Below are 57,671 nucleotides of genomic sequence, written 5' to 3'. Positions count from 1 at the left end.
CAATTTTCCGTTACGTAATGATTGCTGTGCGATGGTCGAGGCGTGTGGATTATCCTTCCTGACGTTTCATTGCTGACCGATCAGGTTTCGGAGTCCCCAAAGTCCCTGTTCGGCGTTTTGAACGGGAGTCCGGTTGTATTCCGAGAAATGCCTGTAGTTTTTTATTGCGTAAAATCCCTTACTGCTGCACGATTTGTGCAATGCGGTCGCTAATGGTGATGTGTAACCGTCTGAAACCGCAGTTTTCTTCATAAAACTGCAAAATATCAGTGGAAATGCTCTCGTTGGACAGGCAATTATTGACGGAATGAGAGGCGCTTTGGCGTGTCTTGTGGGGGAGCATCCGTATTCGGATGCTAAGACGAACGAAGAATGAAGACTCTCAACAGGGATAATTTAAACTCGTTATGAGCAAAGACATACCCGCCCTGCAGGTCGAAGGGATGTTCAAAAGCTTTGGGGAGCATGAAGTTCTCAAAGGAATTGACCTGACGGCCAATACCGGCGACGTGATTTCGATTATTGGCTCGTCCGGTTCGGGCAAAAGTACGTTTCTGAGATGCATCAACCTGCTTGAAACGCCAAATGCCGGCAAGGTTCACGTCAAGGGTGAACTTATCCGCATGAAGACGCTCAAGGACGGTTCACAGGAAGCCGCCGATAAAAAGCAGCTTCAGCGTATCCGCACCAAGCTTGCCATGGTGTTTCAAAGCTTCAATCTCTGGAGCCATCTGACCATTCTTGAAAACGTAATCGAAGCACCGATCCATGTGCTGGGCGTTCCAAGAAAGGAAGCAATCGAGAAGGCAGACGCCCTGCTGAAAAAAGTCGGGATGTATGAACGTCGGGATTACTATCCCGGTCATGTATCTGGCGGCCAGCAACAGCGTGCAGCGATTGCCCGTGCGCTTGCGATTTCACCGGACGTCTTGCTGTTTGATGAGCCGACTTCGGCACTTGACCCCGAACTGGTGGGTGAAGTTCTCAGGGTCATGACGGACCTTGCCGAAGAAGGCCGCACGATGCTTGTGGTAACCCACGAGATGGGCTTTGCCCGGGGCGTATCAAGCCATGTCATGTATTTGCATCAGGGACGGGTCGAGGAATTCGGTAACCCGACTGATGTATTCGAGAATCCAAAATCAGAGCGCATGAAGCAGTTTCTTCAGCGCGATTTCTGATTTGGGCAGACCAGGGTCTGGTTGGCCCTGGCCGCAAGAATGGGAGCACGTCGTTGCGCGCCATTCCAATCAACAAGGGAGACTATGAATGAAAAACTGGATCAAGGTTGCATCTGCCGCAGCAGTTGGCATTGCATTGAGTGCTTCGGTAGCAAGTGCTGCCTGGGATAAAGTCGTTGTGGCGACCGAGGGTGCCTACCCTCCGTTCAACATGATGGACGACAATGGCAACCTCATCGGTTTCGACGTTGATTTCGCCGTCAAGCTTTGCGAGACCGCAAAGATCGAGTGCGAAATCGTTGCTCAGGACTGGGACGGCATGATCCCGGGTCTTCTGGCCAAGAAATATGATGCGATCATCGCCCAGATGTCGATCACCGAAGAGCGGAAGCGCTCAATCGACTTCTCCGACTATTACAGCAACACCCCGGCGGTGTTCGTTGGTAAAGACGGCATGAGCATCACCGCCTATAAAGACGGCGAAGTCATCGAAGACGCGCTTGATGGCATGGTCATCGGTGTTCAGCGTTCGACCACGCACGCAAACTTCCTTGAAGACAACTTCCCGGGCATCGAAATCCGCATGTACGGCACCCAGGACGAAGCTCTGCTTGACCTGACTGCTGGCCGTGTCGATGCGACCCTTGCTGACTCCGGTACCCTCGAAGCTTGGGTGAACTCGGATGAAGGTAACGGTTACGGCTTCGTTTCCAACCAGTTCGCTCCGAGCCAGTGGTTCGGCGAAGGTGCCGGTATCGGCATCCGCAAGGAAGACCAGGACCTGAAGGAAATCTTCAACAAGGCTCTGGCTGAAATGCTGGCAAACGGTTCTTACGAAGAACTGAACAAGAAATACTTCCCGGCGATCGATCTGCATCCGAATTGATCTGCCTGATCTATCCGGGGCGGCGAATTGTTCGCCGCCCTTCCCTTATTGTTGGGTGATGCTTTTAATCAGGGCTGAAAAGCACGCGCAGCATCAAGGAAAGCTGGAGATACCATGCTCGATTTATACGGCCGCGGCTGGCAGATGCTTGAAGGGGGACTGGTCACAGTTCAGCTTTGCCTCACCGTTTTGCCATTCATGATTGTTATTGGTTTATTAGGGGCGTCAGCAAAGCTGTCGCGCTATCGCACGCTGCGTGTGATCGGGGAAAGCTATACCGTTCTTATTCGCGGTATTCCCGAGCTTCTGGTTATTTTGTTGATTTATTTCGGCGGCACGATCGCCGTTCAAAGCCTTGCCGAGCTTATTTCCGGTGAGGAAACCCGCGTTGACATTCCGGCCTTCTGGTCGGGGGTTGCAGCCTTGGCCCTTGTTCAGGGCGCATTCGCATCAGAAGTCTTCCGTGCGGCCATGCAATCGATCCCGATCGGGCAGATCGAAGCTGCGACCGCATGTGGCATGACGCCGATGCAGATTTTCATGCGTATCAAACTGCCGCAACTTTGGCGCTTTGCCCTGCCGGGGCTTAATAACCTGTTTCAGGTTCTGATCAAGGACACCGCGCTTATTTCCGTTGTCGGTGTCGAAGAGATCATGCGCAAGGCCGCCATTGGGGCAGGAACCGAAAAGGCACCGTTTACCTTCTATCTGGTGGCGATGCTGATGTTTCTTTCATTTACAACGGTTTCGCTACTAGTCTTCAACTATCTTGAAAAGCGGGCCGCCCGCGGTGTGGCGAGGGCGTAGAAGATGTTTGAAGATCTCTTATACGTTCTTGGCAAATATGACACCTGGCTGTGGCGCGGCTTTTTGCTGACCATCGAGCTTTTGGTCATTTCGGTGACACTCGGCACCCTTCTGGCCATTCCGTTGGCTGTTGCGCGCGTGTCGAAAAAAGTCTGGATACAGGCACTGCCCTTTGCCTTCATCTATGTGTTCCGTGGCACGCCGCTGATCGGGCAGCTGTTCATGATGTATTATGGCGTTGGGCAGCTGATCGCGAATATTGACGGCATTCAGGATCACTGGACCTGGACCTATTTGCGCGATCCCTATTGGTATTGCCTGCTGACGTTTGTTCTGAACACGGCGGCTTATGTTGCCGAAATCATGCGCGGCGGTATCCAGAACGTCCCGAATGGCGAGCTGGAAGCAGCACGTGCCTGCGGCATGTCGCCGTCGACGACCTATCGCCGCATCATTTTCCCGCGCATGTGGCAGATGATCTGGCCGGCCTACACCAACGATGTGATCTTTACGCTTAAGGCGACGTCGTTGGCATCGACCGTGACCATGATGGAGCTGACCGGTGCCGCGCGTAAAATCGTTGCCCGTACCGCCCTTCCCTATGAAGCGTTTATTTCGGCAGGTGTGATCTATCTGATTATCGTCTATACGCTGACCTTTGGCTTTAAGGGCATTGAGCGCTATCTGCGTCGCAGCGAGAAACGCAAGGAACCAAAATCCGGCAAGCCCAAAGCAGCATCCGCCTGATCGAATACCCATATCAAACCCGGCATTCGGAGATGGATATCGTCAACCATAATGGTTGAATGTCCTGATCCGGCCGGGTTGTTTTGCCCCACGTCCCACCTTTCAGGATTTCGAAATGCAAGAAGAACGCATTGAACTCGTCCGCCCGCAAATGGGTACATCGCGCGCCCTGACCGTTCGCCGTTATGGCAAGCCCGGCAACGGGCCAAAGGCCTATTTCCAGGCGGCTTTGCATGCCGATGAATTGCCCGGCGTCATTACCTTGCACCACCTTGAGGCACTTTTGAAAGAAGCCGATGCCAAGGGTGACATCACTGGTGAAATTGTTGTCGTTCCCTTCGCCAACCCGATCGGTTTTACCCAGTATGTCGATATGAAGCCGCTTGGCCGCTTTGAAATGCGCAGTGGTCAGAACTTTAACCGTCACTATCCGGACCTCAGTGCGGCATTGATTGACGCCGTTGACGGAAAACTGGGCCAGGATGCCGATGCAAACGTCGCGCTAATCCGGGCAGAATTGCGCCGCCTGATCAAGGAACACCGCAAGGATGTCAGTCCGCTGACTGATCTTCAGGATTTGCGCCTGACGCTCGCCGAACTGGCGATTGATGCGGATTACGTGATGGATTTGCATTGCGATTGGGAAGCGCCAATGCACCTTTACATCAGCGACCATAACTGGCCGGATGCAGCCGATCTTTCGGCACAAATCGGATCGGAATGCAGCCTGATTGCAGAAATTAGCGGTGATAACCCGTTTGATGAGGCCTTTAGCCGCCCGTGGGTCGAGCTGCGCCGTGCTTACGGTGATAGATTCCCGATCCCGATGGCGACGTTGGCGACCACGATTGAACTGCGCGGTGATCGTGACGTCTATGACGAATACGCCATCAAGGACGCAGAGAACATGTTCAAGTTCCTGCAGCGTCGCGGTCTGGTCGCGGGTGATCCGGGGCCCCTGCCAAAAGCCAAATGTGACGCGACCCCGCTTTCGGGTGTTGATCGTGTCATGGCCCCGCATGGCGGCATGGTTGTGTTTGGTATTGAGGCCGGCGCAAAGGTCAAGGCTGGTCAGGAACTTGGTTACGTTCTTGATTGCGAAACCGGCGAGAAGACGCCTTTTTCCAGCCGGACGGACGGCGTGTTGTATTCACGCATTGGAATCCGCCTGATCGTGCCGGGCGGGTATCTGTGCTCGGTCGCGGGTGATATGCCGCTCGAAGGACGTGAAGGACAGCTTTTGTTGTCCAAATAACGCACAAGAACGCTTATCCGTGTTCTGATTGAAACTGTGTTTTGAGACGGATCGATTGATTGCCGGTTGAAGGTTGGATACCTTTCAGGGCAGCTGATTGATCCGTCTTTCTCGTTCGTGCCAGATGGTGCCGGACGCTTTGACGGACTAACTGCACCAGATACATTGCCGGTGCATTACAAGGAATGTTTGATGTTTGATCCGAATACCGTTTCAGAAGTGATTTCTGCTGCAAAGGACAAGGCCGTGGCAGATGCCGATACGGCACGTCGCGCCATTTCTGTTCTGGATCTGACCAGCCTGAATGATGATGACAATGAACAGGTCATCGAAGCGCTTTGCAAGCGCGCGCAGACCCCGGTCGGCAACACTGCCGCCGTTTGTGTTTATGCGCCGTTTATCGAAACCTCGTGGCGGGCACTGGGCCAATCAGGTGTGAAAACCGCAACGGTGGTGAACTTCCCCGAAGGTGGTACCAATGCCCAGCGCGTTGGTGACGAGACCGCCAATTGTGTTTCCAAGGGTGCTGACGAGATTGATCTTGTTTTTCCTTACAAGGCATTCCTTGCTGGTGACGTTACAACGGCAACCGAGGTGGTCGATGCGACCCGCATGGCGTGCGGCACCATGACCACCATGAAAGTCATCCTTGAAAGCGGCGAGTTTGATGACCTTGCCAAGCTTTATGAAGCGGCCCGTCTTGCCATCAAACATGGTGCGAATTTTGTGAAAACCTCGACCGGCAAGGTACCAGTCGGAGCAACACCCGAAGCCGCTGTTGCGATGCTGACTGCCCTTCGTGATGCGCGTGACGAGGACGGGATTAGTGCCGGTTTCAAGGCGTCTGGTGGGGTGAAAACGACCGAGGACGCAGCGCTTTATCTGGCGATTGCCGATCACATCATGGGTGATGGCTGGGCAACACCGGAAACCTTCCGTTTCGGGGCCAGTGGCGTTTTGACCGCATTGCTTGAAACCTGTGGTGCCAAACCGGGTGATGCACCGGCTGCGACTGGCAACTACTAGAAATTATGACTATCTGCGGGTGATCACATTGCCCGCATCAGGTTTGAAGGAAGACATCAATGGCACGTGCCATCATTATCGTGGCGGACAGTTTCGGGATCGGTTCGGCACCGGACGCAGCAAAATTCGGTGATCAGGGTTCCGACACCCTTGGCCATATTGCAGAACAATGCGCCAAAGGCCTTGCCGATAGCGATAAGCGCAGCGGGCCGCTTAATGTACCGAACATGGTTGCACTTGGTCTTGGCGAAGCCGCCAAGGATGCTACGGGGCGCGTGCCGCCCGGACTTGATCATGGCGGCGCGATGATTGGTGCCTTTGGTCATGCCAAGGAAATCTCACGCGGTAAGGATACGCCAAGCGGTCATTGGGAAATTGCCGGTGTGCCAGTCGATTTCGATTGGGGGTATTTCCCCCTTTCCGTTCCGACCTTCCCGGCCGAACTGACCGATGCCTTGATCGAGCAGGCCAAACTTCCTGGTATCCTTGGTAATTGTCATGCGTCGGGTACGACGATCATTGCCGAGCTCGGTGAAGAGCATATCAAAACCGGCAAGCCGATTTGCTATACCTCGGCCGATAGCGTGTTTCAGATCGCCGCCCACGAGGAGCATTTTGGTCTGGACCGTCTGTATGAAGTCTGCGAAATCGCCTTCAAACTGGTGGAGCCCTATAACATCGGGCGTGTGATTGCCCGCCCGTTCGTTGGTGAAACGCCAGCCGATTTCAAGCGGACTTCAAACCGTCGTGATCTTGCCGTTCCGCCGCCCAAGCCAACATTGCTTGACCAGTTCAGCGATGCTGGCGGCAAGGTTATTTCTGTTGGTAAAATCGCCGACATCTATGCCCATCGCGGGATTGCCAAAAAGGTCAAGGCGTCGGGGAATATGGCGCTGTTTGATGCCATGATGAACGAGATCGCTGAAGCCCCGGATAACAGCATTGTGTTCACCAACCTGGTGGACTTCGACATGGAATTCGGTCACCGTCGCGATGTCGCCGGATATGCCAACGCGCTTGAGGAATTTGATAAACGTATTCCTGAATTGCGTGCGGCACTTCAACCCGGTGACTTGGTAATTATTACGGCTGACCATGGATGTGACCCGACCTGGCGTGGCAATGACCATACACGCGAATTCGTGCCTGTCCTTGCTTTCGGGCCGGCAATTGCGCCAGGTCCGTTTGGAATGCGCGAAACCTTTGCCGATATCGGGCAAACGGTTGCCGACCATCTTGGCATTGCGCCACTGGCCACCGGAACGTCCTTTTTGAATGGATAAAGTGGAATGAACTGGCAGTTCGGACAAAGTGAACCTTCAAATTCGCCGATCAGGATCGAGGCGATTGTCGATACGATTTGTCCGTGGTGCTATATCGGCAAGAAGCGCCTTGAGAAGGCCTTGGCGCGTGAAAAGCTCGATAACATGATCATTCACTGGCGCCCTTTCCTGCTTAATCCCGATATGCCAAGCGGCGGGATTGATCGCAAACTTTACCTATCAGCCAAATTTGGCGGGTCTGAAAGTGCCGAACGGGTTTACAAGGCGATAGAGGATGCCGGTGCCGCCGTTGGTATTCCGTTCAAGTTTGACCAGATCAAGGTAACCCCGGACTCAACGGACTCTCATCGGCTGATCTACAAGGTTTGTGCCGAACGCCCCGCCGTGGGCAATGATCTGGTCGAAGACCTGTTTGTCGCCTATTTCCTTGAGGGCCAGGATATCGGGGATCAGGAACTTTTGGCCGATATCGCTGTCCGCCATGGTGAAGACAGAACCGAAATCCTTGAATATCTGGTCGGTGATATGGACCGCGAGTTTGTTGGTCAGGAAAATCGCGTTGCCCATCAGATGGGGGTAACCGGTGTTCCGTGTTTCCTGTTTAACAGCCGCCATGCCCTTTCGGGTGCGCAGGAACCAGACATCCTGCAACGCATGATCCGATTGGCGCGGCAGGAAGAAATTCCGGTTTAAAGTTCGCGGAAGAAACAAAAAAAGAAAAGGCGGGATAACAATATGTTACCCGCCTTTTCTTTATGTCGTGACTGCGATATCCGACAGCCGTTTCATCAGCCGTTTAAGGCCCTCAAGCCGGTCGGTTGGGCCGTCCCAGCCCGCGGCGTAGACCATCTTGTGATCCGGGCGCAGGCGCGCGACACCCACCTGTTGCTGGATAAAGCCAATCAGGCCGGCCGGGTTCGGAAATTCGTTATTGTGCAGCGTGATCAGGGCACCTTTCGGGCCGGCATCAAGTTTCTCGATATTGGCAACCCGGCACCATTGCTTGATGGTGACGACATCCAGAAGGTTTTCGACTTCCTTGGGCAGTTTGCCGAACCGGTCAATCATCTCGGCTGCGAACTGGTCGACTTCTTCACGGGATCGCAGTTCCGATATCCGGCGATATAGCCCCAACCGAACACCAAGATCTGGCACATAACGATCCGGGATCAGGACCGGCATGCCGATATTGATCTGCGGGACAAAGCTTGCTTCTTCGGACGCGTCGATCTCGCCCTTGGCCTCGGCCACGGCTTCTTCGATCATCTGTTGATAAAGCTCGATCCCAACTTCCTTGATGTGACCGGATTGCTCTTCGCCCAGAAGGTTCCCTGCCCCGCGAATATCAAGATCATGGCTGGCCAGATTAAAGCCGGCACCCAGGCTATCAAGCGTCTGCATGACTTCGAGGCGCTTGAGCGCGGTTGCCGTCAGCTTCTTGCCATTCGGTAAGGTCAGATAGGCATAGGCACGCTGTTTGGAGCGCCCGATACGACCACGCAGCTGATAAAGCTGCGCCAGACCGAACATATCGGCCCGGTGGATGATCATGGTGTTGGCATTGGGGACGTCAATACCGGATTCAATGATGTTCGTCGCCAACAGCAAATCAAATTTCCGGTCGGTGAAGTCGGTCATGACCTGTTCAAGATCACGTGCGCCCATCTGACCATGTGCGACGTCAAACTTGATTTCCGGCACAAGTGCCTCAAGTTCCTTGGCAACCCGGCCGAGTTCGTTGACCCGTGGGCAGACATAGAAAATCTGACCGCCACGATGGCGTTCGCGCAAGATGGCCTCGCGCACGACAACCGGGTCATAGGGCGTGATATAGGTCCGAACCGCAAGACGGTCGACAGGCGGTGTGGCAATGATTGAAAGTTCCTTCACCCCGGTCAGCGCCAATTGCAAGGTTCGCGGAATTGGCGTCGCCGTCAGTGTCAGAACATGCACATCGGATTTCAGCTCCTTGAGCCGTTCCTTGTGCTTCACCCCGAAATGCTGTTCTTCATCGACGATCAGAAGTCCGAGATCCTTGAAATGCACACCGTTGCCCAAAAGCGCATGGGTGCCACAAACGATATCGACATGACCGCTTTCGATGTTGTCCTTGACCAGTTTGGCGTTCTTACCGGTAACAAGGCGCGAAAGCTGTTCTACCCGGACCGGCAAACCGTCAAAGCGTTCCTTGAAGTTCAGGTAATGCTGCCGGCACAACAGCGTTGTTGGTGCCACCACAGCCACCTGTTTGCCCGACATTACGGCGGCAAAGGCAGCACGCATGGCGACTTCTGTCTTGCCAAAGCCGACATCACCGCAAACAAGGCGATCCATCGGCTTGCCTGCTGACAGGTCATCAAGGGTGTCACGGATGGCGCGTGCCTGATCTTCGGTTTCGGCAAACGGGAAGCCGGCACAGAATTCGTCATAGGCGCCTTCGGGCGCCTGAAGCGTTGCGCCCTTGCGCAGGTGACGTTCAGCAGCAACTTTGATCAGCTGTCCGGCCATGTCACGGATGCGTTCGCGCAGCTTGGCCTTACGCGCCTGCCAGGCAACACCGCCGAGCTTATCAAGGATCGAGACACCCTCGTCCGAGCCATAGCGCGACAGGACTTCGATATTCTCAACCGGGACAAACAGCTTGTCGCCGCCGTCATATTCAAGTTCTAAACAGTCATGCGGTGCGCCACCGGCCGTAACGGTTTTAAGACCCAAATACCGCCCGATACCATGTTCAAGGTGAACGACCAGGTCACCTTCGGAAATCTCGGAGGCTTCGCGCAGGAAGTTATCGGCCTTGCGCCGGCGTCCACCCGGACGGCTCATGCGATCGCCAAGAATATCCTGTTCAGTAACGAACCACAGACCCTTGCGCCGGAAACCGCGTTCGATATCAAGGATTACGACACCGACATGCTCGTGCGTCAGGTCATCGGTAACATCTTCCCAACATTCGCAAGGCACAACCTTGCCAACGCCATGTTCTCGCAGAAGCGAAATCATACGGTCGCGCGATCCGTCGGAATAGGCCGCAATGACAACCTGGTTTTCCTTGCCGCGCTGGGCGGTGATGAAATCGCGCAGTTCGTCATAAAGATTGACGTCCGCACGCGCGCGGATATCGCCAAAGTCACGCCCTGCCCGCGCACCAAGATCAAAGATGCCGCGTTCCGGGTTTTCATCATCGTAATAGGGCGAAAATTCCAGAACCGGGCGGTCTGACAACATGCGGTCAAACTCTGCCTGATCAAGATAAAGCCGTTCTGGCGGTACCGGCTTATAGACATTATCGCCCGAAAGTCCGCCACCCTTGATGTTCAGACGCGCCTGATAATAATCATCGATCATCTCAAGGCGGTTTTCGATCACCTCACCATATTGGTAATCAAGGCTGATGATCGTTTCGGGCAAATAGGCAAAGATCGTATCAAGCCCGTCATGGAACAGCGGCAACCAGTGTTCCATCCCGCCATATTTCAGGCCGTTGGAAATTGATTCATAAAGCGGATCGGTCTGTGAAACCGCCCCGAAAAGTTCGCGATAGCCGCTGCGAAACCGTGAAATGCTGTCCGGATCAAGATAGACCTCGCCCACAGGCAAAAGGGCAATTTCCTTGATCTTGCCAACGGTGCGCTGGGTTTCGACATCAAAGCGGCGGATGCTTTCGATCTCGTCGCCAAAGAAATCAAGTCGCACCGGCTCTTTCATACCCGGCGCAAAGATATCGACAATGTCACCGCGAACAGCATAGTCGCCCGGTTCCATTACCTGTTCGGCACGGTTATAGCCCATTCGTTCGAAATAGGCTGTCAGCTCTGCGCGGTCATATTCACTGCCGGCCTTAAAGGCCAGCTTGCCCTTGCGCATGACATCAACCGTCGGGACACGCTGGATCGCTGATGCAGCGGTTGTCAGGACAATACGCCCGTTACCAGTGCTGGATTCCGTGCCATCAGCCAGGGTCGTCAGCGTTTCAACGCGACGCGACGTTACTTCGGAAATCGGCGATACCCGGTCATATGGCAGGCAATCCCATGCCGGCAGGGTCAGAACTTCTATTTCGCCAGCAAAGAATTGCAGTGCTTCGGCCAGTTGCGCCATGCGCTTGTCATCGCGGGCAATGTGAAGAACGGTCTTGTTCTTGCCTGCGCTGTCAAGCAGCTCGCGCAGGATCAGGGCGTCGGCACCTTCTGGCACCCCGCCTACCCGTTTGCGACCAGTGGTCGATATGATTTCTTTTAGTTTGTTCAATGTCTTGTCAGGCGTTGCTAAGCGCACGGATCATGCGCAGGACATCGGTGTCATACTGCGCGGGGGCTTCTTCCTTGCCCGTCGCCCATTTGAAGAAATCGGCATCGGGCACTTCGTTGATCAGGGCTTCAAATGTATCAAGCTGCTCTTCAGTCAGGGTCGCAAGATGCTTGTCCATGAAGCGGCCCATCAGGATATCGTTTTCCTTGGTGCCACGATGGCTTCCCCGGAACAGCAGCTTTTTACGGCGCATTTCAAGGTCCGATACGGTGTCGGTCATTATACGATCTCCTGACTTCCTCGGCAGTGCCTTGCGGGCGGCAACTGCAGCCTGTTCTGTGGCATGGTTTGTACGGCAAAATTCCCTACGGGTCCATGCCGTGATCGGGTCATTTTGTATCAAATGGTGACTTGATGGTTGTGGCGGGATAGTTTTGTTGTATACCCGTGCCATAAACGCAATTGTTCTATTAACGTTCTCATCGAAAGTTTCAACGAAAACCGTCATGCGCCCGGAAATTCTGTTCCCGCTTTTTGCTGAAATTGACACGCTAGCCGGTATCGGGCCGCGCTTGAAACCTTTGGTGGCGCGCCTGATTGGCGGGGAACATGTGGCCGACCTGCTGTGGCATTTGCCATCTGGCATGATTGATCGCCGTTTTTCGCCTGACCTTTCCGACACTATTGATGGATCGGTCGTGACCATGGATGTCTGGGTGGAACGTCATGACCCGGCCCCCAATCGCCGTCGCCCCTATCGCGTGATTTGCAAAACCCAAAGCGGTACGCTGGTTCTGGCGTTTTTCAATGCGCGGGCGAAGTATCTGAATGACGTTTTGCCGGTGGGTGAAAAGCGGATCGTCTCGGGCAAGATCGATCACTATCGCGGTGAATATCAGATCACACATCCCGACCGGATCGGAACAGAGGCCGAACGTTCGGAAATTCAGACGGTCGAGCCGGTCTATCCGATGTCTGCCGGAGTGACGGGTAAGACGCTGACCAAGGCCGTGCGCGGTGCGCTTGAAACCCTGCCCGACTTGGCGGAATGGCATGACCCGGCCTTGGTCGCGCGCCACAAATGGCCGGATTTGAAGACGGCACTTTATACGGTTCATAATCCGCAGGACGAAACCGACCTTTCGCCCGATCATCCGGCACGCAAACGTCTTGCCTATGACGAATTGCTTGCCAATCAGCTGGCCCTGACACTGATCCGGGCCAAGATGCGCCAACTGGGCGGCCGTGTCACCAAGGGGGATGGACGCCTGCGCGACGCCCTTGGCAGCCACCTGCCCTTTGCCATGACGGGTGCGCAGCAGCGTGCGCTTGGCGATATCTATGAAGATATGGCAAGCGAAGGTCGGATGCTGCGTTTGTTGCAAGGTGACGTTGGCTCAGGCAAGACCGTGGTTGCCCTAATGGCGATGCTCAATGCCGTTGAATGTGGCCGACAGGCAGCCCTGATGGCGCCGACTGAAATCCTAGCCCGTCAGCATTTCGAAACCATCTCGCCGCTGCTTGAGAAGATCGGGATCAAATGTGCCATTCTGACCGGGCGCGATAAGGGAAAGGCTCGTAAAGCCGCACTTGAAGGCTTTGCAAATGGTGATGTGCAGATCGCGGTCGGGACGCATGCCCTGTTTCAGGATGATGTCGCCTTCCATGATCTGGCCTTTGCGGTTGTTGACGAACAACATCGCTTTGGCGTGCATCAACGTTTGATGTTGGCGGGAAAAGGTCAGGCGGTCGATGTGTTGGTCATGACGGCGACCCCAATTCCGCGCACCCTGACCCTGACAGCCTTTGGTGATATGGAAGTCTCGCGACTTGATGAAAAGCCGCCGGGACGCAAGCCGGTCGATACCCGTGTCTTGCCGATCGACAAGGTCGATGATGTGATTTCCGGGATCGGGCGCGCCATGCGCAGCGGCACCAAGATCTACTGGGTCTGCCCGCTGGTCGAAGATTCCGAGGTTCTTGATCTGCAGGCAGCCGAGGAACGCTATCGCGTATTGGTAGAGCTGTTTGGTGCGGAGCGTGTTGGCCTTGTCCATGGCAAGATGAAGGGCAAGGAAAAGGACGAGGTTATGGAAAGGTTCGCCCATGGCGATACATCCATCCTTGTTGCCACCACCGTGATCGAAGTCGGTGTGAATGTGCCCGAAGCAACGATTATGGTGATCGAACACTCGGAGCGCTTTGGCCTCGCGCAGCTTCATCAGCTTCGCGGGCGCATTGGTCGTGGTGACGCGGCGTCAACCTGTTTGCTGCTTTATGGTAGCCCGCTTGGGCAGGTTTCAAAGGCGCGTCTCAAGATCATGCGCGAAACCGAGGACGGCTTTGTCATTGCCGAAGAGGACCTGAAGCTTCGCGGTGCGGGTGAAGTTCTGGGAACGCGCCAAAGTGGTCTTCAGGAATACCGACTGGCCAATCTGGAGCTACATGGCGACTTGCTGGCGATCGCACGCGATGATGCGCGCCTGATCGTGGAGCGAGACCCGGACCTTCAGAAAGCCCGCGGGGATTCTTTGCGCCTGTTGCTCTATCTGTTTGAGCGTGACGAAGCAGTTCGGTATTTCCGATCCGGATAACAAACAAGGGCGCACCGATTTGATGCGCCCTTTTCTGTTCTTCGATACCGCTTAGGATGGTGCAATCACGCGTCTTCTGGCGTTTTGCCGTCTTTGGATTTTGGCTCAGTAGCCTCATCCGTTTCCAAGCGTGCCGGGATATCACGTGATACCAGGATCGGCACGTTTTCCTTTTCACGTAGGGTATCGACATCCTCGTAGGTCTTGGCGGCAACCTGCGGGTGGTTGCGCTGTTCAGCCGGACGGCGATCTGGCGGGGTAACGATGCCGCCCGACATGACCATCTTGATTGCTTCTTCAACCGTCATATCGAGGATCACCACATCACGCTTCGGCACGAACAGCAAGAAGCCCGAGGTCGGGTTTGGCGTGGTCGGCAGGAATATGTTGATCACCTTGTCTTCGGTCAGGTTTTGTACCTCGCCCGTGGTTTCGCCGGTGATAAAACCGATTGCCCACATACCGCGGCGCGGGTATTCCAGCAGGACAGCCTGACGGAAAGCGTTCGACTGGTTGGCCAGAACCGTTTCGAGGATCTGCTTGACCGCACCATAGATGCTGCGCACGGCCGGAATGCGGCCAAGGATGCGTTCGTAAAGCTTAATTAACGCTCGACCGGCAAAGTTGGTTGTAAACCAGCCAACAACGGTGATGAAAACGATAATGACCAAAAGGCCAAAACCCGGAATCCCGTAGTCTTCATAGCCAACCGGAAGATAGGATTCCGGATTGTAATGGGCCGGGATTAGCGGGATGACCTTGCTATCGACAAACTCGATGAACCACCAAGCAAGCCCGAAGGTAATCGCAAGAGGTGCACTGACAAGCACACCGGTCAGGAAATAGGCTCTTATCCGGGCAAACATACCCGGACTTGGGATAACATGATCCGAACTCTTGTTTTCCGGATCATCATTGTCGTCGCGCTTGGCGTTCATTGACCACCTGTGCAAAAGAGCCAAATATCAAGAGCCAAAACTGCAAGATTAGTCTTTGGCTTTTGATCATTGTACGTGAGAATATGGCTAAGCTGGGACTTAAAGCCGGGTTATTCCCGCTTCTTAAAGTGATAGCAGTATTCAAGTTTGCGGTGCAACCAACAAACCGTAATTTGCAGATCAGAATTGTTATGGAGACGTTTTGCAGGTCTGGATTGTTGAATATATTTACGATGATGAGGGTTCGGTCGGGATCAAAACCGCCAAGGTTCGCGCGCCTGATTATGAAACCGCACGGCAGTTTGCCATCGGTGATGCGCCGACCCGGGATTTTGTGATGTCCCTGCATCCGGAGTCCGAGGAACAGTTTCTTGGAACCCCCGGTATCCGGGCACGTGAAATGACCGGAAAGGTTGTGCATGAAGTCCCTGACCCGGACGATGATTTGGAAGAAGATGATGACGATTTCTGAACTTGATGATCAGCGAACCTTTTTGCCCCGCCCGCTTGTCGGCGTTGGCGCCGTTGTCTGGCACAAGGACCATGTTCTTTTGATCCAGCGCGGCAAGGAACCCCATGTTGGAACCTGGAGCCTTCCGGGCGGCGCGCAGGAACTTGGTGAAACGGTGCGTGATGCGGTGTGCCGCGAAGTCCTTGAGGAAACCGGGGTCAAGATTTCAAGCCCGATCCTTGTGGATGCGGTGGACATGATTTCCACCAACGAGGATGACAAGGTCGAATATCACTATACGCTGATTGATTTCGTCGCGGTGGCACTTAACCCCGATATCACGCTTGGTGGCGATGCCGCGGACGCCAAGTGGGTCAATGTCAAGGACGTGACCAAATACGCCCTGTGGAACAAGACCATCGAAATCATCGCCAAATCGCGCCATGTGCTTTCAAAAGGCTAAGCGCCTTTCCGACTTGGACCAAGCGATACAGTATGAAAAAAGGCGGCTCCCTTGGGATGCCGCCTTTTGATTTGATTGGGTGCGTTATGCTTACGCAGCCGCGTGCTGGGTCAGAACGCTTTCCTGGATCTTCTTGAAAGCGCGTGCTTCAAGCTGACGGACGCGTTCACGGCTAACACCGAAGCGTTCACCAAGTTTTTCGAGCGTGATCGGATCATCGGTCAAGAAACGGGCCTTGATAATTTCCTGTTCACGTTCGGGCAATTCACCCAGTGCGTTTTTCAGCATGCCGTTGTGAAGAACACGTTCTTCGGCATCCGCAACCAGTGCTTCCGGGCTCGGTGCGTCAGACGACAGGGTATCGAGATACTCCATCCCCTCGTCTTTTGGCATCGGTGTGTTGAGCGAGAAGTCACGCGCCGCAAGGCGGCGGTTCATATCAAGTGCTTCACGACCGGTAACACCAAGTTTTTCGGCAACCTGATCAGCTTCCTCTGGCGAAAGTTCGCCATTGTCATAAATGTTAAGCTGACGCTTGGCTTTACGCAGGCTGAAGAACAGTTTCTTCTGTGCTGCCATGGTGCCGAGTTTGACCATCGACCAGCTCTGCAGAATGTATTCGGTCACCGCTGCACGGATCCACCACATCGCATAGGTCGACAGGCGGAAGCCACGCTCGGGGTCGAACTTCTGCACGGCACGCATCAGGCCGGTATTGCCCTCTGCGACAAGGTCGGCCATCGGCAGGCCGTAGCCGCGATAACCAAACGCGATCTTGGCAACAAGGCGCAAGTGACTGGTAACAAGTTTGTGGGCGGCCTCGGTGTCATCATGATCCTGATAACGGTGGGCCAGCATGTATTCTTCATCCGCCGTAAGCATGGGGAACTTCCAGACTTCACGGAGATAACCCGAGAAACCCTCTTCCTGGGGAACGGCTGGTAATTTAATGGCGCTCATTCTATGTCCTCCTGAGAGGTTTACACGTCGGCATCTACACTGGATACGGAGTCCGTCAGAAGCTGGATGACGCGCAAACGCTATCGGTTGTGAAATAATTCACGTGGACGACCGGAAACTATCTAAGGATAGGTGTGATCCGGTCGTATCTCATTCCAAAGTCACCTATGGAAGAGGACAGCAGACGCTAATAAGAAGTTCATTCATCGTGTCTCATCCTTACTCGAAGCAAATCGACAATTTACATGTCCGCCAATTGGCCGGACGTTGATCCGGCGGTGCCTTTGGGCCCCCACCCGCATTTATTAATATATCTAAACCCGACTAAATCCGTCAAGAACTTCCAGCGTGTGTTTCAGATATATTAATCCGTCTACATCAGCGTTTTAGGAACTATAGTCGACAAACACAGTCAGGTACTTTAAACGCTAATGGTTAACGCTAGGATCGATATGCGGCGAAACAAAGGCAAATCGTCCAAATTTGCTTGGGACGGGTGAAAAGCGGCTTTCTTTACATTGTCAGGGCTCAATCCCACGCGCAGATCTTTGCGATATGGCATGCATGAAACTGCTCCTGTATGTTGGCCGTAAACGCCCAAAATGAATGGAGTTCATCATGATAACCCTTGCTGCAGCCGCGCCTTGCCCGTGTGGGAGCCTGAAAAGCTATGGCGCCTGTTGTGGCAAGTATCATTCGGGGGCTGCCAGTGCTGAGTCGGCGGAAAAGCTGATGCGATCACGGTATTGTGCCTTTGTCCTGCGTGATGGGGCTTACCTTCTTTCAACGCTGGCAGAAGAAAATCGTTCCGGGTTTGACGCGGAAAGTATTGCGCAAGACACCACACGCTGGACCGGGTTGGAGATCGTTGAAAGCGTTGCGGGCGGCGTTCTGGATCAAACCGGAATTGTCGAGTTCATTGCCCGGTTTGAAGAAAACGGCAAAAAACATCAGCTTCACGAAAGATCCAATTTTGAACGTCGCGACGGCAAGTGGTTCTATGTGGATGGTGTGTTTCCGGGTGAGAAGCGTCTTGAAGCACCAGCCAAAGCCGGCCGGAACGATCCCTGCCCGTGCGGATCGGGCAAGAAATTCAAGAAGTGCTGCGGTTAGCGCACAAATTCCAGCGCCCAGCGATGAAATGGCCGGATCAGGCTTTCATGGGCTTCTTTATAGGGCAGCCATAGCAGTTCGTGGTCCTGATCGACTGGCGGCCCGATCTTTTCGGTAAGTTCACAAAGAAAGAAGGTCGCACGTTTGAGGCGGAAACGGTCCTTGGCGGCGTTATTGACATATTGTGATGCAAAGCCGAGCCGCGAAAGGATATGCGCGCGATAGCCGGATTCTTCATATGCCTCGCGATAAAGGGCATCCCGTTCACTTTCGCCGTCTTCGACCCCGCCACCCAGCAGCACAATCCCCTTGGGCGTGCGTGCAACGGCAACGTCACCGTTTTCGCGTTTGATCACGGCATAGACGCAGTCCTGAACGTTATAGCTCTGCCCCATCCGCGGGGTTCCAAATATCGGACCGGCCAAAAACGGCTCCCTTGTTCAGCCAAGTGTGAACTGTAATCTTACATCAGATTTTCTTAAGTATTTATAGCGCCGTAGCTAAAATCTTTTGATTGAGTCACTCCATGTCATGTGTGGTCGGCTAAAGCGATTTCAAAGGAGGGTCCGCACAAAACAAAACACCCCAAAACAACCAGTGTTTCGGGGTGCATTGAATTCTGTCGTTTCAAGCGGTTGGTTAGAACGGGATCTCGTCATCAAGATCCGGGGCACCCGCCGGTGCAGAACCGCCACCGGACGAGCCGCCATTGCCCCAACCGGCATCAGAGCCGCCGCCAAATCCGCCGCCGCTGTCCTGGCCGCCGCCATAGCCACCACCAGAGGATGAACCGCCACCCATGCCGCCGCCTTCACCGCCGCGGTTATCCAGCATGGTCAGGTTGGAGTTGAAGCCTTCAAGAACGACTTCGGTGGTGTAGTTGTCCTTGCCGTCCTGCCCCTGCCATTTGCGGGTACGCAGCTGACCTTCGATATAGAGCTTGCTGCCTTTCTTGACAAAGCGCTCTACGACGTCAGCAAGGCCTTCGTTGAAGACGACAATACGGTGCCATTCGGTGCGCTCGCGGCGCTCGCCGGACTGACGGTCACGCCACTGTTCGGAGGTTGCGATGCTGAAATTGGCGATCTTTTTGCCAGCCTGGGTAAACCGGATTTCAGGATCGCGGCCAAGGTTCCCGACGAGAATGACTTTATTGACACTGCCAGCCATGGGTTATCTTCCAAAGTTTGTGTTGTCCGCTGCCCCGATTTGTCGAGGCTTGTGGGTTATCATTGCGCAAAAATGCGCTGCATTAAAGTTTCAAGTGCAATGCGATCCGTTTCATCAAACGAATTGGCTTCGACACTATCGACGTCGAGCACGGCGATCAACTGTCCATCCGCATTAGTCACCGGTAAGACGATTTCCGAATTGGTCCGACTGTCGCAGGCGATATGCCCCGGGAATGCGTGAACATCTGCAACCACCTGGGTCTCAAGCGTTGATGCAGCGACGCCACAAACGCCGCGCCCGAACGGAATGCGAAGGCAGCCAAGCGTACCCTGATACGGCCCGACGACAAGTTCGCTTTCCTTATTGGGATCAACATTATAGAACCCCGTCCAGAAGTAATAGTCGAACTTTTGCGAAAGGATGCAGCACACCGTCGCCATCACGGCGGTCACGTTCGTTTCGCCTTCGGTAATGCTGATCAGCTCTTTTTGCGCTTCTTCATAAAGCGCTTTTTTCTGGTCGGTCTGCACATCGAACTCCTTAACTTTCGCGCATAGGAACTACCCCGTTCGCAAGGTTTGAGACAAGGGTAAAGTGCCAGCAACCGTAAACAAAAGTGCCTCTGACAAATTCACATTGCCAGAGGCGCTTGAAAGTCCGGGTATCTGTTATCAATCAGAGGCGCTTGCCACTGTCGATATCAAACAAATGGATTTTGTTGGCAGGGACCGAAAGGCTAAGTTGGTCGCCCTTTGCAAATTGATGGGTTCCCTGCAAACGAAGCGTAACGTTGTCTGCATTGGCCCCGAAATCAAGGTAAACCAGAGTCTCGGCACCAAGGGACTCAACCATGCGCACAGGCGCATTGATCCGCCCTTTTCCGTCTTGCAGAAGGTCGAGATGTTCCGGGCGAATACCCACCGTGACCTCCCGGCCGGCTTCGACATCGTGATCAAGGTCAAGCATCACACCATCGCCGACGGTGACATGCTTCTTGTCATCCGAAACCTTGCCTTTCAGGAAGTTCATGGCCGGGGAGCCGATGAAGCCTGCCACAAACTGACTTGCCGGTTTTTCATAGATATCAATCGGTGAGCCGATTTGTTCCGCAATGCCGCCATTCATCACGATCAAACGATCAGCGAGGGTCATGGCTTCGACCTGATCGTGGGTGACATAGACCGATGTAATGCCGAGACGCTGCTGAAGATTCTTGATTTCAAGGCGCATATCGACGCGCAACTTGGCATCAAGGTTTGAAAGCGGCTCGTCAAACAGGAAGACCTTTGGCTGACGCACGATCGCGCGGCCCATGGCGACACGCTGACGCTGGCCACCGGACAATTGGCGTGGTTTGCGCTCAAGGTGATCGTCGAGTTGCAGAATACGGGCCGCCTCGCGGACCTTGGTATCGATTTCCGCCTTGCTAAAGCCGCGGTTTTTCAGGCCATAGGCCATGTTGTCATAGTTATTCATGTGCGGATAAAGCGCATAGTTCTGGAAAACCATCGCGATATCACGGTCTGCCGGGGCGATCTTGTTGACGACCTTGTCATCAATACTGATTTCGCCATCGGAAATGCTTTCAAGGCCTGCGATCATACGCAGCAGCGTGGATTTGCCACAGCCCGACGGACCAACAAGAACGGTGAACTCGCCATCCTCGATCTTAAGGTCAATGCCGTGAATGGCCTTAAAGCCGTTCGGGTAGGTTTTCTGGGCCTGATTAAGCGTTACAGTTGCCATCTTAGTATCCTGTATGCGGATCGGTTATTTTCAATTCAGCGGGTTTGGGAGACGGAGTTATTTTTCCGTCTCGACCAGCCCCTTGACGAACATGCGCTGGAAGATCACCACCACCAGAACTGGTGGGATGGTTGCCATAATTGTCAGTGCGAATGCCTTGGGGAACTGCGGTATCTGCCCGCCTTCATAAAGCGAGTTATAGACCTGCTTGATCCCGATCACGATGGTGTAGAGCTGATCATCCGTCGTCATCAGAAGCGGCCAGAGATACTGGTTCCAGCCAACGACAAACATGATGATGAAGATCGCGGCAATCATGGTCACCGACAGCGGCACCAGAATGTCGATAAAGAACCGGATCGGCCCTGCCCCGTCCAGCCTAGCTGCTTCAAGCAACTCATCGGGGACCGAGCGGTAAAACTGCCGGAAGAAGAACGTGCCGGTGGCAGACGCAATCAGCGGCAGGATCAAACCGGTATAGCTGTTAAGCAGCCCAAGATCCGCGACAACCTCGTAGGACGGTACAATGCGGACTTCAAGCGGCAGCAACAGGGTCGAGAAAATGATCCAGAACAGCGGCACTGCCAGTTTGAAGCGGAAATAGACAATCGCGTAAGCCGCCATCATCGAAATGATCACCTTGCCGATCGCAAAGCCAAGACCAAGCACCATGCTGTTAAACAGCATTTCGAGGGCGGTCACCCTGCCCTTGGTCGCCTCTGCATCAAACAGGATCGCCCCGTAGTTGGAAAAGAATTCGCCGCCCGGCCAGAATTGCAGACCGTTTTGGAAAACGTATTCACGGGTATGAGTGGATGACGCAAAGGCAATCCAGACCGGAAGGATCATGAAAAGTGCGCCAAGCACCAGAATGGTGTGGTTGGTAAATATACGCCATTTGGACTGATACATGATGACGTTCCCCCTAGTAATGCACTTTGCGTTCGATGAAGCGGAACTGGAACACGGTCAGGACACTGACCATGATCATCAGCAGGACCGACTGGGCCGCACTGCCGCCCATATCCGCACCAAGGAAGCCATCGACATAAACCTTGTAAACAAGGGTTGCGGTTGATCCGCCCGGAGCCCCCTTGGTCGAAACGTCAATGATGCCAAAGGTCTCAAAGAAGGCGTAGGTCAGGTTGATCACCAGCAGGAAGAAGGTCGTCGGTGCCAGCAGCGGGAATGTAATCGTCCAGAAACGACGTTCCGGGCTTTTGCAATCAAGGGTGGCTGCTTCCTGGACCGATTTCGGAATGCCCTGAAGGCCTGACAGAAAGAAGATGAAGTTCACGCTGACCTGTTTCCAGACCGCGATCAGGATGACGACAAAGGCCGCATCATTGGCGTTCTGGATGTGGTTGAACTCAAACCCGAAGCTGTTAAACGCCTTATAAAGGTCACCCATCAACGGGTTGAACATCATGTTACCAAGAAGACCGGCCACCGGCGGGGCAATCGCATATCCCCACATCAAAAGCGTTTTATAGGTTTTGGCACCCCGGATCACTTCATCGGCGCGCACTGCAAGAAACAGTGAGATCGCGATGGAAAGAACGGAAACCAAAACCGAGAATACGACCGTGAAGATAGCCGAGCGTGTCCAGGAACTGCTCGAAAGCACATCTTCAAAATTGCGGAACCAGACAAACTGCGAAGACAGGCCAAAGGCATCTTCAAGCAGGAATGACTGATACAGCGCCTGGGCCGCCGGCCACAGGAAGAATATGGAAATAATCAGAATTTGCGGCGCGATAAAAAGGTATGGCACCGCGCTATGTTCAAATTGTACGCGCTTCATTGTGAACGCAACCTCAAGGCAAAATCAGAAAATGCAAAACAGGGCGGCCAAATCATCGGCCGCCCCGCATTTGCGAAAAGCAGATTAGTTCGAGTAGGTATCGTTGAAGCGTTTCAGCAGACCGTTCGCTTCTTCTTCGATGGTCGCAAAAGCACCATCAACGGTTTCTTCGCCGTTCATGATTTTGTCGACTTCACGATAGATGACTTCACGGATCTGAACATAGAAGCCAAGACGGTAACCGCGGGTCCACTCGCCGCCTTCTTCAGAAAGCTGGATGATGCCAACTTCTGCGTCCGGGCTTTCGTTGTAGTAGCCGTCGGATTTTGCCAGCTCATAAGCAGCGTTGGTCACCGGAACATAACCGGTTTCCTTGTGCCAGTAGTACTGGGTTTCCGGCTTGGTCAGGAATTTGAAGAACTCGGCAACACCCGCGTCCTGTTCTGCGCTGTGACCAGAGAAGGCAAACAGCGAAGCGCCACCGATGAAGGTCGATTTCGGTGCGTCACCAACGCCTTCCCAGTACGGGAGGGTCGAGCTGCCGAAATCAAATTCGGTGGATTTACGAAGACCGCCAAACGAACCGGAAGAACCGATCCACATTGCGACTTTCTGCTGTACGAAGGCGTCCTGGTTGGCACCCCATGCACGGCCGTAGTAACCGTAATAGCCTTCGTCTTTCCAGGCTTTGACGTGCTCCCAATGGTCTTTCAGAGCATCGTTGTTATAAAGGATTTTAACATCGGTGCTGTCATAACCGTTGTTGGCGGTTGCCATCTGCAGGTTGTGACGCGACATGAAGTTTTCAAAGAAGATCCACGGGGTGTGGGACTGTGCAAGCGCGATGTAGCCTGCTTCTTTGAGTTTCGGAGCCGCAGCTTCGAATTCCTGCCAGGTTTTCGGAACATCAACGCCGGCTTTGGCCAGAGCGTCTTTGTTGTAATAAAGAAGCGGGGTCGAGCTGTTGAACGGCATGCCGATCATCTTGCCAGCGGAATCGGCATAGAAGTAACGGACACCCGGGATGTAATCATTGATGTCAAAAGCGACATTGTTTTCTTCAAGCAGGTCCTGAACCGGCTTGACCGCGCCTTTGGCGTTGATGATGGTCGCTGCACCGGCATCGAAGATCTGAATGATGTTCGGCTGGTTTTTCGCGCGGAACGCTGCGATACCGGCCGTCATGGTGTCTTCGTAGCCGCCCTTGTTGATGGATACGAGTTTGTATTCATCCTGGCTTGCGTTGAAGTCTTCGGTGATCTGGTTGACAACGTCGCCAAGTGCGCCGTCCATTGCATGCCACCAAGTGATCTCGGTTGCAGCTTGTGCGGTGCTGCCAAGGGCAAACACGGCAGCAGCCGCCATCAGTGTTTTGCGGAACATGATTTTCTATCTCCCAAATAAAAACTTTGCGCGAAAAGCCGCCTGTTGAACGGTCTCTCGCAACGCTCTCGTTTTCATCTGAGGGGGACGCTTCCTCAAGTGACAGTTTTCGGAAATTTACTTTTTGATGTGCGTAATTACCGTTTGGACTGTCGATTATTGATATTGTTAGTACATTCGACCCCTTCAAATGTTCGAATGAACATCTCACAAATTGAATGGGCATGAAAGCCTTTCGATCGGGCAGAATTCCGGTGTTTGGCGACGACCCTGCTACATGCCCCGGTAATCCTTGTGTTTTGGTGTTTCTTCGAAATGTTACAGTAAAGTGATTTTTTGAAATGGCTGGCTAAGATTTTGATTTCAGGCTCTGTTGAAACGAATATCGCGCTTGGTTTGCCGATTTTCATTTGTGAATTGGACTTTGGGAATTCTTGGCGAATCTAAAACCCCATGGTCAGGTGCCTCAAAAGGAACGACTAACTGTTGGTTTGCGCTTTGCAGATGTGTAAAGGTTCTGCGAACTCCGGTTTGCGCGCCAGCAATGTCCGCACGCCCCACTTATTCGCCATCCGAGATATGGACCGGAAGACTAATGACCAGATTTGCAATTTTCAACGCCCGGGTTTTCGATGGTAGCGATTTCCATACCGATAAAGCGGTTGTCGTCCGAGACGGGATGATTGAAGCCCTACTCCCAGAAACGGAGATCCCGTCTGGCATAGATGTCATTGATGCGGGCAACCAGATCCTCGCCCCCGGCTTGATTGATGTTCAGGTTAATGGTGGTGGCGGTGTTTTGCTTAATGACGCGCCGGATGTCGAAAGCATCAAGATGATCGTCAATGCGCATCGCCGGTTTGGCACCACGGCGATGTTGCCGACGCTGATCACAGATACCCGCGCAAAGATGGAAGCCGCCATCGCTGCCGTTCAGCAAGCGCTTGATGAAGGTGTTCCGGGTGTGGTCGGCATCCACCTCGAGGGGCCTTACCTTAACCGCGAGCGACGCGGCGTCCATCCGGCCGATCAGATCCGCCCGATGGAAGATGACGCTATTGAGTTGCTATCAGGCCTGCGCAATAGCCGGACACTTGTCACTTTGGCACCGGAAAATATCGAGCCCGGTGCCATTGCAAAGTTGGTCGCCAAGGGCATTCTTGTCTGTGCCGGGCATACGGCAGGTCGTTATGAAGATATCATGGCCGCGATTGGCGAAGGCATGCAAGGCTTCACGCATCTGTTTAACGCCATGAGCCCCCTGACCCATCGAGAACCGGGCGTGGTTGGGGCAGCGCTTTCAGATGACAGAACGTGGTGCGGCCTGATTGCCGACGGGTTTCATGTTCATCCGTCCGTGATCAAGGTCGCTGTGCGCGCCAAAGCCCGGGGCAAGATGATGCTGGTGACCGATGCGATGCCGACGGTCGGTGCAGCTGATAAACGCTTTAAGCTGGGGGATGAGGAAATCATCGCCGTCGACGGACGTTGCGCGCTTGCCGATGGCACATTGGCAGGCTCGGACCTTGATATGATTTCTGCTGTACGCAACTGTGTGAAAATGGCCGAAATCGGGCTTGATGAGGCGCTTCGGATGGCATCACTTTATCCAGCAGAGTTTCTGGGACTGGATCATATTATCGGGCGACTGTTGCCCGGACATCAGGCTGACATGATTCTGTTTGATGATCAGTTCACTGTTACACAAAGCTGGGTCAAGGGAGCCCGATTGACCCACGTTTGAGGAAAGGTGAGATTTTCCGAAAGTCTATGACGGAAAGCCTTGACCTCGGACGGTATTTCGAAGATGCATTGGGCTCTGTAACAGTTTGTAAGCACGATCCTCAGGAGATTTTGCTGTTGATCTGTTTTTACTCTGACCCCCAGGAGGAGTACCCACATGCCTTCCGTTAAACCCGGTGTTATTACCGGTGCTGCCTACCGCGAACTCGTCGCTGCTTGCAAGCAGGACGGTTACGCTCTTCCCGCCGTCAATATTACTTCGTCGAGCACGATGAATGCGGCCCTTGAAGCTGCTGCAAATGCCGGTTCTGATATTATCATTCAGCTGTCGAATGGTGGTGCACAGTTCTTCGCCGGTAAGGGCATCAAGGACGCTGCTGCGGCCCGTGTTTTGGGCGCTGTTTCTGCTGCCCGTCATGCGCAGCTTCTGGCCGAACACTACGGCGTTGCTGTTGTCATGCATACCGACCACGCGAACCGCAAGTTCGTGCCTTGGGTCGACGAGATGCTGAAATGGAGCGAAAAGGCCTATGCTGAAACCGGCAAGGCGCTTTACAGCTCCCACATGCTTGATCTTTCCGAAGAGTCCGTTGAAGACAACCTCGCAACCTGCGAGACCTTCCTGAAACGGATGTCGGCAATCGAGATGAGCCTTGAGATTGAACTTGGCGTTACCGGCGGTGAAGAAGACGGTATCGGTCAGGAGCTTGATACCTCGGTCGACGAGATTGATCCGCGCCTTTACACCCGTCCGGAAGAAGTCGAAGAAGCTTATCGTCGTCTTTCCCCGCTGGGTCACTTCTCTGTCGCGGCGGCATTTGGCAACGTGCACGGCGTTTACAAGCCGGGCAACGTCAAGCTGCGCCCGGAAATCCTTCTCGAAAGCCAGAAGTATGTCGCCGAGAAGCATGGTCTTGGTGACCGTCCGCTCGACTTCGTCTTCCATGGTGGTTCCGGTTCCGAAAAAGAGAAAATCGAAGAAGCCGTCAGCTATGGCTGCTTCAAGATGAATATCGATACCGATACCCAATTCGCCTATGCCCGTCCGGTTGGCGAATATGTCGAAGCCAACGATCGTGCGTTCAAGTATCAGGTCGATCCGGAAACCGATCAGCCTTACAAAAAGCAGTACGATCCGCGCGTCTGGATCCGCGAAGCCGAACTGTCGATGGCAGCCCGCCTCGAAGAAGCTTTCAAGGACCTTGGGGCAACCGGTCGTTCGGTTACCAAAGGCTAAGCCTGAAAAAACATCCGACCCGTATGGTCACAGGATTTATGAAGCCCGCCGGTCTTGTTCGGCGGGCTTTTTCGTGGCTCCATCATGCGCGGGATTGTTAATTGACAGTCTCCTGACAAATACTGACAGGAACTGTCAGGGGTGTGCTTGCGTATAGCGTTTGGCTCCTCTATACACTTTCCGAACAATTCAGGAACAAAAGGCCCGACATGCTGACGAAAATTTCGGTTCGCGGTGCGAAAGAACACAATCTTCAGAACATTGATGTTGAACTGCCGCGCGATTCCCTTGTGGTGATTACGGGCCTGTCGGGATCTGGCAAAAGCTCGCTCGCGTTTGACACGATCTATGCCGAAGGCCAGCGCCGCTATGTCGAAAGCCTGTCGGCCTATGCGCGCCAGTTCCTTGAACTGATGCAAAAGCCCGATGTTGAATATATCGACGGCCTGTCGCCGGCAATTTCCATCGAACAGAAAACGACATCGAAGAACCCGCGCTCGACCGTCGGTACCGTGACCGAGATTTATGACTATATGCGTCTGCTTTGGGCACGTGTCGGTATCCCCTATTCTCCCGCAACAGGTCTACCGATTGTCAGCCAGACCGTGTCGCAGATGGTCGACCGTGTCATGGAAATGGATGAAGGTACGCGCCTTTATCTACTGGCCCCGATCGTGCGCGGCCGTAAGGGCGAATACAAAAAGGAACTGCGCGAATTGCGCGCGCGCGGTTTCCAGCGCGTCAAGATCGATGGCGAGATGTATGACATCGATGAAGCACCGGAACTTAACAAGAAGCTCAAGCACGACATTTCCGTCGTGGTCGACCGCCTGATCGTCAAGGAAGGTATTTCAACGCGTCTTGCAGACAGCTTTGAGACAGCCCTCGAGCTCACTGACGGTATCGTCCTGACCGAGGATGCCAAAACCGGTGAAACCACCGTATTTTCGGCAAAGTTCGCCTGCCCGGTTTCCGGTTTTACCATCGAGGAAATCGAACCTCGCCTGTTTTCATTTAACAACCCGTTTGGTGCCTGCCCGGCCTGTGATGGCTTGGGTACCCAGATGGAGTTCGACCCGATGCTGGTTGTGCCCGATGAAAGCAAGACACTTGAAGACGGTGCAGTAGCACCCTGGGCCAGCACGACATCGAAATACTATCTGCAGACCCTGAAATCGGTTGCCAAGCATTTCGGCTTCAAGACCAATGTCGCGTGGGAAAAACTTCCCAAGAAAGCACAGGATATCATCCTGCACGGTTCCGGTGACGAGGAAGTCACGGTGACCTATGACGATGGTTCGCGCAGCTACAAGGTTTCGCGTCCGTTCGAAGGAGTCATTCCCAATATGTCGCGTCGCTGGCGCGAAACCGACAGCCAGTGGGCCCGTGACGAACTGTCGAAATATCAGATGGTGTCGAACTGCCCGACCTGCTCTGGCAAACGCCTGAAGCCCGAGGCACTGGCGGTTAAGGTCGATGGTTGTGATATCTCACAGGTGACCGACCTTTCGATTGCCAAGGCCGGTGACTGGTTCCTGGCACTGGAAGACAAACTGAACGAGAAAGAGACCGAAATTGCGCGCCGTATCCTGCGTGAAATCAATGATCGCCTGCGTTTCCTGCGCGATGTCGGTCTGGATTATCTTTCGATGTCACGCACATCCGGCACGCTATCGGGCGGCGAAAGTCAGCGCATCCGTCTGGCATCGCAGATCGGGTCTGGCCTGACGGGTGTTTTATATGTGCTTGATGAACCGTCGATTGGTCTGCATCAGCGTGACAACGATCGCCTGCTTGAAACCCTCAAACGCCTGCGCGATCTCGGTAACACGGTTCTGGTTGTCGAACATGACGAGGATGCCATTCGCGCCGCCGACTACGTCGTTGATATGGGCCCGGGTGCTGGCATTCATGGTGGCCGTATCGTCGCCGAAGGCACGCCGGAACAGATCCAGCAAAACCCGGATAGCTTGACAGGTAAGTACCTTGTCGGGGTTGAGCAGATCGCAGTGCCCAAGGAGCGCCGCAAGGGCAATGGCAAGGCCATCACCATCAAGGGGGCCACGGCCAACAACCTTCAGGGCATTGATGTCGACTTCCCGCTCGGTAAATTCATTTGCGTGACTGGCGTTTCCGGTGGCGGAAAATCGAGCCTAGTGATCGAAACGCTTTATAAGGCGCTGGCCAAGCGGATGCACAATGCCCGCCACCATCCGGGCGCACATGACGAGATCAAGGGTGTCGAGCTGATCGACAAGATCATTGATATCGACCAAAGCCCGATTGGCAGAACGCCGCGGTCGAACCCGGTGACCTATACAGGTGCCTTCACGCCGATCCGCGAATGGTTCGCCCAATTGCCAGAGGCGAAAACACGCGGATACAAACCCGGTCGGTTCTCGTTCAACGTCAAGGGCGGCCGTTGTGAGGCCTGCCAGGGCGATGGCGTGATCAAGATCGAAATGCACTTCCTGCCGGATGTTTATGTCGAATGCGATCAGTGCAAAGGCCATCGCTATAACCGTGAAACGCTGGAAATATCGTTTAAAGGCAAATCGATATCCGATGTCCTTGATATGACAGTCGAAGAAGGTGCGGATTTCTTCAAGGCCGTGCCATCGATCCGCGACAAGATGGAGACCCTTAAACAGGTGGGGCTTTCCTACATCCACCTGGGCCAGCAGGCGACGACATTGTCCGGCGGCGAAGCCCAACGCGTGAAGCTTGCCAAGGAACTGTCAAAACGCGCAACAGGTCGAACGATCTATATCCTGGATGAGCCGACAACGGGTCTGCATTTCCATGATATTCGCAAGCTTCTTGAAGTGCTGCATACCCTTGTTGATCAGGGCAATACGGTAGTTGTGATTGAACATAACCTTGATGTCATCAAGACGGCCGACTGGATCATCGATATCGGCCCCGAAGGTGGCGATGGCGGCGGCCAGTTGGTTGGCACCGGGACACCGGAAGACATCATGAGCAATGAGCGCAGCTATACTGGGCGTTATCTGAAACGCCATCTCGGTCTGGAATAGAACAAAAAGGGCAGCTCCGAGCTGCCCTTTCTTGTATTTGGGTCGGCTTCAGGCATCCCTAGCCCGAATGCGTGACCCTGTCTTCGACCCGTTTGACCAATGCGGTACTCAGCCGCTCACTAAACCCGGACAGGAAGGCAAAGACCAGGACGATGGATATCTGCTGACCAGCAGCGGCGGACTGACTGATCTGGTCAAGGTCATCAAGCTTGTGCAACTCGTCAAGCGGGATGGGCAACATCCCTGCCCGCAACGCTAGAAGCACGATGATTGCAAAACAGAACCCCATGCAGGGCCGGAACAGGAAATTAAAGAACACCGATGCCGGTTCCATTTCATCCCATGGCACATCCTTGCCCAACCGCATCATCATGCTGGTCAGCGCGCCGATTGCACCGAAACTGCCGACCACGAACAAAAGGTCATAGCTGAAACCAAACACCTTGCCGCTGCCGACGCTGATGATGTTATCGACCTGAACAAACAGCAGAACGGCAAATACCAGAACAATTGGTGACAATGCCAGTGCGAGTGCAGCGATCCGAAGACTTCGGTTGAAGGCCTGTTCGACAGGGTTGGGCGCCGGAAGCGGTTTGGGTCGGTCATGCTGTTCGTGTTTGAGGTCATGCAGATAACCCTGCACAAAGCCGTCGCGACCCTGATTAAGTGCTAGCAACATGATAATGGCATCGGATTGCTTGCGATCCTGGATTGCCTTGTTATTGGCGTCTTCATCGTCGCGCCACCAGCGCAAAAATGACCGGATTACCAATGAGGACCGCCACCCCTGACGCGTGGCGACCACATATTCAATCATGCCTTCGATATCCGCCGGACCAAAGCCGCCCTCGCCCACGCAACCGAACGGGAAACCCAGTCGACGCTCTTGCGGTTCAGGTTTGGCATCTTCGCCTTCAGTTTCCTGCTCTTCACGCGCCTCGATGCACTCGACATCTATTATATGCCGTCTGCGCGGCACAAGACCGATGACCGGGCAATGCGTGGGTTCGTAACCATAGGGATGATGCGGGTAACTCATGATGCCATCTTCGCGTTATCGGGACAGAACGGCTCTGGCCTTTAAGACGGACTGGATGTGGCATTGTGAAAAATTCTGTCCATCATGCCGCGATGTGATCTCGTTTGTAGTCTTCGCGTGCAATTGACTTGAAATCTGCCCCCTTGCACCGCTATGTGTGTGCCAGATTATCAAAACCCACTCTGGCAAGGAGTTCGCACGCGTGAATACGGTCAAGCCTGTTCATATTATCGGTGCTGGTCTGGCTGGCAGCGAAGCCGCCTGGCAATTGGCAGAAGCCGCTGTGCCTGTCATCCTGCACGAAATGCGCCCGACCCGTCCGACCGATGCGCACCATACCGACAAATGTGCGGAACTGGTCTGTTCGAACTCGTTCCGGTCAGACGACAAGGAATACAATGCCGTCGGCCTGATCCATGATGAAATGCGCCGTGCCGGATCAATCATCATGCGCTGTGCTGATCAGCACAAGGTGCCTGCGGGTGGTGCGCTGGCCGTTGACCGCGAAGGTTTTTCCGAGGCAGTGACAAACGCGCTTGAAAACCATCCACTGGTGACGATGGAACGCGGCGAGATTGATGGCCTTCCGCCAGAGGAATGGGAACAAACCATCATCGCAACCGGGCCACTGACATCCGGTGCATTGGCCGATGCCATCCGCAAGGCAACTGGCGAGGAAAGCCTTGCTTTCTTTGATGCCATCGCGCCGATCGTCTACAAGGACAGCATTGATTTCGACAAGGCATGGTTCCAGTCGCGTTATGACAAGGGCGACGGAAAGGACTACATCAACTGCCCGATGTATGAAGATGAATATAACCGCTTCATCGATGCCCTGATCGAAGGCGAAAAAACCGAATTCAAGGAATGGGAAGAAGACACGCCCTATTTCGACGGATGTCTGCCAATCGAGGTCATGGCGGAGCGTGGACGTGAAACCCTGCGTCACGGACCGATGAAGCCGGTTGGCCTGACCAACCCGCACAACCCGACACAAAAGCCGCGTGCGATCGTTCAGCTGCGCCAGGACAATGCGCTTGGTACGCTTTACAACATGGTCGGTTTTCAGACCAAACTGAAATACGGCGCACAGGCCGACGTGTTCCGGACCATTCCGGGCCTTGAAAACGCGGAATTCGCCCGTCTGGGCGGTATTCACCGAAACACCTTCCTGAATTCGCCGCGTCTTCTAGATGGTACGCTGCGCCTGAAATCACGCCCTGACCTTCGCTTTGCCGGCCAGATTACCGGTTGTGAGGGATATGTTGAAAGTGCGGCCGTCGGCCTGATGGTGGGTCGGTTCACTGCGGCCGAGAAAGCCGGCAAGACCATCCCGGCCCCGCCGCTTGCAACCGCGATGGGTGCCCTTTTGAACCACATTACCGGTGGTGCGGATGAAAGCACCTTCCAGCCGATGAATGTGAATTTCGGCCTGTTCCCGGATCTTGAGCTTAAGAAACGCGTCAAAGGCCGTGATCGCAAAAAGCTGTATAGCGACCGTGCCATTCCGCTGTTTGATGAATGGCTCAGCACGGTAAATGCCGCCTGATATAAGAAAAGCCGCATCACATTCGATGCGGCTTTTTTGTTTGGGCGAAATGATGGATCAGTACCGATTGGGCTGACGTTCCAACTTGCCGGTCACATCGCGAATTTGTTCCCCATCGCGGAACCGGCGAAAGATCAGATCAAGGTTGCCATCATCGTCAAGCGTCCGCTTGTAAACCTGCATCTCGTAGCCGCCTTCATCATTGATATAAAGCGCATGAATGGTCAGGGTCTTGTCAACAATCCGCGCCCAGAAGAATGGCTCACCTTTTAGCGGATCATTGGGAACACGTTTGCCAAACAGGCCCGAACGCATGGCACTGCCATAAATGTCGGAACGTTCGGTGGCATAGAACTCGACATCAAGCGATACCGTCTTTTCGCGGCCGTCGGTTTTGTGAATGACCGTAGACCAATCGACGACAAAACCGCGTTCGGTTTCCTTGATCACGACGTCAAGATCACGGGCCTGCAATTCGTTTTCGGCGTGTTCGATGGTCGTGCCGTGATAGGACCCCACAAATGGCTCGATGCTTGCGGCACGGGCCTGAGAAAGCACGATAAAGGATAGGCACAGGACGCCGACAAACATCAGGCTGTCAAACCATCGTTTCCGGGTGAATGTCATCAAATGTGCCATCTTGGTCCTCATGTCGGCTATGCCCGCATCTTGTGCTCAATATCAAGGCGTTATCGACGCTACCACGGACAGTTCAACTCTGTCCTGACCTTTGTCGTCACCTTAAGAGATATTTTTGTGATAGTCATGTGGCAAGCCACGTCTGATCAATATCTCTTGAGCATGCCATTTAAGGTCAAACGAACACTCGCCGGGCGCGCCAAACCGAACTCGGCCGAAAACGGATCAAAGCCGGCCTTGGTAAGCTTGCGCAAGTAACCATCGGCAAGGACCACCGGCAGTGCTGCAGCGTGGGCCCGCTTTGGCAACGCACGGCGATGTTTGCGGGCCTCATCAATACGGGAGCGGGCCAAATCCGCCAGTTCACGGATGAAGTCGCGAATTTCCTGTTTCTTGCGGAACTCGAAAACATCGCCTTGCGCGACTTCGTGATGGTCCATTCTGTCTTTCGGCAGATAAAGGCGCTTGGAACGGCCATGGAACACGATGGCCCGCAGGATGCCCATCAAGCCATACGCGTTACCGGCAAGGCGTGCCGCATGGTCTGCATCCGCGTCATTGGCGCCAAGCAGCCGTGATGCCAGAACACTGACCTGCCCGGAGGTCTGATCGATATAACGATCAAGTTCCTGCTGGGTGGCCGGTTGGCGGTCTTCGAGGTCAAATTCGCGCGCAGCAACGATGGCTTCGAGATCTTTGATGTCGAGATACCCGTCCTTGACCAGTTCGGCCAGTGGTTCGACGACTTCGTGTTTGCGTACCTGCCCCTCGCCCAGTTCGATCAGGGTGTCGCGCCACCATTGCAGGCGGATATGGCCCAGCATGACTTCGCTGACCATCTCGCGGGTTTTGGAGACTTCCTGATTAAAGGCATAGAGCGTGAACAGGGATTCGCGTTTTTCCGGTGCCGCGAACAGCGCGCACAGGAACCGGTCACGGTCATGGCGCCGGACATAGTCGGCACAATGTGAAAGCTTGGGCGTATCGGTCATTTATCCTATCCGATCTTACGTTCGGAACGTTGATCGTTATCGGTGTTGTTGGTGAATTCCGGCATGCTTTCAACATATAGAGATTGCGACGGGAAGGCGAAAGCCGCCCCCTCTTCCTCTACAATGCGCTTGAAAGCAATGATGTGGCGATTGCGGATGTCGCGCCAGGTCACCCAGTCGGTCGTGGTGGTGAAGTAATACAGATCGATATTGATCGAACTTGCGCCGAAGTCAGACAGATGCACCATCTGGGCAACTTCCGTCTGCGCAACGTCTTCATCGTTTTTCAGGAAGTCGCGCAGTTTGTCGACGATGGCTTCCATCTGTTTGGCGGTTGTCCGGTACTCAAGACCGATCACCATCTTGATCCGGCGATGGGTCATTCGTGACCAGTTGATCACCGGAGAATCGACAATCTGCGCGTTGGGCATGGTCACCAGCGCCTTGGCAAAGGTGCGGACCTTGGTTGCGCGCAAGCCGACGACCTCAACGGTTCCTTCAAAGTGTGGCGTTTCAATCCAGTCACCGCGTTTATAGAGGTTGTCGGCAAAAATCGTCAGACCGCCAAAGATATTGGCAACAGAATCCTTGGCCGCCAATGCGACAGCCATCCCGGCCAAACCAAGGCCACCAAGGAAGGCTGAAACATCAATGCCCCAGTTTTCCAGAATAATGACGCCGCCAATCACAACGATCAGGGTCTTTACACCGCGGATAAAGAACTGACGGAGGTCATCGCCCAATCCGGCGCCAAAACGGCCAACCAGCCGATTAAGCGATACGCCCAACGGCTCAACCGCACGGAAGAGTGCCCAGAAGATGCAAAAAGCAGCCGCGACAGAAATTGCTTCAACAGCAACAGCATCGATTTCCTCGGGAAGTGCCAACACCTCGGTCGCGAAATAGACCCCAAGCAGCATGAATAGCGCCTGCAAGGGCAACGCAAAGGCATCAAGCACATTGCCCATCATGCTCTCAGAACGTTGCTGTGCAATCCGGCGTAAAATACCCAGCGCACCGCGCACGAGCACTCGTTTGAAAATGAAGAAAACCAGCAGCACCAGCGCAGCACCAACAAGCCTTCCGATCTCCCCGCCGCCAAGCATATCGACCCACGTATTCATGTGGCCGATAACTTCTTCGTTCAGGTTGTCCAGTTCGGTCGTTATTTCATCCATGGCTTGTAAGCTGTTCTGATGTTAAGGTTATTACGACTTCTGACTTGGTACGACTATGTAGCACATCGTTCTCTGGCCTTTGTATAACAACTAAATTGGCTCAGGCATATGGCATCATTTGCGTCGGGAAGCTTACACGTTATTGGCGGCGGCCTTGCCGGTTCGGCTCTCGCCACCTGTATGGCCGAGGACGGCTTTAACGTAACGCTTTATGACGAGGCAGAGCCATTTGAAAGCCGCTGGACACGCGGTATGCATACCGCACCAGAAAGCCACAAGACGGCCGAACCGGAAATATTCTATGATCCGAACGGACTGGTCGCAGACTTTTTCGCCCGCTATCCTGAAATCCCCCAAAAGCTGATCCGCCCCGCCCATTGCGTCATGGGGTTGAAGCGTGGACGACGCAAACCGGCCATCGTTTCGCTGGATCATGGGATATCTCGTGCCCTGATTTCTCGGCGGATCGGTTTTGCCGCACGCGCCTATACTGCGCTCACCATGTGGCAGCAACGATTTGCCAGCGAGGAAAACCGTGTCGACAGCACCCTGTCATCAGGGACGTTTGAGGCAGACGACAAAGCCAATCAACCGGGCACCTATCACCGTGATGCCTTGACGGTTCTCGCCGAAGTGCTGTTTTCGATGCCGGCACATCGATGCTCAAAGGCGCTTTTGGGGCGGGTTCTGGTACCAAGACTGCGCGCCATTTTGGCCAAAAGCCATGAGCCGGTGTTTTCGGCCATTGATCCGATCATCCTCAATGACATTGCCCTGCCCGCCTTGCGCGAACGGTTTCTTGCGGCTGGCGGTATGATCAAGGGACAAACGAAACTGGGTGACATTGACAGTACGTCGGATTACGCCACCGATCTTTTGTTTGAAGATGACAGTCAGATCGTTCTGAAACCCGATGATGCGGTTGTTTTGGCGCTGCATCCCAAGCCGTTATGTGATGCGGTGCCCGATATTGGCATTTCCCCGGCACCGGCACATCGTCGCAGCATGACCTTTGAAATGCGCAAGGCATTTGCCGAGCCGCGTGCCCTGTTTGTCAGCGATGACATCGTGCGCGCGATTTACTGCAATCGCCGGCATCTGCAGGTCAATCTGAACAACAGCATGCAGCTTCACGATACCCAGAACGCTGATCAATTTGCCCAGTTGGTCTGGCAACGTTGTGTCTGGCTATGTGATCAGTATCTTAATCTTGATCTGCAAACCCGTGCAGATAACGCAGAAAATGCGTTACACCCCAATCATCTGTTTATCCACGCAGAGGCCCCGTTCCCCGAAATGACACCGGGAATGGCAGCCGCACGGCAGCAACTGCGCGCGCCATGGAAAAATGTGTTTCTCTGTGGGGATGTTTTCCCGGTGGATCAGGCACCGGGACCAGCCGCGCTGTTTTCAAGCGTGCTTGATACTCGTCATGAATTGCAGAAGTTCTTTGCCTGAAACTCAGACCGCAATCATCGCCGCCGCAACACGGCGTGCTTCGGACACCAGCACGTTATAGGTCCGACATGCCGCCCCGGTATCCATTGGCTCGATGACAATCCCGTGCGGCTTAAGCACCTGACGCCAGGCCATCGGCACCTGGGTCAAACGCGACCCCATGCCCAGCAACAGGATTTCGATATCATCTGCCTTGTCGATCACGCGCGAAAACGATTCTGGCGTAATGTCCTCAGCCTTCGTCACGTTCCACGAATAAACAGATTCGGGAAACAGCAGGATCGAGCCCGTGACCGTCTCTTCGCCAAAACGGAACAGACCATCACCATAGCTGGTGACCATTTTGCTACCCTCGGCAACCAAGGTACTTACTTCAAGAGACATATTGGCCCCATTCGCCGTCGTTCATTCAAGTTGGTTTGGACTTAGTCCGAATTTTACCGGGTGTCGAGGTGCTCTTCGGTAATTTTTCTGCGCCACAAAATGAACAACCCGGACAAAACGACGATGCCGCAGCCGATGATCATGAACATATCGGGCTTTTCGCCGAACAGGATCATGCCCAATGCGATACCAAACAACAAGCGGGTGTACCGAAATGGCGTAACGGCGGAAACATCACCGGTGCGCATTGCTTTCATCAAGGCCGCGTAGGCAAACGCCCCCATCAGGATTGCGCCAACGAAATACAACGTGCTTTCTGTATTCATCCACGTGAACGCTTTGCCGTCCCAAATGGAAAACACGATGCCGGCCAGAATAATGGCCACAAAGCCATAGAAACCAAGAATCGACGTGCTGAGTGATACAGGTGCGGCACGGCTGGCAAGATCGCGCCCGGCAAAGCCGATTGTGCCTATCACGGCAAGCAAGGATAACGCTGAAAAGCTGTCAGCGGTTGGACGCAAAATGATCAAGACGCCGATCAATCCGATGATGATTGCGGTCCATCTTCGCCAACCCACCTTTTCGCCAAACAGGATCGCCGCTCCAAGAACGACGATAATCGGCGTCGCCTGAAGAATGGCGGTCGTCGATGAAAGCGGGGTTAGCGCCAGTGCGAGGACATAAAACAACCTTCCAATCACTTCAAAAACGATTCTTATGCCCATGGCACGCGACAGGACGTCAGGATTAAGCAAACGCTTCTTATTGATCCGGGCGACAACCGCAAACAGCAGCGCCCCACCAACCCCAAACACTACCAACACCTGCCCAACAGCGTGGCTCTCTGAGACTGCCTTGACAAACGCATCCTCAAAAGAAAACGCCACCATGGCTGCCATCATCCAGATGCTGCCGATCAGATTTGCGCGATGTTCGGGGTTCGAAGCAATATGGGGGGTCATCGGTTGCCGCCAGTTTTTAAGGGACTTTTTTATCGGCACTCCAGAGACGGAAGTTAAAGACCGCTAACGATCAAATCCCCCAAAAGAAATGGCCGGGTTTGTTTTCTCACAAACCCGGCCACAGTGTAAATGTCTATAAATTCGACCCTATGGATCAGGCGATCAGGCGTTGGCTTCCTGACCCTCTTCTGCTTCGGGGATCTTTCGCTTAAGGCGCAGGACCACCAGCAGCGGTGATGCCACACAGATCGACGAATAGGTCCCGATCACGATGCCAAAGATCAATGCCATGGTGAAACCACGGATGGCTTCACCACCGAACACGAACAACGCAATCAGCGCCAGCAACGTGGTAAAGGACGTCATGGTCGTACGGGCAAGCGTCGAGTTTATCGACAGATCCAGAAGATCCGGAATTTCCATCTTGCGGAACTTGCGCAGATATTCGCGGATACGGTCAAAGACAACGACGGTATCGTTGATCGAATAACCGGCAACTGTCAGGACCGCCGCCAAGGTTGCCAGATCGAATTGCACACCGGTAATGACAAAGAAGCCGATGGTGATCAGCACGTCATGGAGCAAGGCTGCAACAGATGCGATAGCAAACTGCCATTCAAACCGGATCCAGATATAGACCATGATCAGGAACAGCGAGATCACGACCGAATAAACGCCAGCTTCCTTAAGCTCGCTACCGACTTTCGGACCGACAAGCTCGCTTCTGCGGATGGTGACATCTTCACCAAGGGCCTTGGTGACAGCAGCAAGGGCCGCCATCTGGGCTTCTTCTTCGCCATCCTGACGCTGCAACTGGATCAGGACGTCATCCGGCTCGCCGAATTCCTGAATGGAAACATCACCCAGACCAAGACTGCCAAGATTGTCGCGCAGCGCATTGATATCTGCCGGGCCATTGGTCTTGATTTCGACCAGAATACCGCCACGGAAATCGATGCCAAAGTTAAGTCCCTTGGTAAAGAACATGCCAACAGATGCCAGCACCATTACCAAAGACACGATATAGAAAATCTTCCGGAATTTAAGGAACGGGACGTTCACGTCATCCGGGATAAGATGCAATGGTTTCATATCTTCCCTGTTCCCTTCCTTAAATAACCAGCTCGGTCGGACGGCTGCGCTTGACCCAGGTCGCAATCAGCAAACGGGTCAGCCAGATCGCCGAGAACATCGAGGTGATAATCCCGATCGCCAGTGTCACGGCAAAGCCCTTGATCGGGCCAGAGCCGAAGCTGAATAGCACAAGCGCTGCAATAAGGGTCGTGATGTTGGCATCAAGAATGGTCGACATGGCGCTGCGATAACCAGCATCAATCGAGTTGATGATCGATCGCCCGTTTCGCCGTTCCTCACGGATGCGTTCAAAGATCAGGACGTTGGCGTCAACCGCCATACCGACTGTCAGAACAATACCCGCAATCCCCGGCAGGGTCAGCGTCGCCTGAAGAACTGACATCACCGCCAAAACCAGAATCAGGTTCATCATCAGCGCGATATCGGCATAAATGCCAAATCGGCCATAGCTTATCACCATGAAGGCAATCACGAAGACCAGACCAAGGATGGCGGCGAACTCACCTGCCTCGACCGAATCCTGACCAAGGCCCGGACCAACCGAACGTTCTTCAAGGATCTGCATCGGTGCCGGCAAGGCACCAGCACGCAGCAGAAGCGAAAGATCGTTGGCTTCCTGAACGCTGAACTGGCCGGTAATGATGCCATTACCCCCAAGGATCGGTTCATTGATGCGCGGTGCGGAAATCACTTCGCCATCAAGAACGATGGCAAGGCCACGACCTGAATTTTTGCTGGTGATATCGCCAAAGCGCGCACCACCGGCCGCATCAAAGCGGAATGATACAACCGGGCGGCCGTCGCTGAAGGTCGGCTGGGAATCAACAAGGTTGTCGCCCGACACAACAATTCGGCGATCAATCAGATATTCGCGGATACCGTCACCCTCATCTGCCGACGGCAGGATCATGGTTCCCGGCGGAAGACCGGTTGCACGCGCATCAGCGGCGGTTTTCTCGTTGTTCACAAGATGGAAGTTCATCTTTGCAGTACGGCCAAGGATAGCACGCAGGCGCGACGGATCATCAAGACCCGGCACCTGAACAACGATACGGTTTTCGCCCTGACGCTGGATTGATGGTTCCGTGGTGCCCAGTTCATCAACACGACGACGGACAACTTCGAGGGACTGTGCAATTGCACGGTCGATCAGTTCGCGGTAAGCAACCTCGTTATAGGTGACAACGATGTTGTTACCCTCGCCGCTCAGTTCGGTGTTCGGTTCAGCCGTACGTGCAATTTCGCGGGCCTTTTCGACATCTTCAGGCCGCAGAATGGTGATTTCGGCACCATTTTCTGTGGCTTCACGTGGGCGGTTACGGATCTGTTCCTGACGCAGTTCGGTGCGGATTGCATCGGCAAGGGCATCATAACGTTCGCGCAGGACACTGTCCGTGTCGACTTCAAGCAACATGTGCGAGCCGCCACGAAGGTCCAGGCCAAGATTGATCTGCTTGCCCGGCAGGTAACTGGATTCAGTCGGGAACGTGCCCGACGGCAGGAAGTTCGGCGCCGCATAAATGACGCCCAATGCACACACCAGAAGGACCAGTGCTGCTTTCCATTTGGTAAAATAAAGCATGTTTTTGTGACCGGATCTGTCAGGGTCAACCTTGGTCTGGTTCCAAGGTTCTTGGAACAACGGGTATCTGGTACCGCTTCAGGCCACCGGCAAAATGCAAGAAGGCGGAGCCTTGTGCCCCGCCTCACTTGATACGAAGAGATCAGTCTTTCTTGGTCTCTTCTTCTTTTTCTTCTTTGTCTTCTTTAGCGTCGCTTTTGGCCGGTTCGGTTTTCGAAAGAACCGTGGAAACCATGCCGCGTGCTACTTTGACTTTGACGCCATCAGCGATCTCGACCGACAGTTCATCATCTCCAACAACCTTGGCAACGGTACCAATCAGGCCACCCGCGGTGACAATTTTGTCGCCGCGACGGATCGCTTCGAGCATTGCTTTATGTTCTTTCTGCTTTTTCTGCTGAGGACGAATAAGCAGGAAATAGAAAACAACAAAAATCAGGATCAGCGGCGCAAACTGCATCAGCGCACCCGCACCATCTGCACCACCAGCGGCCTGAGCGTAAGCCGTCGAAATAAACATTAGGAACTCCTAATCCCTCAGAACAAAAAATATCAACTGCCGGAATATAACGGGGTGTTGCGCCAAAGCAAGGGAGAACCGGTTTTAAAGCACCAAAATCAACACTTGTGTGCTTTTGTTCACCTTGCGTTGCACGAAAGTCCTTATAACAAAGACTTCCATTGACTTGCTGATGTGCTAGCTTTCCGGCCAACAAAAAACGTCACCGGAACAAGAAACACCCAAGAGGCCCCGATGAGTAGCGATTTCGACAAGCTTTTGCCTACCCTTGAACGCATTGCCACAGCGCTTGAGCGCATGGCGCCCCCGGCACGGTCCGAGAATGATCTGAGTGCCGCCGATGCCTTTGTCTGGCAGGCACAAACCAGCTACTTGCAGCCGGTGCGTAACGTTAACCGCGTTGATATCGGCCTTCTTCAGGGCATCGGGCAGCAAAAAGAGATCCTTTATAACAACACCAAACGTTTTGCCGATGGCCTGCCGGCCAACAATGCGCTTCTTTGGGGTGCGCGCGGGACCGGCAAAAGTTCCATCGTCAAAGCGATGCACGCCAAGATAAACGCCGAAAACCCGGCATCACTGGCACTCGTTGAAATTCATCGCGAAGATATCCCGACCCTGCCCGATCTGTTGCATATCCTGCAAGACAGCGGCCGCCGGACCATCCTGTTCTGCGATGACCTGTCCTTTGACATGCATGATGAGAGCTATAAGTCGCTCAAAGCCGTGCTGGATGGCGGGATCGAAGGTCGACCGAAGAACGTTATTTTCTACGCGACATCGAACCGTCGTCATCTGATGGCGCGCGATATGATCGAAAATGAACGCTCTACGGCGATCAATCCGTCCGAAGCTGTCGAGGAAAAAGTATCGCTCTCGGATCGTTTTGGCCTGTGGCTTGGTTTCCACAACATTTCGCAGGATGTCTATTTCGAGATTATCGAAGGCTATGCCAAGGAATTCCAACTCGACATCCCGACCGAAGAATTACACGCACGCGCCAAGGAATGGACCGTTACGCGCGGCAGCCGTTCCGGTCGTGTCGCCTGGCAGTTCATTCAGGAAGTTGCGGGCGAGCTGGGCAAGTCCATCGACTAGCAACGCCGCCACATAAGCTGTTGAGATAAAGACACCCGGGTAGAATGTCCGGGTGCTTTCGTTAGCGCGATACCATGATACTTGGCAGGAACTTGATCGGATCTGATGATTTCCGGCCCTGACGCACTTCAAAGTGAAGTTGCGGGAAGGTCACTGCCCCGGTTGTGCCAACGGTCGATATCTTTTGTCCACGTGTCACCACATCTCCACGGGCGACCAACGGGCTTTCCGTGTGGGCATAGGCGGTAACGAAGTTATCCGCGTGCTTGATCAGGATCAGGTTGCCAAACCCGCGCAGTTCGTTACCGACATAGGTCACAACACCATTTTCTGCCGCCAGAATCGGCGTGCCACGGTTGGCTTGAATGTTGATGCCGTCGTTGAACAAGCCACCAGACCCCGCACCGTATTTCAGAACGACTTTGCCCTGAACTGGCCAGATAAAGCCTTTGCGGGCCGATGGTTCTGCCAGGGCGACGTTTTGGCGCACATTGCTGCCCTGCCCGGCGACCGCCATCGGTTTGCTATCGGTCTGCCAGCTACGTGCGGATGCCATCTGGCGTTCGGCTGCCGCGGCGAAGTCTTGTGGTTTGATGCCCGGTGTCGGGATACTGCCGCCATTACGCGGCGAGACACGCGCAACCGTTGTCGTCGGACGGGATGTTCGTACCGGCGCGCTCGTCGTTTTGGCCGGAACACTTACCACCTGTCGCTTACCGCCGATGGTAACGGTTTTGGTCGGTTTAGTTGATCGGGATGCCACGGCCGTATCGGGCGGCATGCTGTCATAGTTCGGTGTCCAGGGCGGCAGCACAAGGCGCTGGCCCGGATAAATCACATAAGGTTCGCGAAGGTCATTGCGCCGGGTGAACTGGACAAAATCCATGTGATAGCGCACAGCCAGCTGCGAGACCGTGTCACCCGGCTCAACCGTGATGACGCGTTCGCCGTTTTTAAGCTTTGGCATGCTATAGGGGCTGTAACTGGCCCCATCGCCATACACCACGGGCACCGGAACGGAATTGAGCAAGCAGCCACCAAGCGCCGCACTTGCCGCACAGACAAGCAGCAGGCGTTTTCCGTGACAAACAGCGCTTTTGACACAATTTTCCATCATGTTTTCGATTGTCTCCGATCAGCGGTTAACAATCGGTAAGCATCTGGATGCTCTCGATGGATTTTATCGGGGAAGTTTGCCTAGAATTCTTCGATTCCGGGCAGCATCGGAACAAACCGAACCGGCATCAGTTCAGTCACGTCAACACCGCTGGGCGTACGCATGACACGTAGCAACAGCTGGGTGTGGGATACCTCGCCCACCGGCACGACCATAATCCCACCGACCGCAAGCTGATCGACCAGCACCGGCGGCACGTCCTGTGCCGCGGCCGTTACGATAATGCGGTCAAACGGTGCTTGCGCCTTCCAGCCAAGCCCGCCGTCGGCATGCAAGGTCGAAATGGTGTGAAGGCCCAGTTCGCGGAACTTTTCTTCGGCTTCGCGCAAAAGTGGTTTATGGCGTTCAAGGGTGTAAACGCGCCGTGCCAGTTTGGCGAGAATAGCTGCCTGATAGCCCGACCCCGTTCCGACCTCAAGGACCTTCATGCGGTCATTGAGTTCAAGCGCCTGAGTCATTAGGGCGACGATATAGGGCTGAGAGATCGTTTGGCCCTTGCTGATCGGGAGTGCAACGTTTTCCCAGGCACGACTGACGAACGGATCTGCGACGAAGGATTCGCGGGGAATTTCCGACAATGCCGACAGCACAGTCTCATCGTGAATACCATCATCACGAAGGATCTGCAGCAGATTGGCTATGGCGGTTTCGCGCGTAATCACCGGCTCGTTCACGGAAAGGCCTTCGTCAGTTTTTCAAACGTTTCGTAATGGGTGAAATCAAGGCTGATCGGGGTCACCGAGATATTGCCCTGCTCGATCACACGCAAATCAGCCTTGTTGTCCTCGGGCAGTTCGGATTGAATGGCGCCGATCCAGTAGTAAGGCTCCCCACGCGGATCAAGGCGTTCGGCAATGTGATCGCCGATCTTGCGTTGGCCTTGCTTGGCGATTTTGACCTCTGCCCCGCCATTGGCTTCATGCTCGGGGAAGTTGACGTTGATCAGAACGCCTTTTGGCCAGGTTGTCGTCACCAAAGTCGCCAGAACGTCCTTCAGGTACTTTTCCGCAATCGTCCAGTCGATCATGTCGCTGGCAAAGTATTGCGAGAAGGCAACCGCCGGGACATTCAGAAGCGTTGCTTCCATGGCTGCTGCCACGGTACCGGAATAAGTCACATCCTCACCAAGGTTGCCACCCCGGTTGATCCCGGACAAAACAATGTCAGGCGGGCTGTCACGCATGACCTGCTGAAGGCCGAGCAGAATGCAGTCGGTCGGGGTGCCATCGACGGCAAAGTGCCGTTCATCGCGCTTATGGATGCGCAACGGACGACGCAGGGTCAGGGAATGCCCCGCCCCGCTTTGCTCCATCGATGGGGCAATCACCCAGACATCATCGGAAAACTCGCGCGCGAGCTGTTCGAGCAGCTTGATCCCTGGCGCGTCAATGCCATCATCATTACTGATCAGGATACGTGCGTTGGTGAGATCAATCATGTCGATATGTCCTAGCGCGCCGAGATAACCTCGAGACCGCCCATATAGGTTTTGAGCGCATCCGGAACACGGATCGAACCATCTGCCTGCTGATAGTTTTCCATCACCGCAATCAGGCAACGGCCAACCGCAAGGCCAGACCCGTTCAGGGTATGAACGAACTGGGTCTTCTTCTCGCCAGCAGCACGATAACGCGCATTCATACGGCGTGCCTGGAAATCACGGGTGTTCGAGCATGACGAAATCTCGCGATATTTACCCTGCCCCGGCAACCAGACTTCGATGTCATAGGTTTTCGTGGCGGAGAACCCGATATCACCGGTGCACAGGATCACTGTGCGATACGGCAAGCCAAGGCGCTCCAGAACCGTTTCCGCACAACGCGTCTTGCGGGTCAGTTCCTCGTCCGATTTCTCGGCCTCGACGACTGAAACCATTTCCACCTTCGAAAACTGATGCTGACGGATCATGCCACGGGTATCACGTCCGGCCGAACCGGCTTCCGAGCGGAAACACTGGGTCAGCGCGGTGTAGCGCAGCGGAAGAGCGGCCTGATCAACGATTTCGTCTGCCACCTGGTTGGTGAGGGTGACCTCAGAAGTCGGGATCAACCAGTAATCATTGGTCGTTTTAAACAGGTCTTCTGCGAATTTCGGAAGCTGGCCAGTGCCGAACACTGCATTGTCGCGCACGAGCATCGGCGTGATGGTTTCTTCATAACCATGCTCGGTCGTGTGCAGGTCGATCATGAACTGCGAAAGCGCACGTTCAAGCTTGGCAAGACCGCCACGCAGAATAACAAAGCGCGAACCCGAAAGCTTGGCTGCGGTTTCGAAATCCATCAGACCAAGTTTTTCGCCGATCTCGAAATGTTCAAGCGGTTTGAAATCAAACTCACCGGGCGTGCCCCAACGATTGACTTCGACATTGTCATCTTCGTCTTCGCCAACCGGGACCTCAGGGTCAAGCACGTTTGGGAAAGAAGACAGCAGAAGATCAAGCTGATCATTAAGCGATGCCTGTCCGTCCTCGGCTTCTTTGATCTTGTCCTTGAGCGTGCCCATTTCGGCCATCAGATCGTCGGCATTCTCGCCATTTTTGCGCAATTTGCCGATTTCACCTGAGATCGTCTTGCGGCGCGCCAGCATTTCCTGATGTTCAGTCATCAGTTTGCGGCGCTCAACGTCGATATCGATCAGACGCTGTGCTGTAACGTCCTGTTTGCGCGCAGTCATTGCTGCGTCAAAAGCCTCGGGATTGTCCCGAATCCATTTAATGTCGTGCATCGAACGGCACCCTGTCAGTCTATCTATTTGTGGCTTTATACGATGGGGTGGACACAAGGTCCACCCCGTCAAATCGGACGGTTTCGGCTGGCAATTTCAATCAACGGGCGTTGTTGAAATCATCCTCGCCATCATCATTGTTCGACGGTCCGGACAGCTTCGGTCCGTCGCTGTCATCATCGGAAGATCGGGTCAAGGATGACTGGCCATCATCATAGGATGCAGCGGCTTCTGCTTGCGCATCAACGCTGTCCCCAGATGTTGCAACCGTTGTTCCGGTAGCAGTTTGTGCTTCGTCTTCATCAGACTCCGCTTCATCATCCTCGTCGTCTTCGTCATCAGTGGCTTTGGCGCGCTTACGTTCCGAAATTCGGGCCATGATGATCGAGATTTCATAAAGAATGATAATCGGAATACCCAGGCCGATCTGCGAAATCAGATCCGGCGGCGTGAGAACAGCCGCAAAGCCGAACGCAATCACAATTGCGTATTTCCGGCGGCGCGCCAGCCCATCTGCAGTGACGATGCCAGCACGTGCCATCAGCGTCAGCAGAACAGGCAACTGGAAGCAAAGCCCGAAGGCAAAAATCAGCTTCATCACCAGTGAAAGGTATTCACCGACCTTCGCTTCAAGCTGAATTGCCAGATTGGCTGCCCCACCCGCCTGTTCAAAACTCAGGAAGAACTTCCAGGCCAGCGGCATGATCAGGTAATAGACCAGCGCACCGCCCATCAGGAACAGGATCGGGGTCGCGAACAGGAACGGCATAAAGGCCGAACGTTCGTTTTTATACAAACCCGGTGCGACAAAGGCCCAGAACTGACCAAGGAACACTGGTGCGGAAACAAAGCATGCCGCGAAGAACGATACCTTGACATACGTGAAGAACACTTCGGTCAGGGCCGTATAAATCATGCGCCGGTCCGGCCCCATGATTTCGGCAAGCGGTCGCACGAGGAACCCGTAGATATCCTCGACGAAGTAGTAACAGGCACCGAATGTAATAAATAGTGCAAGAACCGCCCAGGTCAGGCGGTTTCTCAGCTCGATCAGATGCTCCATGATGGGCATCTGTCTGTCATGCGATTGCATGTTCACGCCTGGCTCTCCGGCTGATCTTTCTTCTTGCTGTCATCTGCGGACTTACCAGACGTCGCTTTGACCGGTTTCGCAGGTGTATCCGCCTTTTCGACGGATTTCTCTGCTTTTGGCTTGGACTCAGTCTTTGTCTCGTCGCTTTTGGGGCTTGAGATTTTATTCTCTAGAAAATCGGTCGGGTTGCTGTGCGAACTGTTGACCTGCTTGCGCAGATCATCAAGTTCCGCCTCGCGGATAATGTCATCAATTCCGCTTTGGAACTCGCGCGCCATACCGCGCACTTTCTTCCAGTAACCCGCCAATTTATACAGCAGATGCGGTAGCTCTTTCGGGCCGACGACAAACAGTGCGACGACGGCCACAAGAGCCATTTCGGTCCAGCCGATATCAAACATATGACACGCCTATCTGAAGGAAATCCGACAGACGATCAGGATTTCACAGAATCCTTCTCATTATCTTTGCTCTCGGAAGAAACCGATGCAGAGGTCGTGTTTTCGATGGTCTTGGCCGAAGCGCCTGCATCTTCTTCTTTTTCGTTGATGCCCGCTTTGAAGCTCTTGATCCCTTTGCCCATGTCACCCATCACTTTCGGCAGTTTTCCTGCGCCAAAGATGATCAGGACAATCGCAAGAATCAGAACGATTTGCCAAACGCCAATACCCATAACTTCAATCTCCAAAGATCCATTCTGCCTTCCGGCGACTTGCCCGGATAATGGCAGAAAGCCCCCCACTGTGCAATGCGACGGTTGGTTAATACCATCACATGGCGAATTACCTATTTATCATGCGCTTTTCTTTGCCTCAGACCGGGTTAATCCCGGCACAAGACAACGCATCAGGTCATAGGAAACACGAAGGTCATCTCGGGATCAAGCGTTATAGCGACAGATGGCTGATTAATCGGCGAAAAGCGCCTTGGCACACGTGCGTGGATGTGCGCACCGGCCTCAAGTGTCAGATGAAGCAGATTGACTTCACCCAGTACGCGCACCGCATCGACATGGGCCAGAACATCATGGCCATTGACGGCATCCCCGATATGCAAACCTTCGGGGCGAATCAGAACTTCGACATCTGTGCCGTTTTCGATGTCGCTGCTTTCGATGTCGCCAAATGGTGTCGTAACCTTGCCGTTCGAAACAGTGCCCGGGAACCGGTTCACTTCACCAAAGAAGGATGCAACAAACCGGTTTTCCGGCTTGAAATACAGGGTTTCGGGCGAACCATCCTGCATGATCTGCCCTTCATTCATGATGATGATGCGGTCGGCCATATACATGGCTTCCTGCGGATCATGGGTCACCATTACAGTGGCGATGCCGGCATCTTTGAGAACATGTAAGGTGGTGTCACGCAAATCTGCACGCCGTGCGACATCAAGCCCTGAAAACGGCTCGTCGAGCAGCATGATGCGCGGCTTGGGCGCCAGGGCACGGGCAAGTGCAATACGCTGTTGCTGGCCGCCAGACAGCTCATGCGGATAGGCATTGATATATTCAGACATGCCGACCTGCTCGAGTGCAGCCTTGATCGCAGCCATGCGATCTGCCTCGCTGAAATGACGCAGGCCAAAGCCGATATTCTTCGCCACATTCAGGTGCGGAAACAGGGCATAGTCCTGAAACACCATGCCGACACCGCGTTTTTCTGGCTCTACATAGCCACCCGGTTGGGCAACGATCTGATCGTCGACGGCGATTTCACCAATCTGAAGCTTTTCAAGGCCGGCCGCCAAACGAAGTGCTGTGGTTTTGCCACATCCCGATGGTCCCAACAGGCAGACCAATTCCCTGGGAGCTACATCAAAGCTGATATCGCGCAAAACACGGTTCTCACCAAACAGGTGCGACACATGCGACATCTTGAGGCCGTCGGACATCGAAAACTCTTCTAACAACAGGGATCAGACACCCGTAGGTGCAAATGATTTGCGAAATCTTTCGTGGAACTTAAGGTCAGCGCCCGCCTGATGCAAGAAGATGGATCAACTCATTTCGCGATCGTGATCGGAATTCGGGCTTTCATCGTCCTCGTCCGCAAAATAACTTTCGCTGTCTTGCGCCCTGCCCGCCAACTCATCATCGTCATCAAGCAGGTTGGGATTATCTGAATAGATGGTTTCATCCAGATCTTCGAGATTGCGCGTCGTCAGGGCCTCCTCAACGACAGAATCGGTGACCTCGCCGTCATCAACCAGATCTGGCAAGGCTTCGTCATCGGAACTCGCCCCGTATCGCCCCATGCCCGGACGGCTATCAAGCAACCCGGCGGCCTTAAGGTCGGCAAGGCCCGGCAGGTCATCACGGCTTTCAAGCCCGAAATGATCCAGGAAGTTATCGGTCGTTGCCCAAAGGACCGGACGGCCGGGCACGCGTTTGCGCCCACGCGGACGGATCCATTTGGATTCAAGCAGAATATCAAGCGTGCCCTTGGACAGCGCCACACCACGGATTTCCTCGATCTCGGATCGGGTGACCGGCTCGTGATAGGCAATGATCGCAAGGGTTTCGAGCGTCGCGCGGGTCAGTTTCTTGGCCTTTTCGACCTCGATATGCAGATCACCGGCAAGATCCATGGCAGTCCGAAACGCCCACTTGTCCCCGATCTGCTTGAGGTTCACACCACGCGTCTCATAGGTTTCGGCAAGCGTGGCCATGATAGCACCAACGTTAGTGCCTTCTGGAAGGCGCGCGGCAATCACCCGTTCGCTGACCGGCTCGGCGGAGGCAAACAGAACAGCCTCGACGATGCGGATGTGCTGGAAATCAATTTCCGGACCGGATTCGACGCCTTCGATTTCAAGCTGCGTTTCTTCGCTCATTAAATGCCCCTGCCCACCTATTTTTGAAACGAATCTGCGTCATAGTCATAATTGCGCGGCATATCCCCTTCCCGCACAGTCTGTGGTGAACGCAACAAAATCGGTCCAAAGGTTTCTTCTTGTGAAATTTCCAGTTCGCCGTCGCGACACATTTCAAGGCTTGCGACAAAGTGCGCAGCGAGTGCTGAACGCGCCTTAAGCGGCGTCCCTAGCCCGCGCGGCATGAATTCAAGCAGCCTTGTCCATGTCGGCACAACGCGGCGACCAAACAGGTCGCGCAAACGCTGAATGGCATCGTCCATCGCGTAAAGATCAAAGGCCTCGATCTCAAGCGTTTTGCTTTCCGATGTCAGCATGATCCGCGCATAGGCCTTCAGCAGATCATAAAGCGACGCGTCATAAACCGATGCTGTCGTAACCCGCACTTCTTCCGGATCACCCCGGCCAAAGAAATCACGTCCTAGATTGGGTCGTTCAAGAAGCTTTTCCCCCGCTGCCTTCATGGCCTCAAGACGTTTCAGCTGGAACGCAAGAAGCTCGGCCATTTCTTCGGCACTGAGTTCTTCTTCGTCATTTTCCTGCTTGGGAAGCAGTAAGCGCGACTTCAGGTAAGCAAGCCAGGCGGCCATCACCAGATAGTCTGCTGCCAGTTCAAGGCGCAAACCCTGCGCGGTATTGATGAATTCAAGATATTGCTCGGCCAGATCAAGGATGGATATCTTGATGATATCGACCTTCTGATCGCGTGCCAGTTCAAGCAGAACATCAAGTGGCCCCTCGAACCCGTCAAGATCCAGAATCAGACGTTCGGCAAGGCTCGGCCCTTCGTCGACCGGTTTCTTGTCAAACACATCATCTGGAATTTCGAATTCGAACTGGTCTGCCATCTATCCCCGACTATCCCCCGCAGCTGTCGGCATTCAGGCAAAGATATCTGCCAGAAGCCTTACCAGTGCATTGGCCGGTTCAAGGACCAACCACTGGAACACCGGCAGGTCGATACCAAGCTGCGTTGTCACATAGGGCAGCAAAAAGACCAAGCCGATTAGGATGATCATGCCGGTTTTTTCCATACGCGCCAAGACCCGTGCAATCGGCATCGGTGAAATTGCCGTCAGAACTCGCCCGCCATCCAGCGGCGGGATCGGCAACATGTTAAATACCGCCAGGATGCAATTCAGCCAAAGCGACTGATTAAGCATGGTTGCAAGCCATTCATTCACCGCCGGTGAGAAGCTTGGCAGCCAGACCAGAAGCAAGATCGATGCGATCGCGAGTGCCACGTTTGTCGCCGGACCGGCAATCGCCACCCCGATCACACCCAAACGTTGCGGATGCAGGCGATGAAATGCCACCGGAACCGGTTTGGCATAGCCAAACAGAAACGGCGCGGCAGTAATCAACAGTAAGCCCGGGATCAGAATCGTTCCAACCGGATCAATGTGGCGGATCGGATTAAGGCTGAGCCGCCCCATGCGTTGGGCTGTGTCATCCCCAAACAGTTTGGCCGCGAAACCGTGGGCTGCTTCGTGCAAGGTCACAGCAAGCAGGACCGGGATAATCCAGGTCGTGGCTGAAATGATCAGCTCCATCACGTCATTCACTTCTGATCATCTCCTGCCGACCAGACCGGTGCCAGCAGACTGGCCAGACGTGCCTGCCAATCGGCAACCTGGATGCTGCCCGGTGCATCTGACTTGAAGGTTGCAATCTGGTTGGTAAATGTTTGCGCGCGTTGCAATGAACTGCCGCTCAGAAGCGGTGCCATCGACACAACCTCTTCCATTTCGGTGCGCTTGCCATTGCAATGAAGTGCTATGTCGCACCCTGCCCGCAGGCATTCGTGCGTTCGACTGGCGATTGAGCCACCAAGGGCTTCCATCGACAGATCGTCACTGATCAAAAGGTTTTCAAAGCCGATTTCGCCGCGAATGACATCTTCAATGACTTTAGACGACACCGTGCCCGGACGCTGATCATCAATCGCGGTAAACAGCAAGTGCGCCGACATTGCCGCCAGCACATCCTTCATCTGCGCAAATGGTGCAAAATCGAACTTCGACAGCGTTTCACGCGATACGGTGACGATCGGTAGGTCTTTGTGGCTGTCTACAGTCGCCCTGCCATGCCCCGGAATATGCTTGATGATCGGCGCAATGCCACCATCAAGAAGGCCCGCTGCAACCGCACTGGCCAGCATGACAACCTTACCAACATCCGCACCATAAGACCGGTCACCAATAACGTCACTCATCCCCGGCAAATGGAGATCAAGAACCGGTGCGCAGGTCGTATTGAAGCCGGCTTCACCGAGATCCATCGCCATCAGACGCGCACTGGTATAGGCCGCTTCGCGTGCGTCATCGGGATTGCGATCAAACAGATCGCCAAACGCACCTGCGGGCGCGATATGACGCCAGTGCGGCGGTTTTAACCGCATGACGCGGCCGCCTTCCTGATCAACCAGAATGGGGACGTTGGTATTTCCGACGGTTTCGCGCAGCGCATTGGTCAGTGCACGTGCCTGATCCCGGCTTTGGATGTTACGTGCAAACAGGATAAACCCGAACGGATCGGCTTCACGCAGCAAGCCCTTTTCCCAATTGCTGAGCTCCGTTCCTGCAATCCCAAGAATACAGGCACGTGGCTTTTTAACATCAAGGCCGGACAATGAGGCACCCCACACTGCGTTCTTTCAAATCTGCACAAAGCTTTTCGGCTGCACCGGCATCACCAAGCGGGCCAGCCTGCAACCGATAGAAGACACCTTTGCCTTCGATCTCAATACGTTGCACAAACATCTCAAGATTGCCAAGCAAGTCTTTGTTTTTACCCGACAACCGTTTCCATTCCGCAGTAGCGCCGCTTTCCTCACGGACCGATGCCAGCTGCACACGAAACGCACCGGACGGTGCCGCCGTGCTGGTTTGGGGGGCTGGTTTAGGTTCTGGTTCGCTTGCCGCCTTTTCTGCGGCGGGTGCCTGTGGCTCAGCCGCACGGTTTTCAGCTGCCGCAACAGCCTTCTCCGCATCTGTCAGCTCAGGTGCGGTAATTTCCGGGGCTTCGACAACCGGTTCCGCCTCTGGCTCAGCAGTTTGCGTTGCTTCCTGAGCTTCAGCCTGGGGCGTTTCCGAAGTTACCTCAGCAGCCTCTTCTGGCTCGGCCGTCTTTGGAGTTGCGGAGACTTCCGGTGCGCGCGGCATGTCCGGGAGTTCCTGCAGCACGACATTGGCGTCCGGATCAACATCGCTTAGCTGATCATAGACCGTCGTCTCGCGATGCGGGACTTCCATCCCGCCGGGATCTTCCGGACGGATTTTGATTGGCGACGGATCGGGAAGCAGGATCGGCAGATTGCCATCATCCTGAATGGGCTGGCCTTGGTTGTAAAACCAGTAGCCTGCCCCGCCCAAGGCACCGCCAACCACGACGAGACCAAGAACAACGGTAGCCAGCCCTTTGATCATGCTTTTGCTTGCGGGTTTTTCGGATCGATAGTGATCACCGCGCTCTGCATGAAGGTCGGAACCGTGTTCTTCGCTCATATCTTACATCTCCTCGACGGGCGCGACGCCCAACACCTCAAGACCGGACGCAATGACCGTTGCAACAGCACGGATCATCGCAAGACGTGCCAGAGTCGCAGCCAGATCATCAGCAACGATGAAGCGTAGCGCTGTGTTGTCACGTCCCTTGTTCCACAAGGCATGGAATTCTGCTGCAATTTCTGTCAGGAAAAAGGCAATGCGATGCGGCTCATGCGCGGTTGCCGCCTGCTCGACAATACGTGGCCATTCTGCCATGCGACGTACAAGAAGTTTTTCCTCTTCCGTGCTCAGCAATGACAGATCAGAACCGACAAGCATCTTCTCAGACAGATCCTGCCCAGGGAATGCTTCTGCAGCCTGACGGAAGACCGAATTGACGCGTGCATGAGCGTACTGAACGTAAAAGACCGGGTTGTCCTTGGACTGTTCGGTCACTTTGGCGAAGTCGAATTCGAGTGCCGCGTCGTTTTTGCGCGTCAGCATGATGAAACGCACGACATCCTTGCCAACGCGTTCTACCACGTCACGCAAGGTGACGAAGGTTCCGGCACGCTTGGACATTTTGACCGGCTCGCCATTGTCAAACAGGCTGACAAGCTGGCACAGCTTGATATCCAGATCGCCTTCGCCATGCGTGATCGCCTTGGTGGCGGCCTTCATGCGTTTGATATACCCACCATGGTCGGCCCCGAAGATATCGATCATCAGGTTGAAGCCGCGCTCATACTTGTCGAAGTGATAGGCAATATCGGACGCGAAATACGTCCAGCTGCCATCAGACTTCTTCAGCGGGCGGTCAACGTCATCGCCAAAATCGGTCGCACGGAACAGGGTTTGCGGGCGCGGCTCCCAATCATCGGGTTTCTTGCCTTTTGGCGGCTCAAGCACGCCGACATAGATGTCGCCCTTTTTCTCAAGATGCTCAAACGCCGACTGGACCTTGCCGGCCTTGACCAGACCATCTTCCGACGTGAACACATCATGGGAAACGCCAAGAAGACGCAAGTCTTCCTTGATCAGCGCCATCATTTCAACGATGGCAAAGCCACGGAATTCTTCAAGCCATTCTTCTTCCGGTGCGTTCTGCCACTTGTCGCCATCACGCGCGGCCATTTTCTTGCCCGGCTCGACCAGATAATCACCCGGGTAAAGCCCTTGCGGGATTTCACCAATGTCTTCGCCAAGCGCTTCGCGATAGCGCATGTGAAGCGAACGCGCCAACACATCCACCTGCGCGCCGGCATCGTTGGTGTAGTATTCCTTGGTCACAGCATAGCCGGCCTTGTCCAAAAGGTTGGCCAGAACGTCACCAACGACAGCACCACGGCAATGACCAACATGCATCGGGCCGGTCGGGTTGGCGGAAACGTATTCAACGTTGATCTTCTCACCCTTGCCAAGGTCGCTATTGCCATAGCTGGTGCCGACTTCCAAAACCTTGGTGACCTGGGATAGCCAGAACTGGTCGGCCATGCGCAGATTGATGAAACCAGGACCGGCAATCTCGACGGTTTCGATATGGGCAAGACCACGCAGCTTCTCAGCGAGCATTTCGGCAAGATCGCGCGGCTTCATACCAGCAGCCTTGGAAAGCAACATCGCAGCGTTGGTTGCAGCATCCCCATGAGACGGATCGCGCGGCGGCTCTACCGTCACGCGCGACGTGTCGATTCCGGCAGGAAAAACACCGTCTTTTTCAAGGGCGAGAAGCTCGTTCTCGATATCGCTTTTCAACAGGCTGAAAACATTCATGACTTGGAACTTTGTAATTTCTGGTTCTGACCGGACCGGCCAATTGACTGGCGCCTGTTTTGAGCCATTTCACCTCAAAACGCAAGTCACCCGTGATAGGGGCTGGACCCAATTGAATGATTAAAATGGCATCAGAACAATCAAGCCATGCGAGGAAGTCTCCGCAGCGCGGGGTGATCCCCGGGCAAGGAGATTGACGAAGCAGGTCGCAGGTTGTCCTGATGTCCTTCGGATCGGAAGCATTTGCACAGGCTATTGCGTCGTTTCACCTTGAAAGGCAGTGAGCCTTTCTGCGGCAAATCTCCTGATATCTGCACAAATGCTTCGCGACCATTTCAAACATTCAATTGGGTTCAGCCCCTAGAATGATTACAGGTTTTGACATTTCAGCCATGCGCGCTAAATAGTGACTTAAATACAGCGTTCCGACCATGCTATCATGTGCTCACAGAACGCAAACATGCCTGCCCCGGCAGGTTGGAGACCAAGGAGTGTTGAATGACCGATTCTTCTCGGCAAGTGCAAATGACTGAAAGTGCTGCGAAACGCATTCAGGAACTGATCGCAAGCGAAGGTGCTGCGAACACGATGCTGCGCCTGCAAGTCTCTGGCGGCGGTTGCAGTGGCTTCCAGTATGAGTTCTCGCTGGATTCAGACACCACGGACGAAGACCAGATCTTTGAAAACCACGGTGCGAAAATGGTGATCGATGAAGTATCGCTCGACCTTCTGGGCGGTGCAGAGATTGATTTCGTGCGTGAAATGGTTGGTTCGGCGTTTCGTGTGAACAACCCGAATGCCACCTCTTCATGTGGTTGCGGATCAAGTTTCTCGATTTGATCCGGATCGACAAACCGATTTATAAAACGGGGTTCGTTACTGGCGAACCCCGTTTTGTTTGACCAGACACACCAAAAACCGAGGCCCGAATGAAAATCGCCACATGGAATGTCAACTCGATCAAGGCACGCCTGCCCAACATTCTTGACTGGTTGCAGGAAGGCAAACCCGATGTGGTCCTGTTGCAGGAAACCAAAACGGTCGATGATGCATTTCCGGCGATGGAAATCGAAGACCTTGGCTACAACATCGCGATACATGGTCAGAAAACCTATAACGGTGTCGCGATCCTGTCCAAATTCCCGATCGAAGATGTTGAACGCGGCCTGCCCGGCAATGATGACGACGAACAGGCGCGCTATATCGAAGCAACTATCAGCTCCAACCGACCGGTTCGCGTGGCGTCAATCTATGTGCCGATGGGAACTGCCGTCGGGGATGAGAAGTTTGATTACAAACTGAACTTCCTTGATCGCCTGATCACCCGGTTTGAGAAAATCCGCGCCAGTGGTGACGCCGCTGTCATGGGCGGTGATTACAACATCGCACCTGATGACATGGATGTGTATGACCCGGCGAAACTGCACGAAACCGTGCTGTGCACGACGGTTGAACGCAAACGCCTGCGCACCATGATGAATATGGGCTTTACCGACGCCTTCCGGACTTTCAATCCCAAAGGCCATCAATATAGCTGGTGGGACTATCGCGCAGGCGCCTGGAACAAGGATAACGGCCTTCGCATCGACCACTTGCTTTTAACGCCGGCGGCAGCGGACCGGCTGAGTGCGTCGGATATTGACCGCGAGCCGCGTGGCAAGGAAAAGGCATCGGATCATACCCCAGTCTGGTGCATGATCGACGATTGATCAGAAGCCGATAATAACAAAGGGCCGCAACAATCAGGTTGCGGCCCTTATACATTGAGAGGCACGAACATTTGCTATGATGTTCGTGCCTCTTTTCACTTGGGAGCCTGCGTATACGCAGGCTCCCGGATCCGTGAGGTGTTGATGCGGCCTTGGACTTTTACGTCCGTAAAAAAGCTGAACACTCACGGCCTCTGGAGGCATTGTCGAACCGCTGGAAGAGCTTTGACGCTCGAGTATAAGGAGGACATTGCCATG

General features: G+C 54.2%; 54 protein-coding genes. 20 read left to right on the top strand and 34 right to left on the bottom strand.

Features of this window, described 5'->3' with window-relative positions; genetic code table 11:
- Nucleotides 1-419 precede the first annotated feature (419 nt).
- The 8 genes from UF64_RS13285 (at nt 420) to UF64_RS13250 (ending at nt 7,878) form a co-directional block, all read left to right on the top strand.
- On the top strand, nt 420-1,181 hold the full coding sequence (locus UF64_RS13285; protein ID WP_200892683.1) for an ATP-binding cassette domain-containing protein: 762 nt from the start codon (nt 420-422) through the stop codon (nt 1,179-1,181).
- A gap of 88 nt (nt 1,182-1,269) precedes the next feature.
- On the top strand, nt 1,270-2,067 hold the full coding sequence (locus UF64_RS13280; RefSeq protein WP_044829101.1) for a transporter substrate-binding domain-containing protein: 798 nt from the start codon (nt 1,270-1,272) through the stop codon (nt 2,065-2,067).
- 114 nt (nt 2,068-2,181) lie between these two features.
- Nucleotides 2,182-2,874 (top strand): ABC transporter permease, encoded by a 693-nt coding sequence (locus UF64_RS13275; protein ID WP_044829100.1) that lies wholly within the window; start codon nt 2,182-2,184, stop codon nt 2,872-2,874.
- Nucleotides 2,875-2,877: 3 nt separating this feature from the next.
- Nucleotides 2,878-3,621, top strand: a complete 744-nt coding sequence (locus UF64_RS13270) for an ABC transporter permease (protein ID WP_044829099.1) — start codon at nt 2,878-2,880, stop codon at nt 3,619-3,621.
- A gap of 115 nt (nt 3,622-3,736) precedes the next feature.
- Nucleotides 3,737-4,876, top strand: coding sequence for a succinylglutamate desuccinylase/aspartoacylase family protein (locus tag UF64_RS13265; RefSeq protein ID WP_044829200.1), 1,140 nt, complete (start codon nt 3,737-3,739; stop codon nt 4,874-4,876).
- Nucleotides 4,877-4,942: 66 nt separating this feature from the next.
- Nucleotides 4,943-5,902, top strand: a complete 960-nt coding sequence (deoC, locus tag UF64_RS13260) for a deoxyribose-phosphate aldolase (protein ID WP_235285063.1) — start codon at nt 4,943-4,945, stop codon at nt 5,900-5,902.
- Nucleotides 5,903-5,961: 59 nt separating this feature from the next.
- Nucleotides 5,962-7,185, top strand: a complete 1,224-nt coding sequence (locus UF64_RS13255) for a phosphopentomutase (RefSeq protein WP_044829098.1) — start codon at nt 5,962-5,964, stop codon at nt 7,183-7,185.
- Nucleotides 7,186-7,191: 6 nt separating this feature from the next.
- Entirely contained in the window at nt 7,192-7,878 is a 687-nt protein-coding gene (locus UF64_RS13250; RefSeq protein WP_052657640.1) for a DsbA family oxidoreductase, read from the top strand.
- Between the two features lie 60 nt (nt 7,879-7,938).
- Here UF64_RS13250 and mfd read toward each other — a convergent pair whose 3' ends face one another.
- Both mfd and UF64_RS13240 read right to left on the bottom strand, forming a co-directional pair.
- The gene (mfd, locus tag UF64_RS13245) at nt 7,939-11,436 is read right to left on the bottom strand and encodes a transcription-repair coupling factor (RefSeq protein ID WP_044829097.1); all 3,498 of its coding nucleotides are present in this window, start codon (nt 11,434-11,436) and stop codon (nt 7,939-7,941) included.
- A 7-nt stretch (nt 11,437-11,443) separates the two neighbouring features.
- Nucleotides 11,444-11,716, bottom strand: a complete 273-nt coding sequence (locus tag UF64_RS13240; protein ID WP_044829096.1) for a succinate dehydrogenase assembly factor 2 — start codon at nt 11,714-11,716, stop codon at nt 11,444-11,446.
- A gap of 226 nt (nt 11,717-11,942) precedes the next feature.
- Here UF64_RS13240 and recG point away from each other — a divergent pair, with 226 nt between their 5' ends.
- On the top strand, nt 11,943-14,030 hold the full coding sequence (gene recG, locus UF64_RS13235; RefSeq protein WP_044829095.1) for an ATP-dependent DNA helicase RecG: 2,088 nt from the start codon (nt 11,943-11,945) through the stop codon (nt 14,028-14,030).
- Between the two features lie 65 nt (nt 14,031-14,095).
- Here recG and UF64_RS13230 read toward each other — a convergent pair whose 3' ends face one another.
- The gene (locus UF64_RS13230; RefSeq protein WP_044829094.1) at nt 14,096-14,968 is read right to left on the bottom strand and encodes a DUF502 domain-containing protein; all 873 of its coding nucleotides are present in this window, start codon (nt 14,966-14,968) and stop codon (nt 14,096-14,098) included.
- Between the two features lie 202 nt (nt 14,969-15,170).
- Between UF64_RS13230 and UF64_RS13225 the strand changes: the two genes are divergently transcribed.
- Together UF64_RS13225 and UF64_RS13220 are read left to right on the top strand one after the other, a co-directional pair.
- A complete protein-coding gene (locus UF64_RS13225) occupies nt 15,171-15,440 on the top strand; it encodes a hypothetical protein (protein ID WP_044829093.1) in 270 nt (89 codons plus the stop codon).
- Nucleotides 15,427-15,882, top strand: coding sequence for an NUDIX hydrolase (locus tag UF64_RS13220; RefSeq protein ID WP_044829092.1), 456 nt, complete (start codon nt 15,427-15,429; stop codon nt 15,880-15,882). The genes UF64_RS13225 and UF64_RS13220 overlap by 14 nt, the downstream gene beginning before the upstream one ends.
- 90 nt (nt 15,883-15,972) lie before the next feature.
- On the opposite strand, the gene rpoH is transcribed toward UF64_RS13220, so the two are convergent.
- Nucleotides 15,973-16,842, bottom strand: coding sequence for an RNA polymerase sigma factor RpoH (gene rpoH / locus UF64_RS13215; RefSeq protein ID WP_044829091.1), 870 nt, complete (start codon nt 16,840-16,842; stop codon nt 15,973-15,975).
- A 618-nt stretch (nt 16,843-17,460) separates the two neighbouring features.
- On the opposite strand from rpoH, the gene UF64_RS13210 reads away from it, so the two are divergent.
- Complete coding sequence (locus UF64_RS13210) at nt 17,461-17,955, top strand: YchJ family protein (protein ID WP_044829197.1); 495 nt, start codon at nt 17,461-17,463, stop codon at nt 17,953-17,955.
- Here the strand turns inward: UF64_RS13210 and UF64_RS13205 are convergent.
- The 7 genes from UF64_RS13205 to UF64_RS13175 all read right to left on the bottom strand — a co-directional run bounded on the left by UF64_RS13205 (nt 17,952) and on the right by UF64_RS13175 (nt 24,061).
- The gene (locus UF64_RS13205) at nt 17,952-18,350 is read right to left on the bottom strand and encodes an NUDIX domain-containing protein (RefSeq protein ID WP_235285062.1); all 399 of its coding nucleotides are present in this window, start codon (nt 18,348-18,350) and stop codon (nt 17,952-17,954) included. The genes UF64_RS13210 and UF64_RS13205 overlap by 4 nt on opposite strands.
- Before the next feature lie 244 nt (nt 18,351-18,594).
- On the bottom strand, nt 18,595-19,125 hold the full coding sequence (gene ssb / locus UF64_RS13200) for a single-stranded DNA-binding protein (protein ID WP_044829089.1): 531 nt from the start codon (nt 19,123-19,125) through the stop codon (nt 18,595-18,597).
- 59 nt (nt 19,126-19,184) lie between these two features.
- Nucleotides 19,185-19,658, bottom strand: coding sequence for a GAF domain-containing protein (locus UF64_RS13195; protein WP_044829088.1), 474 nt, complete (start codon nt 19,656-19,658; stop codon nt 19,185-19,187).
- Between the two features lie 145 nt (nt 19,659-19,803).
- On the bottom strand, nt 19,804-20,874 hold the full coding sequence (locus UF64_RS13190; protein ID WP_044829087.1) for a sn-glycerol-3-phosphate import ATP-binding protein UgpC: 1,071 nt from the start codon (nt 20,872-20,874) through the stop codon (nt 19,804-19,806).
- Between the two features lie 57 nt (nt 20,875-20,931).
- The gene (gene ugpE, locus UF64_RS13185) at nt 20,932-21,786 is read right to left on the bottom strand and encodes a sn-glycerol-3-phosphate ABC transporter permease UgpE (RefSeq protein ID WP_044829086.1); all 855 of its coding nucleotides are present in this window, start codon (nt 21,784-21,786) and stop codon (nt 20,932-20,934) included.
- Between the two features lie 13 nt (nt 21,787-21,799).
- Nucleotides 21,800-22,678: an ABC transporter permease subunit gene (locus UF64_RS13180; RefSeq protein WP_044829085.1), complete on the bottom strand. Its 879-nt coding sequence runs from the start codon at nt 22,676-22,678 to the stop codon at nt 21,800-21,802.
- Between the two features lie 84 nt (nt 22,679-22,762).
- Nucleotides 22,763-24,061, bottom strand: a complete 1,299-nt coding sequence (locus UF64_RS13175) for an extracellular solute-binding protein (RefSeq protein WP_044829084.1) — start codon at nt 24,059-24,061, stop codon at nt 22,763-22,765.
- Nucleotides 24,062-24,656: 595 nt separating this feature from the next.
- Between UF64_RS13175 and nagA the strand changes: the two genes are divergently transcribed.
- From nagA to uvrA, 3 genes are all read left to right on the top strand, one after another.
- Nucleotides 24,657-25,805, top strand: a complete 1,149-nt coding sequence (nagA, locus tag UF64_RS13170; protein ID WP_044829083.1) for an N-acetylglucosamine-6-phosphate deacetylase — start codon at nt 24,657-24,659, stop codon at nt 25,803-25,805.
- Between the two features lie 156 nt (nt 25,806-25,961).
- A complete protein-coding gene (fbaA, locus tag UF64_RS13165) occupies nt 25,962-27,041 on the top strand; it encodes a class II fructose-bisphosphate aldolase (protein ID WP_044829082.1) in 1,080 nt (359 codons plus the stop codon).
- Between the two features lie 209 nt (nt 27,042-27,250).
- On the top strand, nt 27,251-30,079 hold the full coding sequence (uvrA, locus tag UF64_RS13160) for an excinuclease ABC subunit UvrA (protein ID WP_044829081.1): 2,829 nt from the start codon (nt 27,251-27,253) through the stop codon (nt 30,077-30,079).
- Between the two features lie 58 nt (nt 30,080-30,137).
- Here the strand turns inward: uvrA and UF64_RS13155 are convergent, their stop codons facing one another.
- On the bottom strand, nt 30,138-31,118 hold the full coding sequence (locus UF64_RS13155) for a hypothetical protein (protein WP_044829080.1): 981 nt from the start codon (nt 31,116-31,118) through the stop codon (nt 30,138-30,140).
- Between the two features lie 202 nt (nt 31,119-31,320).
- Between UF64_RS13155 and trmFO the strand changes: the two genes are divergently transcribed.
- Nucleotides 31,321-32,667 carry a methylenetetrahydrofolate--tRNA-(uracil(54)-C(5))-methyltransferase (FADH(2)-oxidizing) TrmFO gene (gene trmFO / locus UF64_RS13150; RefSeq protein WP_044829196.1) on the top strand — a complete coding sequence of 449 codons (1,347 nt, stop codon included), beginning with the start codon at nt 31,321-31,323 and terminating at the stop codon, nt 32,665-32,667.
- Nucleotides 32,668-32,724: 57 nt separating this feature from the next.
- On the opposite strand, the gene UF64_RS13145 is transcribed toward trmFO, so the two are convergent.
- The 3 genes from UF64_RS13145 to UF64_RS13135 all read right to left on the bottom strand — a co-directional run bounded on the left by UF64_RS13145 (nt 32,725) and on the right by UF64_RS13135 (nt 35,476).
- Nucleotides 32,725-33,294 carry a hypothetical protein gene (locus UF64_RS13145; protein ID WP_044829195.1) on the bottom strand — a complete coding sequence of 190 codons (570 nt, stop codon included), beginning with the start codon at nt 33,292-33,294 and terminating at the stop codon, nt 32,725-32,727.
- A gap of 158 nt (nt 33,295-33,452) precedes the next feature.
- Nucleotides 33,453-34,298: a phytoene/squalene synthase family protein gene (locus UF64_RS13140; RefSeq protein WP_044829079.1), complete on the bottom strand. Its 846-nt coding sequence runs from the start codon at nt 34,296-34,298 to the stop codon at nt 33,453-33,455.
- Between the two features lie 5 nt (nt 34,299-34,303).
- Nucleotides 34,304-35,476, bottom strand: coding sequence for a mechanosensitive ion channel family protein (locus tag UF64_RS13135; protein WP_044829078.1), 1,173 nt, complete (start codon nt 35,474-35,476; stop codon nt 34,304-34,306).
- 108 nt (nt 35,477-35,584) lie between these two features.
- On the opposite strand from UF64_RS13135, the gene UF64_RS13130 reads away from it, so the two are divergent.
- Nucleotides 35,585-36,934, top strand: a complete 1,350-nt coding sequence (locus UF64_RS13130) for an FAD/NAD(P)-binding protein (protein WP_044829077.1) — start codon at nt 35,585-35,587, stop codon at nt 36,932-36,934.
- A gap of 3 nt (nt 36,935-36,937) precedes the next feature.
- Here the strand turns inward: UF64_RS13130 and UF64_RS13125 are convergent, their stop codons facing one another.
- From UF64_RS13125 to yajC, 5 genes are all read right to left on the bottom strand, one after another.
- Complete coding sequence (locus UF64_RS13125; RefSeq protein WP_044829076.1) at nt 36,938-37,318, bottom strand: Mth938-like domain-containing protein; 381 nt, start codon at nt 37,316-37,318, stop codon at nt 36,938-36,940.
- A 53-nt stretch (nt 37,319-37,371) separates the two neighbouring features.
- Nucleotides 37,372-38,283, bottom strand: a complete 912-nt coding sequence (locus tag UF64_RS13120) for a DMT family transporter (RefSeq protein ID WP_044829194.1) — start codon at nt 38,281-38,283, stop codon at nt 37,372-37,374.
- 162 nt (nt 38,284-38,445) lie between these two features.
- Nucleotides 38,446-39,375, bottom strand: coding sequence for a protein translocase subunit SecF (secF, locus tag UF64_RS13115; RefSeq protein ID WP_044829075.1), 930 nt, complete (start codon nt 39,373-39,375; stop codon nt 38,446-38,448).
- Between the two features lie 19 nt (nt 39,376-39,394).
- Nucleotides 39,395-40,960, bottom strand: a complete 1,566-nt coding sequence (gene secD, locus UF64_RS13110; RefSeq protein WP_044829193.1) for a protein translocase subunit SecD — start codon at nt 40,958-40,960, stop codon at nt 39,395-39,397.
- Between the two features lie 142 nt (nt 40,961-41,102).
- Nucleotides 41,103-41,480, bottom strand: coding sequence for a preprotein translocase subunit YajC (gene yajC, locus UF64_RS13105; RefSeq protein WP_044829074.1), 378 nt, complete (start codon nt 41,478-41,480; stop codon nt 41,103-41,105).
- Nucleotides 41,481-41,714: 234 nt separating this feature from the next.
- Here yajC and UF64_RS13100 point away from each other — a divergent pair, with 234 nt between their 5' ends.
- Nucleotides 41,715-42,578 carry an ATP-binding protein gene (locus tag UF64_RS13100; RefSeq protein ID WP_044829073.1) on the top strand — a complete coding sequence of 288 codons (864 nt, stop codon included), beginning with the start codon at nt 41,715-41,717 and terminating at the stop codon, nt 42,576-42,578.
- Nucleotides 42,579-42,639: 61 nt separating this feature from the next.
- Here the strand turns inward: UF64_RS13100 and UF64_RS13095 are convergent, their stop codons facing one another.
- The 14 genes from UF64_RS13095 to argS form a co-directional block, all read right to left on the bottom strand.
- Nucleotides 42,640-43,692 (bottom strand): M23 family metallopeptidase, encoded by a 1,053-nt coding sequence (locus tag UF64_RS13095; protein ID WP_044829072.1) that lies wholly within the window; start codon nt 43,690-43,692, stop codon nt 42,640-42,642.
- Between the two features lie 83 nt (nt 43,693-43,775).
- Complete coding sequence (locus tag UF64_RS13090) at nt 43,776-44,429, bottom strand: protein-L-isoaspartate(D-aspartate) O-methyltransferase (RefSeq protein ID WP_044829071.1); 654 nt, start codon at nt 44,427-44,429, stop codon at nt 43,776-43,778.
- Complete coding sequence (surE, locus tag UF64_RS13085; RefSeq protein ID WP_044829070.1) at nt 44,426-45,193, bottom strand: 5'/3'-nucleotidase SurE; 768 nt, start codon at nt 45,191-45,193, stop codon at nt 44,426-44,428. The genes UF64_RS13090 and surE overlap by 4 nt, the downstream gene beginning before the upstream one ends.
- 11 nt (nt 45,194-45,204) lie before the next feature.
- On the bottom strand, nt 45,205-46,479 hold the full coding sequence (gene serS / locus UF64_RS13080) for a serine--tRNA ligase (RefSeq protein ID WP_044829069.1): 1,275 nt from the start codon (nt 46,477-46,479) through the stop codon (nt 45,205-45,207).
- A gap of 100 nt (nt 46,480-46,579) precedes the next feature.
- Entirely contained in the window at nt 46,580-47,572 is a 993-nt protein-coding gene (gene tatC, locus UF64_RS13075) for a twin-arginine translocase subunit TatC (RefSeq protein WP_369792951.1), read from the bottom strand.
- Between the two features lie 2 nt (nt 47,573-47,574).
- Nucleotides 47,575-47,973: a Sec-independent protein translocase protein TatB gene (tatB, locus tag UF64_RS13070; protein ID WP_044829068.1), complete on the bottom strand. Its 399-nt coding sequence runs from the start codon at nt 47,971-47,973 to the stop codon at nt 47,575-47,577.
- 35 nt (nt 47,974-48,008) lie between these two features.
- Nucleotides 48,009-48,245: a twin-arginine translocase TatA/TatE family subunit gene (tatA, locus tag UF64_RS13065; protein ID WP_044829067.1), complete on the bottom strand. Its 237-nt coding sequence runs from the start codon at nt 48,243-48,245 to the stop codon at nt 48,009-48,011.
- 173 nt (nt 48,246-48,418) lie between these two features.
- Nucleotides 48,419-49,462 carry an ABC transporter ATP-binding protein gene (locus UF64_RS13060; RefSeq protein WP_044829066.1) on the bottom strand — a complete coding sequence of 348 codons (1,044 nt, stop codon included), beginning with the start codon at nt 49,460-49,462 and terminating at the stop codon, nt 48,419-48,421.
- 105 nt (nt 49,463-49,567) lie between these two features.
- The gene (gene scpB, locus UF64_RS13055) at nt 49,568-50,404 is read right to left on the bottom strand and encodes an SMC-Scp complex subunit ScpB (RefSeq protein ID WP_044829065.1); all 837 of its coding nucleotides are present in this window, start codon (nt 50,402-50,404) and stop codon (nt 49,568-49,570) included.
- A 17-nt stretch (nt 50,405-50,421) separates the two neighbouring features.
- On the bottom strand, nt 50,422-51,291 hold the full coding sequence (locus tag UF64_RS13050; RefSeq protein WP_044829064.1) for a ScpA family protein: 870 nt from the start codon (nt 51,289-51,291) through the stop codon (nt 50,422-50,424).
- A gap of 33 nt (nt 51,292-51,324) precedes the next feature.
- Nucleotides 51,325-52,008 (bottom strand): site-2 protease family protein, encoded by a 684-nt coding sequence (locus UF64_RS13045; protein ID WP_082049762.1) that lies wholly within the window; start codon nt 52,006-52,008, stop codon nt 51,325-51,327.
- Entirely contained in the window at nt 52,005-53,075 is a 1,071-nt protein-coding gene (gene nagZ / locus UF64_RS13040; protein WP_044829062.1) for a beta-N-acetylhexosaminidase, read from the bottom strand. The genes UF64_RS13045 and nagZ overlap by 4 nt, the downstream gene beginning before the upstream one ends.
- A complete protein-coding gene (locus tag UF64_RS13035; RefSeq protein WP_044829061.1) occupies nt 53,062-53,949 on the bottom strand; it encodes an SPOR domain-containing protein in 888 nt (295 codons plus the stop codon). Before UF64_RS13035 ends, nagZ begins: the two co-directional genes overlap by 14 nt.
- Before the next feature lie 3 nt (nt 53,950-53,952).
- Nucleotides 53,953-55,704, bottom strand: a complete 1,752-nt coding sequence (gene argS, locus UF64_RS13030; RefSeq protein WP_044829060.1) for an arginine--tRNA ligase — start codon at nt 55,702-55,704, stop codon at nt 53,953-53,955.
- A 498-nt stretch (nt 55,705-56,202) separates the two neighbouring features.
- Between argS and erpA the strand changes: the two genes are divergently transcribed.
- Both erpA and xth read left to right on the top strand, forming a co-directional pair.
- Nucleotides 56,203-56,544, top strand: coding sequence for an iron-sulfur cluster insertion protein ErpA (erpA, locus tag UF64_RS13025; protein WP_044829059.1), 342 nt, complete (start codon nt 56,203-56,205; stop codon nt 56,542-56,544).
- A gap of 89 nt (nt 56,545-56,633) precedes the next feature.
- On the top strand, nt 56,634-57,413 hold the full coding sequence (gene xth / locus UF64_RS13020; protein WP_044829058.1) for an exodeoxyribonuclease III: 780 nt from the start codon (nt 56,634-56,636) through the stop codon (nt 57,411-57,413).
- Nucleotides 57,414-57,671: the final 258 nt, after the last annotated feature.

The sequence above is a fragment of the Thalassospira sp. HJ genome (genome assembly GCF_000948415.1).
Classification (GTDB): domain Bacteria; phylum Pseudomonadota; class Alphaproteobacteria; order Rhodospirillales; family Thalassospiraceae; genus Thalassospira.
Note: the sequence above shows the minus strand (reverse complement) of the source record. Positions and strands in the feature narration are given on the sequence as shown.

Bases quoted from the DNA above. Each gene is read 5' to 3' on its own strand.
- erpA (WP_044829059.1), top strand. From the start codon at position 56,203: ATGACCGATTCTTCTCGGCAAGTGCAAATGACTGAAAGTGCTGCGAAA.
- surE (WP_044829070.1), bottom strand. From the start codon at position 45,193: ATGATTGATCTCACCAACGCACGTATCCTGATCAGTAATGATGATGGC.
- UF64_RS13120 (WP_044829194.1), bottom strand. From the start codon at position 38,283: ATGACCCCCCATATTGCTTCGAACCCCGAACATCGCGCAAATCTGATC.
- UF64_RS13060 (WP_044829066.1), bottom strand. From the start codon at position 49,462: ATGTCCGACGGCCTCAAGATGTCGCATGTGTCGCACCTGTTTGGTGAG.
- yajC (WP_044829074.1), bottom strand. From the start codon at position 41,480: ATGTTTATTTCGACGGCTTACGCTCAGGCCGCTGGTGGTGCAGATGGT.
- UF64_RS13145 (WP_044829195.1), bottom strand. From the start codon at position 33,294: ATGACATTCACCCGGAAACGATGGTTTGACAGCCTGATGTTTGTCGGC.
- uvrA (WP_044829081.1), top strand. From the start codon at position 27,251: ATGCTGACGAAAATTTCGGTTCGCGGTGCGAAAGAACACAATCTTCAG.
- UF64_RS13130 (WP_044829077.1), top strand. From the start codon at position 35,585: ATGGCATCATTTGCGTCGGGAAGCTTACACGTTATTGGCGGCGGCCTT.
- UF64_RS13265 (WP_044829200.1), top strand. From the start codon at position 3,737: ATGCAAGAAGAACGCATTGAACTCGTCCGCCCGCAAATGGGTACATCG.
- UF64_RS13220 (WP_044829092.1), top strand. From the start codon at position 15,427: ATGACGATTTCTGAACTTGATGATCAGCGAACCTTTTTGCCCCGCCCG.
- nagA (WP_044829083.1), top strand. From the start codon at position 24,657: ATGACCAGATTTGCAATTTTCAACGCCCGGGTTTTCGATGGTAGCGAT.
- UF64_RS13100 (WP_044829073.1), top strand. From the start codon at position 41,715: ATGAGTAGCGATTTCGACAAGCTTTTGCCTACCCTTGAACGCATTGCC.
- UF64_RS13280 (WP_044829101.1), top strand. From the start codon at position 1,270: ATGAAAAACTGGATCAAGGTTGCATCTGCCGCAGCAGTTGGCATTGCA.
- scpB (WP_044829065.1), bottom strand. From the start codon at position 50,404: ATGAGCGAAGAAACGCAGCTTGAAATCGAAGGCGTCGAATCCGGTCCG.
- rpoH (WP_044829091.1), bottom strand. From the start codon at position 16,842: ATGAGCGCCATTAAATTACCAGCCGTTCCCCAGGAAGAGGGTTTCTCG.
- secD (WP_044829193.1), bottom strand. From the start codon at position 40,960: ATGCTTTATTTTACCAAATGGAAAGCAGCACTGGTCCTTCTGGTGTGT.
- UF64_RS13050 (WP_044829064.1), bottom strand. From the start codon at position 51,291: ATGGCAGACCAGTTCGAATTCGAAATTCCAGATGATGTGTTTGACAAG.
- UF64_RS13095 (WP_044829072.1), bottom strand. From the start codon at position 43,692: ATGGAAAATTGTGTCAAAAGCGCTGTTTGTCACGGAAAACGCCTGCTG.
- UF64_RS13240 (WP_044829096.1), bottom strand. From the start codon at position 11,716: ATGACCGACACCGTATCGGACCTTGAAATGCGCCGTAAAAAGCTGCTG.
- tatC (WP_369792951.1), bottom strand. From the start codon at position 47,572: ATGCAATCGCATGACAGACAGATGCCCATCATGGAGCATCTGATCGAG.
- UF64_RS13180 (WP_044829085.1), bottom strand. From the start codon at position 22,678: ATGAAGCGCGTACAATTTGAACATAGCGCGGTGCCATACCTTTTTATC.
- argS (WP_044829060.1), bottom strand. From the start codon at position 55,704: ATGAATGTTTTCAGCCTGTTGAAAAGCGATATCGAGAACGAGCTTCTC.
- UF64_RS13125 (WP_044829076.1), bottom strand. From the start codon at position 37,318: ATGTCTCTTGAAGTAAGTACCTTGGTTGCCGAGGGTAGCAAAATGGTC.
- serS (WP_044829069.1), bottom strand. From the start codon at position 46,479: ATGCACGACATTAAATGGATTCGGGACAATCCCGAGGCTTTTGACGCA.
- tatB (WP_044829068.1), bottom strand. From the start codon at position 47,973: ATGTTTGATATCGGCTGGACCGAAATGGCTCTTGTGGCCGTCGTCGCA.
- UF64_RS13230 (WP_044829094.1), bottom strand. From the start codon at position 14,968: ATGAACGCCAAGCGCGACGACAATGATGATCCGGAAAACAAGAGTTCG.
- UF64_RS13255 (WP_044829098.1), top strand. From the start codon at position 5,962: ATGGCACGTGCCATCATTATCGTGGCGGACAGTTTCGGGATCGGTTCG.
- UF64_RS13205 (WP_235285062.1), bottom strand. From the start codon at position 18,350: ATGGGGCAGAGCTATAACGTTCAGGACTGCGTCTATGCCGTGATCAAA.
- ssb (WP_044829089.1), bottom strand. From the start codon at position 19,125: ATGGCTGGCAGTGTCAATAAAGTCATTCTCGTCGGGAACCTTGGCCGC.
- recG (WP_044829095.1), top strand. From the start codon at position 11,943: ATGCGCCCGGAAATTCTGTTCCCGCTTTTTGCTGAAATTGACACGCTA.
- UF64_RS13135 (WP_044829078.1), bottom strand. From the start codon at position 35,476: ATGGATGAAATAACGACCGAACTGGACAACCTGAACGAAGAAGTTATC.
- secF (WP_044829075.1), bottom strand. From the start codon at position 39,375: ATGAAACCATTGCATCTTATCCCGGATGACGTGAACGTCCCGTTCCTT.
- UF64_RS13140 (WP_044829079.1), bottom strand. From the start codon at position 34,298: ATGACCGATACGCCCAAGCTTTCACATTGTGCCGACTATGTCCGGCGC.
- UF64_RS13175 (WP_044829084.1), bottom strand. From the start codon at position 24,061: ATGTTCCGCAAAACACTGATGGCGGCTGCTGCCGTGTTTGCCCTTGGC.
- UF64_RS13250 (WP_052657640.1), top strand. From the start codon at position 7,192: ATGAACTGGCAGTTCGGACAAAGTGAACCTTCAAATTCGCCGATCAGG.
- UF64_RS13210 (WP_044829197.1), top strand. From the start codon at position 17,461: ATGATAACCCTTGCTGCAGCCGCGCCTTGCCCGTGTGGGAGCCTGAAA.
- xth (WP_044829058.1), top strand. From the start codon at position 56,634: ATGAAAATCGCCACATGGAATGTCAACTCGATCAAGGCACGCCTGCCC.
- UF64_RS13190 (WP_044829087.1), bottom strand. From the start codon at position 20,874: ATGGCAACTGTAACGCTTAATCAGGCCCAGAAAACCTACCCGAACGGC.
- tatA (WP_044829067.1), bottom strand. From the start codon at position 48,245: ATGGGTATTGGCGTTTGGCAAATCGTTCTGATTCTTGCGATTGTCCTG.
- ugpE (WP_044829086.1), bottom strand. From the start codon at position 21,786: ATGTATCAGTCCAAATGGCGTATATTTACCAACCACACCATTCTGGTG.
- fbaA (WP_044829082.1), top strand. From the start codon at position 25,962: ATGCCTTCCGTTAAACCCGGTGTTATTACCGGTGCTGCCTACCGCGAA.
- UF64_RS13270 (WP_044829099.1), top strand. From the start codon at position 2,878: ATGTTTGAAGATCTCTTATACGTTCTTGGCAAATATGACACCTGGCTG.
- UF64_RS13155 (WP_044829080.1), bottom strand. From the start codon at position 31,118: ATGAGTTACCCGCATCATCCCTATGGTTACGAACCCACGCATTGCCCG.
- UF64_RS13035 (WP_044829061.1), bottom strand. From the start codon at position 53,949: ATGAGCGAAGAACACGGTTCCGACCTTCATGCAGAGCGCGGTGATCAC.
- UF64_RS13275 (WP_044829100.1), top strand. From the start codon at position 2,182: ATGCTCGATTTATACGGCCGCGGCTGGCAGATGCTTGAAGGGGGACTG.